This window comes from Mesorhizobium sp. B263B2A, from assembly GCF_020165775.1.
Lineage (GTDB): Bacteria > Pseudomonadota > Alphaproteobacteria > Rhizobiales > Rhizobiaceae > Mesorhizobium > Mesorhizobium opportunistum.
This window is the reverse complement of record NZ_JAIUIU010000001.1, coordinates 913,738-968,646: the sequence shown is the minus strand read 5'-3', so window position 1 is coordinate 968,646 and position 54,909 is coordinate 913,738. Positions and strand designations below refer to the sequence as shown.

Sequence of the window (54,909 nt, the reverse complement as noted above, 5' to 3'; positions counted from 1 at the left end):
GATCCGCCGCAACATGGTGGAGGAGATCGCCCGCCTGCACCGCAGCCTGCCGGGCCTGACCATCCTCTACGTCACCCACGACCAGACGGAAGCGCTGACGCTTGCCGACAAGATCGCCATCATGCGCGACGGCAGGGTCTGTTCGCACGGACCGACGACAGAACTCTATCGCCGCCCGCCGAACCGTTTTACCGCCGAATTTCTCGGCCGCGCCAATCTCCTGCCGGTGACGGTTGCCGAGGCGGCCGGCGCGAAAGGCTTCGCCACGGCAAGGCATGGCGATGCGGTGCTGACAGGCGCCGGCCGTGCCGAGAAGGCCGGCGACAAGAGCCTGCTCTGCATCAGGCCGCAGCACCTCAGCCTGACGGCCGACAGCGAGCACACCAACCGGATCGTCGGCACCCTCAGGGAAGTACACTGGCAGGGCGAACTCACCCATCTCGTGCTCGATGTCGAAGGCACGCCGGTGCGCGTCTCGGCGACGCGGTTGCCGATCGCCTTGCCCGAACCCGGTGCCGAGGTGCCATTGTTCTTTGCGCCCGCCGACACCTCGCTTCTTCCGGAAGACGCCGGTGTCTGACGCGGTCGCAATTGGCGCGCCGGCGATCAGGAGAGAACCCGGCAAATTCTGGATCGTGCCGCCGGCTGCCCTGCTGGCGCTGCTGTTCTTCTATCCGCTGGCGCTCATCGCCCGTCAGGCCTTTTTCGACGACAGCGGTGTCGCCAATATTGCGGAAGTCGTCCGTGTCCTGCATTCCCGCTTTTTCCTCAACGCGCTGATCAACACGGTGACCATCTCGGTCACCGCGACGGCCGGGTGCCTGATCGTGGGCCTCGTGCTGGCGCTGATCCTCGCTTTCGTGCCGTTCCCCGGCAGCGGCTTCATCGCCCGCCTGATCGATACTTTCATCGCCCTGCCGACCTTCCTGGTTACGCTTGCCTTCACCTTTCTCTACGGCTCCGCCGGCATGCTCAATTCCGGGCTGATGGAAGCCTTCTCGCTGCCGCTGCCGCCCGTCGATTTCCTCTATTCGACCTGGGGGGTGGTGCTCGCCGAAGTCACCGTCTACACCCCCTTCATCCTGCGGCCGCTGCTCGCCGCTTTCTCGCTGGTCGACCGCGGCCAGATCGAAGCGGCAAGCGTGCTCGGCGCGCGGCCGTTCCGCATCGTCCGCCAGGTCATCCTGCCTGCCGCAATTCCCGCGCTCATCGCCGGCGGCAGCCTGTGCCTGCTGTTGACCGTCAATGAATTCGGCATCGTGCTGTTCATCGGCGCCAAGGGCGTCATCACGCTGCCGCTGCTGATCTACGGCAAGGCGATCCAGGAATCGGCCTATCAGGTCGCCTGCATCATCGCCGTGGTCAACATCGCGCTGTCGCTCGGCCTGTTCGGCCTCTACCGTTTCGCCGCCGGCCGGTTGGGAGTCTAGCCATGCTGGTCTGGTCGCGTCCCGGTCGCATCGCTCTGTGGGTGCTCTTCGCGCTCGTCTTCGGCGTGTTGTTCCTGGCGCCGCTGGCGGTCATCCTCCTGTCCAGCCTTGCCGACCAATGGAACGGTGTGCTGCCAAGCGGGCTGACGACGGAGCATTACAGCGACGTGATGCGCGGCGCGGCTGGCGAAGCCGTAAAGGCGAGCCTGATCACCGGCTTCCTGGCCAGCGCCCTGGCGCTGGTCAGCGGCACTTGGGCGGCACTTGCGCTCCGCATCCAGGGTGCAACCCTGAGCAAGGTGCTCGGCCTGTTGTTCTTCGTCCCAAGTGCGGTGCCTTCGGTGTCCGTCGGACTTGGCCTGCTGGTGGCGTTCAGCCATCCGCCGCTACTGCTCAACGGCACGATCGCGATCGTCATGATCGCGCATTTCGTGCTGATCTCGGCCTTCACCTTCGGCAATGTCTCGGCCGGGCTGGCACGGCTCTCGCCCGACTTCGAACAGGTGGCCTCGAGCCTTGGCGCACGCCCGGCCTATCGGCTCTGGCATGTCACGCTGCCCTTGCTGGCACCCTATCTGGTTGCTGCTTTCGGCCTGAGCTTCGCGCTCTCGATGGGCGAGCTTGGCGCCACCGTGATGGTCTATCCGCCGGGCTGGGTGACGCTGCCGGTGTCGATCTTCAGCCTCACCGATCGCGGCGACATCTTCGCCGGTGCCGCGCTCACCATGATCCTGGTCGTGGCGACGCTGGTCCTGCTGCTCGGCCTGGAGCGCATCACCAAGCGTGCCACTGGCGCATAGGAAACGGCTTAGGTTTTCAGCCCTGTGCAGGCTTGCGTTCGACGATGTAGATATGGTCGGCGGCCAGCACCACTTCATCGCGTTGGTTGATGACTTCGCAGCGCTCGATCACCCGTCCTGACCCTGGCCGCTTGGCGTCGTCCTCTTTGGCCGCTATGGTGGTGCGCGTGCGGATCGTGTCGCCGATGAACACCGGCTTGATGAAGCGCAGGCGGTCATATCCATAGGAAAAGGCGACCGGATTGATGACGGTTGCCGTCAGCCCGATGCCGACCGAGAACACCAGCGTGCCATGCGCGATGCGCTGGCCGAACGGCGTCGTCTTCATGAACTCGGCGTCCATGTGGTGCGGAAAGAAATCGCCTGTATGCCCGGCATGGACGATGAAGTCGGTCTCGGTGATGGTGCGGCCGCTGGTGATGCGCGAGGCGCCGATCTGGTATTCCTCGAAATACTGGATCCGTTCCATCAGGGTCTTTCCGCGATCGGCGTTGCCGGCGCTGCGCTCGAACGGTAGGCCGCTTCGACCAGCGCCATGGTGTTCCAGGCGTCCTCGACCGAGCTGACCAATTCGTCGTCTTCGCCTGCGGCAAAACGCTGGACATTGGCCATGCGCCCGACGAAGGCGTCGGGGAACCACTCGCCGGCGAGCGGCACCGCGACCCAGTCCGTTCCGCCCTTGGGATGGATTTCCAGAATGTCCGGTTCGCCCCGGGGATAGTCGAGATTGAGGCCGAGCTTGAGATAGGCCGCACCCTCGGTGCCGCAGATGCGGAATTCGCAGGCCTGGTGCCGGCGACCGAACTTGTGGTCGTGGTTGATCGACAGCGCACAGCGCACGGTATCGCCATAGTCGAGAATGGCGCTGGTGCGCGTCTGCGCCACTTTGTGGTTGGGGTGGCCGAGCGTCTTGGCGTGCACGCCCTTGGGGTCGCCGAGCAACTGCCGGATCAGGTCGAGATAGTGGATCGAATGCATGGCGATCTCGACGCGTGGCGCCTTGAGCAGGAATTCCCAAAGCTCCCACGGCGTCGCCAGCGCCAGCCAGGCATCGAAATCGACGATCTCGCCGAACCAGCCCTTGGCGATGGCATCCTTCAGCGCCAGCATCATGGGTGCGAAGCGGAGCTGGAAATTCACCGCCGCCTTGAGCTTCTTGGCGCGGCAGATTTCCAGGATTTCGGTTGCCTCGCCGAGATAGTTGCCCATCGGCTTCTGGATCAATGCGACCGCGCCATCGGGCAGAGCCTTCAGGATCTCGGCGTGCCGACCCGGCGGCGTCGCCAGATCGAAAACCGCGCCCTTGACATCAGCGGCTTCTTCCACCGAGCGGAACGCGGTCACGCCCCATTTCTCGGCCAGGGCCTGCGCCTTGGCCTGGTCCGGATCGTAGAGGCCGGCGACTGGAAAGCCGGCCTTCCTGTAGGCCGGGAAATGTGCGTCGCCAACGATCGATCCTGCGCCGAAGGTGACGATCGGCAAGGGCTTCGACGGCTTTGGCCAGGACTGGACGAGTGAGGCAGGGTCGAAACCGCCCTCAGTCATGATGGAAGACCTCATCCATGGAAGCCCACCACTCACCTTCCTTGCGGGTCGTGAGCGGCTCCTGGCATGGCATGCAGACAGCCCACCATTCCTGCGTCTTCGGATCGGCCGCCATCCTGGCCATATCGGCGGCATAGTCGATGCCGTGATACTCGAAATAGGAAAACAGCAAGTTCTCCGGTCGCTTCAGGTAGATCGAATAATTCTTGATGTTGCAGGCCGAGATCATGGTCAGCACGTCGGGCCAGACGGCGGCGTGGAGGCGGACATATTCCTCGACCTTTTCCGGCTTCAGTCCCAGAACCATCCCCATCCGCTGCATATCAGTTCCCCTATTTGGTGATCGCCGTGGTGAATTCGGCGATGCTCATGGCCTTGACCGCGTCCCAGTCCCAATCGATGCCGATGCCCGGCTCGTCGGGCGCCAGCGCATGCCCATCCTCGATGCGCATGCGCTTGCCGGTCAACTCATCGAGCTGCGGAATGTACTCGACATATCGGCCGTTCTGAACAGCGCAGGTCAGGCTGACATGCAATTCCATCAGGAAATGTGGACACACTGGAATGTCGAAGGCTTCCGCCGCATGGGCGATCTTGAGCCAGGGTGTGACGCCGCCGATGCGGCCGACATCGACCTGCACGATCGAGCAGGCGCCTTTCTGCATGTATTCGCGGAAATGGCGGATGGAGTAGAGCGACTCGCCGATGGCGATCGGCGTCGGCGTCGAGTTGGACAACCTGATATGCCCGTCGATGTCGTCGGCCGGCAGCGGCTCTTCGATCCAGGCAAGGTCGAGCTCGCGCAGCCTTGCCACGCGGCGGATTGCCTCGTCGACCGAGAACCCCTGATTGGCGTCGGTCATGATCTCGTAGCCGTCGCCAACCGCCTTGCGCACCGCCGACAGGCGGGCGAGATCCTCCGACCCATGCGGTCTGCCGATCTTCACCTTCGAGCCGCGAAATCCCCTGGCCTTGGCGGCCAGTGCGTCGTCGACAAGCGCCTGCGTCTCGATGTGCAGCCAGCCGCCTTCGGTCGTGTAGAGCGGGCAGCGGTCCTTGGCGCCGCCGGCGAGTTTCCACAACGGCAGGTTCTGTTTCTTCGCCCTGAGATCCCACAGCGCCGTGTCGATCGCCGCAATGGCGATGGCGGTGATCGCGCCAATGGTGGTGGCATGTGTGGCGAATTCGAGATCGTGCCAGATCGCCTCGATCATGTCCGGGTCGCGGCCGATCAGCCGTGGCACCAGATGGTCCGAGAGAAGCCGCATCACCGACGAGCCGCCGGTGCCGATCGTGTAGCTGTAACCGGTGCCGACCGCGCCGTCGGAATCGGTGATGGTGACGATCGGCGTTTCCTGGCTGACGAAACTCTGGATGGCGTCGGTGCGCTTGACCTTGGGCACAAGGTCCACCATCCGCAGTTCTATCTTTTCGATTCTAGCCATCGGTCAGCTCCGCAATGTCTTTCCGGTCTCGGTGGCAAACAGATGCGCCTGCGACATGTCGAGGCTCATGGCCACTCGCTCGCCCGGCTTGAGCGGCCTCGGGTTCAGCATGCGCGAAACCCAGTCGCTGCCGTTGAATTCGACGAACACCAGCGTCTCGTTGCCGAGCGGTTCGGTGACCGTGATCGGCAGTTCGATCTGGTGGACGTCCGCCGCACCGCCGGAGCTGATACCATGTCCCGTCGGATAGATGTCGTCAGGCCGCAGCCCGAACACGACCTTGTCTCCGGTCGCGACATTGGCCTTGAACTGACCAGGCAAAGGCAGCTTTTCGCCGCTGGAAAAAACCATCTGGCCGTCGTCGATCGTTGCTTCGTGCAGGTTCATCGGCGGCGAGCCGATGAAGCCGGCAACGAAGCGCGTCGCCGGCCGCCGGAACACCTCGTCGGGCGTGCCGACCTGTTCGATATGGCCGTCGCGCATGATGACGATGCGGTCGGCAAGCGTCATCGCCTCGACCTGGTCGTGGGTGACGTAGATCACCGTCGACTGCACCTTGGCATGCAGCTTCTTGATTTCGGTGCGCATCTGCGTCCGGAGCTTGGCGTCGAGATTGGAAAGCGGCTCGTCGAACAGGAAGACGTCGGGGTCGCGCACTATGGCGCGGCCCATGGCGACGCGTTGGCGCTGGCCGCCGGAGAGCTGCGACGGCCGGCGGTCGAGCAATGTGTCGAGGCCGAGGATGGCCGAGGCCTCAGTGACACGGCGATCCATGTCCTCCTTGGCCGCGCCTGCGATCTTCAGCGAGAAGCCGAGATTCTCGCGCACCGTCATGTGCGGATAGAGCGCATAGGACTGGAACACCATCGAGATATTGCGCGAGCGCGGCGGCAAATCGTTGACGACGCGCCCGCCGATCTCGATCGAGCCGGCGCTGATCTCTTCGAGCCCGGCGATCATACGCAATGTCGTCGACTTGCCGCAGCCGGAGGGGCCGACCAGGGCGATGAATTCGCGGTCGGCGATGTCGAGATCGATGCCATGCACGATCCCAACATTGCCGTAGCGCTTGGTCAACTTGCTGAGGGAAACTGTTGCCATGGGATCAGCCTTTCACCGCGCCGGAGGTCAGGCCGCCGACAAGGTGTTTCTGGACGATATAGGTGAGGGTGAGCGCCGGGATGATCATCACCACGGCAAGCGCGCACATGCCGCGCCAGTCGATGGTGAACTCGGCCGTGTAATCGAGCAGGCCGACCGGCAGCGTCTTGGCGCTGACCGAGCGGGTCAGTTGCGAGGCCAGCGCGAATTCGTTCCAGCAGGTCAGGAAGGCGAAGATTGCGGCCGAAGCGATGCCTGGTCCGGCGAGCGGGAACTCGACCTGCCAGAACGCCTGCCAGCGCGTGCAGCCGTCGATCTGCGCGGCTTCCGCGAGATCTTTCGGCACCTGGCGGAAGAAGCCGTCGATCAGCCAGATCGTGAACGGCACGTTGAGCGCGACATAGGCAAGGATTAGCCCGAAATGCGTGTCGATGATGCCGAGCCGCACGTAGAGGAAGAACAGCGGCAGCGACAGCGCGATGCCGGGCACCGTGCGCGTCAGCATCAGGCCCAGGAAGACGCTCGATTTGCCGCGGAAGCGGTAGCGCGCGAAGGCGTAGCCGCCGGCCATGCCGATGGCCACCGCAATCACCGTCGAGGTTACAGAGATGATCAGCGAGTTGCGGAAATATTCGATGACCGGGATGCCGCCCTTGCCGATGCCTGAGAACATCGAGACATAGGCGTCGAACGAAATCTCCTGCGGGATCCACACCGGTGGCTTGGCCATGATCTCGACGGTCGGCCGCAGCGACGACAGCACGATCCACAGGCCCGGCAGGCAGATGGTCAGCATCGCCAGGAACAGGCCGATGCGATAGACGACGCCGGTGAGCCGGCGCTTCAAGCGGGCGGAAGAATTCTCGTCCATTCTCACCACTCCGCACCGATCTGCGTGCGCGCCGCGGCGAGCTTGTTGAAGAAATAGACGGTGAAGGCGATCGACAGCAGGATCGAGAAATAGGCCATGGCGTTGGCCATGCCCATGCGCCCGTCGCTGTAGGCGGTGCGCGCCACCAGCGTCCAGAGCAGCTCCGTGCGGCCCGCCGGTCCGCCATCGGTCATGATCTTGACGATGTCGTAGGCGCGCGCGACGTCGAGCGAGCGGATGGTCATGGCGATATAGGCGAAGGGCATGACGAAAGGCCACGTCACATAGCGGAATGTCTGCCACGGCGTGCAGCCATCGACGCGCGCCGCCTCGATCGGCTCCTTGGGCATGGCGAGCAGGCCGGCCAGGATCAGGATGGCGAAGATCGCCGTCGACGACCAGATCTCGGCGACCGAAATGGCGATGAAGGCGAGATGGCCTTCGATCAGCCACGGTATGGCGTCCTGCGTGATGCCGAGCGACTGCAAGGCATTGTTCACCAGGCCGATATTGTCGTTGAACATGAACTTGAACTGGAAGCCGACGAGGATCGGCGAGAACATCATCGGAAACATCATCAGCGTGCGCAGGATGCGCTGGCCGCGTGTTGCCTTCTCGACCAGCATGGCAAGGCCAAGACCAAGCAGCATTTCGAGATTGAGCGCGATGGTCAGCAAGAGCACCGTGCGCCCGAACGCCCACCAGAAATCGGTGTTGGACAGGATCGAAAGATAGTTCCTGAAGCCGACGAAGACGAAGAACGTCTCGGGCCGCGTCAGGCGGAAGGGCGTGAAGCTGGAGTAGAGCGAGAGCAGCAACGGCACCACGACGACCGCCGCCAGCACGATCATTGCCGGAAGCAGCAGCAGGAATGGCGCGGATGGCTTGAAGCCCTTCATCGGAATCCTGTGGTGTTTGCTTTGGACGCCCGTTGTTCAGGCGCGGGCCGGGTACGGAAAGTCTGTCGTTGATGGTTCAGCGCTCTCGCCGGCGAAGCGCGATCGCCTCCCCCATTCCTGATGGGAGAGGCAGCGTTGGGAGACGGTTCTAGAGCTTGCCGGCGTCCTGGAGGATTTGTGTCGCCTTGGCGGCGGCTTCGTCCAATGCCTGCTTGGAGGTCTTGTCGCCGAGGATCGCCGCCTGTAGCTCCGGATAGACGGCGTTCGAAATCTCGATCCACTCAGGCGTCTGCGGCACGGCAAAGGCGTGTTTGGCCTCTTCCTGGAAGGCGGAGAGAACCTCCTTCTTGTACGGATCGTTCTCGGCCTGCTTCAGGTCCCAGTCCCAGACCGCGGTGCGGGTCGGCAGCGGGCCGGCGGCGGCCTCGAGCTTCTGGCTATCCTCGTTGGTCAGCCACCAGACGAGCGAAGCGGCGGCTTCCTTGTTCGGGCAGTTCTCGGTCACCGAGAAGCCATGGAAACCGGACCAGCCGGTGCGCTTGCCGGAAGACCCTTTCGGCGCGACTTTCACGCCGACATTGCCAGCGACTTTCGACGATTTCGGATCGTTGAAGAAGCCGGCCCAGCCTGGCCAGTCGAGGTTGATGGCGACGGTGCCCGAGGCAAAGCCCTGGCCGAGATCGTCCCACAGGTAGTTGGTGGTTCCGGCCGGCACGGCCTTGGCCTTGTAGAGGTTGACGAACCAGTCGAGCGCGCGGATGCCAGCCTCGGAGTTGAAGACGGGCTTGCCGTCCTTGTCGAGATATTCGCCGCCCTCGGCGACCACCATCTCGTAGAAGCGGCCGTTGATCGCCTCTTCCTTGCCGGCGAACTGGGTGCCGTAGAAATTGGGCGGGTTGGCGAAGAACTCGGCCTGGTCGGTGACTTCCTTCCAGGTGTCCGGCGGCACCAGGTCATAGCCGTATTTCGCCTTGAACTTGGCCTTGTTATCGGCGTTCTCGTAGAGGCTCTTCTGGTAGTAGAGCGCCGAAACGTCGAACTGGGCACGCGGCAGCATTTCCAGCTTGCCGTCGATGGTTGCCGCTTTGATTGTCGACGGCACGAAGGCGTCGATCTCTTCCTTTGGCAGCAATTTGCTGAGGTCGGTGTAGAGGCCTGTATATTGCGGCGCGAAGGAGGAATGGTTCCAGCCGACGCACCAGTTGGTGCTGCCCGAGGCGATGTCGGACTTGAGCTCCTTGTCGATGTCGAAGCCGTTCTTCTTGGTCAGGATGTTGACCTTGGCGCCGGTCGCCTTCTCCCATTCCGGGATCCGCTCGTAGAGCTTTTCATATTGCTGGCCGCCGATCAGCTTCACGTCGACGGTCACGCCTTCGAACTTGCCGGGCAGGTCGCCGGCAAGGGCGGTGCCTGCGCCGAATGCAAGCATCAATGCGCCGGCGCACACGCCGGAAAGCAGTCTGTTCATTGGTATCCTCCCTGGGTGCGCCTCAGCGGCGACCGCAACTCGTCTGATGACAAGAAGCGTTACATTCATATGCAAACAAAACATTTACGGGCACGTCAAGGCGAAATTTGTTTCCGTTCGACCGCATTCCTGCGTATATGAAGAATCGATTTTACTGGAGGGTTGAGGCATGGATGACAGCGAGGACGAGCGCTACCGCGCGCCAGCGCTCGACAAGGGGCTCGACATTCTCGAACTGCTGGCCGGCGTCGACGGCGGCCTGACGCAAGCCGAAATTGCCAAGAAACTCGAGCGCAGCCCCAACGAATTCTACCGCATGCTAGACCGGCTGGTGCGGCGCGGCTATGTCACGCGACTGGACGGCGACCGCTATTCGCTGACACTCAAGCTGTTCGGCCTGGCGCAATTGCACGCTCCGGTGCGCCGGCTGGTTTCCTATGCCACGCCGCTGATGCGCGAGCTCGCGGAGACGTCGCAACAGGCCAACCAACTCGTTGTTTTTGATCGCGGTTCCGCCGTTGTGATCGCTCAGCAGGAGGCCCCGAACTACTGGGGCATCTCGATCCGGGTGGGGTCCCACATCAGCCTGTTCGACACCGGCTCGGGGCATGTGCTGCTGGCTTTCCGCTCGGAGGAAGAACGCCAGATGATGATCTCCGAACATGTCCGCAGCACCGACAAGATGGCGCAGCCGGCCGAATTCTTCACCCGCCTCGACCAGATCCGCGACCGCGGCTATGAGATGATGGCCTCGATGCAGACCGCTGGCGTCTTCAATCTTTCGGCGCCGGTGCGCAGTTCCGACGGCAGGGCGATCGCGGCGCTGTCGATTCCCTACATCACCGTCGTCAACGCGCCCTCGGCGCCCGACATAACCAGGACCATCGAACTGTTGCTGGCCATGGCCGAAAGGTTGTCACGCCTGGCCGGATCGGCGGTTGGTGCATCGGCGTAATTCTTATTTGAATGAAGAATTCCTCCGTGAGATGATCTGAAAAAGCCTGAAGGGAGGAACCTCGCCATGATCGTCGACACCCATCTGCATCTCATAGATCGCTCGGTGCTGCGCTATCCCTGGCTTGCCGGCGTATCGGCGCTCAACCGCGATTTCTCCTATGAGGAATATGCCGGGGAAGCGCGGCGTGTCGGCGTCGAGCGTGTGTTGCATATGGAGGTCGATGTCGATCCAGCCGACATCGAGGCCGAGACCGCTCGGGTCGAAGTTCTGTCGCGGCAATCAGGCAGCATGCTCACCGGAGCGATCGCCTCCTGCCGGCCGGAAGAGACCGGCTTTGCAGCCTATCTCGAACGCCAGCGGGCAAACCCCTTCGTCAAGGGCTTTCGCCGCGTCCTCCATGTCGTGCCGGATAGCCTGTCGGAGGGCGCGCTGTTCCGGGATAACATCAAGCGGCTTGGCGGCACCGGCCTGACCTTCGATCTCGTGGTGCTGCCGCACCAGATTCCGAAAGCAATAGCGCTGGCCGACCTTTCGCCCGATGTCCAGTTCGTCCTCGACCATTGCGGCGTGCCCGACATCAAGGGCGGAGCCGAGCATCCATGGCGCGAACATATGAGCGAGATCGCGCGGCGTCCGAACGTCATCGCCAAGATTTCCGGCGTCGTCGCCTATGCCGATCCCGGCAGCTGGACCGTCGAGACGCTTCGGCCTTACGTCGAGCACACAATCGGTGCGTTCGGCTGGGACCGTGTCGTCTGGGGCAGCGATTGGCCGGTCTGCACGCTTGGCGGCGGTCTTTCGACCTGGGTGGCGGCGACCCATGCGTTGCTTTCAGGCTGCTCCATTGCGGAGCGCGAGCGGCTGTTGTCCGCGAATGCCCGCAAGCTCTGGCGGTTGGACTGACTGGCTCTCTCAGATGGTCGTCGAGACGTGCCGTTCGCGGCCGTAGAGCGAGACCAGCAGCACGATGATGAAACCCAATGCTGCTTGCACCGCAGAGGGCTGGAAGCCGAGGCCGATCAGCAGCGTGTTGATCTCGGTCAGCACCAGCACGCCGGCGATCGTGCCGAGATAGCTGCCGCGCCCGCCGACCAGGGCCGCGCCGCCGACGACGACCGCGGCGATGGTCTGGAACAAATAGGGCTGGCCGACATCGCCATAGGCCGAGCCGGTGAAGCCGAGCAACAGCACGCCGGCCACGGCGGCGAAGAAGGCGCTCGCCGCATAGGTGATGACCCACATGCGGACCGGGTCGATCAGCGCCAGCGGTGCGGCGCCGGGATTGCTGCCAAGCGCATAGAGCCGGCGCCCGTAGGGCGTCCGTTCGAGCACCAGCACGACGAGCGCTGCCAGCACGACGAGGCTGGGCACCAGCCATGGCACCGGCAGTGGCCCGGCCGATCCGCCGATCGACACGAAGCTGGAAACCGCTTGCGGTGCCGAGCCCGAGGGGAAGCCGGCTGTCCACAACAGCACCAGCCCCTGCACGACCATGCCGATGCCGAGCGTGACGATGAGCGGCTGGATGTCGAGGCTGCGCGAGATCAGTCCGTTCAGCCCGCCGATGAGAACCGCCAGCACGCCGACAAGGCCGCAGACGAGCAAGAAGTTCCAGCCGTCGCCGTAAAGCTGTGCGGCCACGACATTGGCAAAGCCGATGACGAAGGGAATGGACAGGTCGATGCCGCCCATGATGACAACCAGCGTCTGGCCGATCGAGGCGACTGCCAGCAGCGAAGCGAGCACCAGCATGGCGCGCACGGCGAACGGCGAAGAGTAACCGGGAATGAGGACTGCGCCGGCAAGATGCAGAAGGGCGGCGACGCAGAAGGCGCCCACGACGCGGGCATTGGTCCTCGCGAATAGGTTTCGCTTGGCGGCCATGTCAGCGCCCCCTCATGGCAAGACGTTCCTGCAGCGCGGTCAGCATCACCGCCAGCACCAGTATCGCGCCATAGGCGATCTGCAGTACGAAGGTCGAGACGTTGAATGTCGTCAGCACGCTCTGCAGCAGGAAGATGTCGATCGCGCCGATCGCGGCTCCTGCCACACCGCCACGGCCACCGGCCAGGCTGACGCCGCCAAGCGCGACGGCGGCGATGGCGATCAGCGTGTAGGTCGGTCCTATATTGGGGTCGGCCGAACCGATCAAGGCTGTCAGCATCAGCCCCGCGCATCCGCCGAAGATGCCGGTCATCACATAGGCGATGAAGCGGACGCGGGTGACATCCACACCGGCGGTGTAGGCGGCGCGGTCATCGCTGCCGACCGCCATCAACTGGTCATAGTAAGGCGTGCGCCGCACCAGCCACCAGGCGATGAACATCGCCGCCAGCGGCAGCATCGACAGCGGACCGGACAGCGCCTTGAGCCAGGCCGGCGCGGGACCGATCGGCGCCGGCAGGATCGTCAGCGTGATGCCGGTGAGGATCAGATAGGTGCCGAGCGTCGCGACGATCGGCTGGATGCGCACGACTGTCGCCAGAAAACCGTTCGCCGCACCGATTAGCGCGCCGATGAGCAAAGCCGCTGGTACGAGCATCAGAGGCGAGGAGATGCCGGCTTTGAGGAAAAGCACCTGGATCACCATGGCGTTGACGAAGCCCATCAGCGGCCCGACCGAAATGTCGATGCCGCCACGGCCGGCGAGGATCACCGGTGTCGAGGCGATCGCCGCTCCGATCAACGGTGCTGCCAGTCCGACCAGCGCGCCCCACGATCCCGGCTGGAACCGCCCCGGGCTGAGGATGAGATTGACCGCAAGCAGGACCACCAGCAGCACGACCGCGAAGCCGACGTTTCGCCCAAGAGACAGGAGGCGCGTGAGAGGGCTCATGCTGCGCGTCCGAACATGGCAGAGATCACGCTGTCGGTGGTCATCGCTTCACCGGAGATTTCCGCCGCGACCTTGTTTTCCCTGAACACCAGCACGCGCTGGCACAGGAGAAGAATCTCCTCGATTTCGCTGGACAGGATGACGAGCCCCATGCCGTCCGCGGCCAGCCCGCGAAAGACATCGTAGAGTACATGCCTTGTCGCCACGTCGACGCCGCGCGTCGGATCGTTGAGAAGCAGGATCGCGGGTTCCAGCGCCAGCGCCCGTGCCAAAAGCACCTTCTGCTGGTTGCCGCCCGACAGGGTGGTGATCGGCGCATCGGGCCGGGGCGCGACGATCGATAGCTTTTCCCGGTAGACATCGTAGCGTGCCTTGCGCGCCGCGGGACTGATCAGGCCAAGGCGCGTGTCGCGCGACAGTGTCGAGACGGCGAAATTGTCGAGCACCGACTGCGTCGGGAAAATCCCGTTGGCGCGCCGGTCGCGCGGCAGATAGGCAATGCCGCTGGCCACTGCCTTGCGGAAGCCTGTGATCTTGCGGAATGCGCCCATCTCGATCCAGCCGCCAAGTGGCGGCGCCAGGCCGGCGAGCATCTTGAGGAACAGCTCCTGGCCGTGCCCGTCGAGGCCAGCAAGGCCGACGATCTCGCCGGGAGCGATGGTTTGCGTGATCGCGCTGGCGCCCGGCGCGATGACAAGGTCGCGGACGGCTAGGCCTGGAGCGGCGCGATCAACCATGCGCCAGCTCCGCCGCCGTGCGTGGCGCCATCGCCTTCAGCAATTCCGACGGCGTCGAGGCACCGCGTTCTTCGGTGCGCACCACGCTGCCGCCGCGCAGGATTGAGATGCGATCCGAAAGCGACACCACTTCGTCCATGCGGTGCGTGATGAACAGGATGAGGCAGCCTTCGCCGGCCAGCGCGCGCATCAGCGGAAAGACGGATTCGCGATCGGCGAAGTCGAGCGCGGCGGTGACTTCGTCGAGGATCAGGATTTTTGGATTGCGCACGATCGCGCGGGCGAGAACGACCAGTTGCTGCGCGGCGAGCGGCAACAGGCCGGCGGGCCTGTCGAGGGGCACGTCGGTGACGGCGAAGCGCTTGAGCGCTGCTCCCGCCCTGTCGCGGCGTTCGTTGCGAGGCACGGCGCGCCGTAGCAGGCCGTCGAGGCCAAGCAGGATGTTGTCGGCCACGCTGCGATCGGGCGCGACCAGTACCTCCTGGAATACCGTGGCAAAACCTTGTGCCTGGAATGCCGAGGGGCTCGTGCCCGAGAACGGCTTGCCCTGCAGCAGGATGGCACCACTGTCCGGCTGGACGATACCGGACAGGAGCTTGACCATCGTGCTCTTGCCCGAACCGTTCTCGCCCAGGATGGTGTGGATGGTACCCGCCCGGAACGCGATCGAAGCATCCGCGAGCGCGACCGTCTCGCCGTAGCGTTTGGATATGTTCGTGATCTCAAGCATGCGGTGTTTCGAAGCTGGCAAGCCGGATCCCCGAAAGGAGCCGGCTCGCTGAGATTTTATCTGTCGCAGGCGTCAGTTTGCGCCGGCATCACTTTGCACAGGCATCTGGCACCTTCGAATAATCCCAGCCCTTGGTCGGTGCCGGGTTCGAGAAATAGGCGTCGAGCCATTCCTCCGGCATCGGGTCCGTCGGCGGTATCGGGAAGATCGAGACGGCATCGGTCGTCATGCAGTCCTTGTACCATTGGCCGAGATCGGCGTTGTGAACCGGCGGGATCGGGATCAGCAGCGTGTTCAGCTTCGGCTTCTGGCCGTCGAGCATGCGCTCGCCGACACGGAACAGCGTCTCGGCCGTCCAGTGCGGCAGCACGGCATGGCCTTCGAAGCGGTATTTGTCGGGGTTGGCCTTCCAGTAGCCCAACGCGTCGCCCGTGATCGAGCCGGTGATCAGTGGCGCCGGGCGACCGGCTTCGGCGAAGGCCTCGGCAACGACGCGGCTTTCGCTGCCGGTCGTCCACACCGCGTCGATCGGCGCCGGGTTGGTGGCGATCGCCTGCAGCACCACGGTCTTGGTGACGTTGGCCGTCCAGTTGCCGTTGACGGTGCGCGAAATCTTCAGCTTCGGATTTTCGGCCAGCGCCTTGTCCGCGCCCTGGCGTTCCTGGACGACGATCGGGTGACCTGCAATGCCTTCGACGAGCAGGATGCTGGCGCCGTCCGGCTGTGCCTTGCCGATCGCCGTCATCATGTCATAGCCCCAGCGCGCATAGTTGGAATCGACATTGATCGCGTTCGCACTGGTCACCGAACCGGCGGCGGTGATGAACGGAATGCCGGCCTTGGCGGCTGCGTCGATGGCATCGTCGAGTGCGGTGGCGGAGCCCGGAATCGAGGTGATGATCGAGCACTTCTTGTCGATGAAGGCGCGGATCTGGTTGATCTGCTGGCTGGCGTCGTTGTTGGAATCGGAAACCTCGAAGCTCGACACCGTGCCGTCGGCGATCAGCCCGTCGACGAGCCGCTTCAACTCCTTGGTCACCGTCACCCGCCAGGGATTGCCCTGGTAGGATTCCGAGTGGCACCACTTCCACGGCTTCGACGGCGGGGTGAAATTGTCCCAGGCCGAAGGCAGCACCTTCTGCGGCGCGCCGTCATACTGCGCCTTGAGTTCGGTCGGCAGCCCGCCGATGACGCCCTGCACATCCTGCGCGTAGGAAGTGGTTGCCAGCGAGGCGAGGGCGGTAGCGGCCAGCAGGCCGCGGGTCTTGTTTTTCATTGTTCTCCTCCGTTCGGTTTCGTTTCAGGCTCCTCCACCGGCAGCGCCGGACACCTGCGCCAGTGAACTCTCCCGGAACAGGCGATTGAGATCGGCAACGACCTGGGCGGCCTTGTGCCCTGAACTCATGCCGGAAAGGATGCGTTCGGACGCCGCCTGCTGGAACGCCATGTAGCCGTCATGGCGCGGCCGCACCCATGAGCCTTCCAGCGTCGCGCGCGTATCGCGATAGAAATTGCCGGCCGCCGCGTTGACCGTCCGGTCCTCCCAGGCGGCGGCGTGGCCGGGCTGTCCGCCGGCGGCGGCGTAGGGACCGCGCTGGACATCGCCGCTGGCGACCCAATAGGCGAAGTCGATCGCGGCATCCCTGACTTTGGAAAAGGCCGACACCGCTATGCCGGTGCCGCCGAGCGCCGAACCGATCGGCCCGTTCGAGCCGATGACCGGGATGTCGGCGAATGCCAGCTGGTGTGCGCGAAAGCCCGCGACCGCATAAGAGACGTAGCCGTAGATCAGCGGTGCGCAGACGATGCGGGAACCGGCCTCCGCCATGCGCTCCGAAACGGCGATCGGATCCATCTCGAAGCAGGCCGGCTCGACCAGAGCCGCGATCTCGCGCATCGTCTCGAAGACTTCGCTGCCGGTCTCGATGCCGATGAGATCGCGGGATGGATCGGTCGCGCAGGAATGTCCAAGATTGCCGGCCAGCGTATAGAACACCATCAGCACATGGGGTGGGCGCAGCGGCAACAGCACGCGGCCTTGCCGGGCGAGATCGAGCACATCGCTCCAGCGCGCTGGCGCTGCATCAAGTGCATCCGGCCGCCATGCCTGCACCTGGCTGGCGGCATCTATCGGGAATGCCCATTGCCGCCCTTGCCAGTTGTAGCTCCGATAGGACTGGCCGACGCTGCCCGAGGCAAGCGCGGTGCGCTCGGCCTCGCGGCCGGCGACATCCAGTGGCGCGAGGCAACGCTCCGCCGTGATCTGGCCGACATGCGGGTGGTCGATGACGATCAAATCATACGTGCGCGCCAGTTCCTCGACCGGGAAGGACTCGAAATCCTGGAGCGAGCGCTTGTCCCATTCGACGGCGACACCGGTCTTCTGCTGCCAGAGAGCAGAGCAGGCGACCATGGGGTCGTAGCCGCGCGGATGGCTCCAGGTCATGCCCCTGAGGGCGGGCACTAGAGTGAGCGTGGTCACAGGCCGAACTCCCGGCGGATTGCGGCACTGTGCTCGCCGATGCGCGGTGCCGCTCGATCGACCTTGGCCCTGATGCCATCGACCCTGAGCGGCGAGCTGGTGGTGAGGATCGAGACATCGTCCTCGCGCGTCACCGTCTGCAGCATGTCGAGCGACTGGAACCCTTCGCTGGCCAGCATTTCCGGCCAGGTCAGCACCTTGGCGCACCAGATGTCGGCGGGCTCGAGGATATCAAGCCATTCGTCGATGGTCTTGGTGGCGATCCGCTGCGCGATGATCGCCTTGATGTCGTCACGCGCGGTGAACCACGATGCCGGTTTGTCGCGATAGGGCGCCAGCTCATCGAGCGATAGCAGGTCGGCGAGCTTCGGGATCGGCGTCATGGCGATGGCGAGATAGCCGTCCTTGGCCGGATAGACGCCGTAAGGCGCCGACAGATAGGCATGCGCGCTGCGGAAGCTGGAGCGGCGCGGCAGGCGGCGGCCGTCATTGAGATGCGTGGTCAGCACCTCGAACTGGAAATCTACCAGCGCTTCCAAAAGGCTGGTTTCAATATGGCTGCCTTGACCGGTGATGCCGCGCCGCACAAGTGCCGCCAGGATGCCTTGCGCGCAGGCCGCACCTGCCAGCATGTCGCCGATGGCAAGCCCGAACGGCACCGGCCCCTGGTCCTCGTCGCCGTTCAGCCACATCACCCCGGAGCGCGACTGTGCCAGCAGGTCCTGGCCGGGCCGCTTGACCCATGGGCCGTCTTCGCCATAGCCGCTGATCGAGGCGTAGACGAGCCGCGGATTGATCTTGCGGACGGCTTCGTAGTCGAAGCCGAGCCGCTCGATGACGCCCGGCCGGAAATTCTGGATCAGCACGTCGGCCTGGGCCAGCAGCCCGCGCAGCGCCTTCAGGTCGGCCTCGTTCTTGAGGTCGATGGCGAGGCTTTCCTTGGCCCGGTTGATGGCATGGAAGATAGTGGAATCGCCGCCGATTTCGGTGTCGCTGAGATAGAGCCGGCGCGACAGGTCGCCGCCATCCGGGCGCTCGATCTTGATGACGCGGGCGCCGAGATCGAGCAGCCTGAGCGAGCAGTAGGGCCCGGACAGGAACTGGCTCATGTCGACGACGACGAGACCGGCAAGCGGCAATTCGGCCAAAGCCGGCATTCTTATTTCTCCGTCTTGCCGACGAAATCGGCAGGGTCGCGGTACTTCACCGTCTGCAGGTGCTCGCAATACAAAACGAGTTCGCCTTCGCCCTTGAACACCTCATAGCTGGCGCGGATCAGGCCCATCTCCTTGTAGCGGGGCGTCTTGTCCAAATTGGAGCGGATCGAATAGATCGTGTCGCCGATGAAGACAGGCTTTATGAAGCGGAGCTTGTCGTAGCCATAGGAAAAGGCGTTGACGCAGTTGGTGGCGACCAGTCCCAGGCCAGCCGAAAAGACGAAGGCGCCGGCGATCAGCCGTTTGCCGAAAATGCCTTCGTCCTCGGCAAACATCTGGTCCTGTACGTAGGGGTGGATGTCGAGCACCAGCGTGTTGAAAAGGTGGCTGTCGCCTTCCGCCATCGTGCGCCGCAACGAGCGGATTTTCTGGCCGACCGGCCAGTCCTCGTAGAACCAGTTCTCGGCATTCCAAACCGGCAGCGCGGCGTGATCGGCCGGCATGTTCTTGGGGTGCGTCGAGGCGACGCCGACAGTGGGCGCGAAGTCGTTCATGGCTGGCTCCGCCGATCTCGCAGGAGGCTTCGCGCAACCGTTCGAACACGCATCGAGGCGCAGGAATGCACGACGTCTCCTCCCGTCAATCTTCTTTTGTAAATAGTATTTTCACATATGGGGTTGCGTTGCAAGCGTGAACAGGCGAAATTTTGGCCGGTCCCGCGGCACCCGAGCGCCCGTGGGCAGGGGAGGAAATCATGAGCAACGCCTGTCTGGTCTTCATCGGCTGCCTGAACCGGGCAGCGCCGTATTTTCAGGGCGCGCGCGGCGTCGGCCTCAGCGTCTACAGCTTTGATGAGAAAACACTGGAAACCAAAAAGCTGGCCGAGACCGATGACGTCGACAATCCGACCTTCCTGTCGGTGACGCCGGATGGCACGCGGATCTACGCCAATTCGGAAGTCTTCACCTGGCGCGAGGGAACCGTTTCCGCCTACGGCTTCGATCGTGGCTCCGGGACGCTCACCTACCTGAACAAGCAGCCATCGCTGGGCAGCATCGCCGCCCACAACACCATCACCCGCGACGGGACGAAGCTGCTGGTCGCCAATTACGGCATGGGCGAGGGCGGTCCGGATCGCGCCGTGGCAGTCTATGGTTTCGACAAGGATGGCGCGTTGACGCCGCCGCTGGCCAGTGTCTCGCATAAGGGAACTGGCCCGAATGCGACCCGGCAGGAGCGTTCGCACGCCCACAGCGTCACCGAGACCATTGCCGGCGGAACGGCCATCGTCGCCGACCTCGGCATCGACCGGCTGGTGTCCTACCGGATCGAACGGAATGGAAGCCTGAGCAAGCTTGCCGAATCCGAGTTGCCGCCGGGCGCCGGTCCGCGCCATCTGGCACTGCATCCGAACGGGCGCTTCGTCTTCGTCATGAACGAGCTGGATTCGACCGTGGTGTCGATGAAGTTCGACGAGGCGAGCGGCAAACTCTCCATCGTCGACGCCAAACCGGCGGTGCCGGCCGAGGCGCGCGACAGCAACCATTGCGCCGATATCCAGATCGCGCCGGACGGCCGCTTTGTCTACGGCTCCAACCGTGGTCACGACAGCGTCGTCATCATGGCGATCGCCCAGCAGACCGGTGCACTGAGCCTCGTTGGCTATGTCCCCTGCGGCGGTGCGACGCCGCGCAACCTGGCGCTGACGCCGTCAGGCGGTCATCTGTTCTCGGCCAACCAGAATGGCGACCGCATCTCGATCTTCGCCCGCGATGCCGACAGCGGCATGCTGGCCGACAGCGGACGTGCCATCGGCATCGGCACGCCGATGTGCGTCAAGATCGTGCGCTGAACCGCTCGCAACGACGCCTCGAAGCCTGGGATAAGACTGACCGGGGCTCAGGCCTGTTGGATGGCCGAGAGCTTCCAGTTCGAGCCGTTCTCGCGCATGAATGTCCACAATTCGGTCGTCTCCGTCGGATGGTCATCGTCGCCCTCGACGGCCTTGCCGCTGGCTCGTTCGCGCATCACGTCACGAGACTCGTAGCGCAATGCGGCCGTGGCGTAGTCGCGGTCGTCCTCACGCCAGCTTTCCGCGATGTCGGCCTGCAGCAAGGTGATGTCCGATACCTCGTTCCTGAGACCTTTCTGGGCATTGTCGGCCAACTCTTCGGACAGATAGGACACCATCTCGGGAGTCGTCGCCCGGCGCAGGGCGGCATGGTCTTCGCGTCCGAATGCTTCCTGGACATCGGTCAACAGTTGCTGAAATGCGTCGAGGTCGGTCTGGGCCAGCGTAATCTCCTCGGAGCCGCCGGTCGGAGAACTTCCACCCGAACCGCCGCCAAAGCCGGGGATTGTGAAAGAACCTGCCGATTGCTGCGGTGATGCAGCGCGGTTCTCAAGCCGCGAAGCCGGGGCATTGCCGGCACCGGCGAGCGCAGGACCACGCGCGGATTGCGACCGGAAGAACCTGATAGCCAGCATGATGGCGCCGCCGATGAGCACGGCCTGAAGCAGGAAACCGAACATGCCGGCGAGGCCGCCGAATCCTTGGCCCAGGAGCAGCCCGATCAGGCCGCCGATCAGCAGCCCGCGCATCATCGTTCCACCGAAGCCGCTCATGAAGCCGGGCCTCTGCAGGCCCGCCTGCGGCTGCCGGGCGGGGTTGTTCACACCGGTGTTGGGTGTCATCGACCGCTCGACCGGAGCGGTCGGCGCCGGTGCGGTCCTTGTCGGCGGCGCGGATTGGAAGGTACGCATGCCACGGCTGCCGAAACTGCCGCCGCGACGGGCCTCGGCATGATCGATCGCGACCATGGAGAACGCCAGGAACAGTCCTGCAAAGAGGGCGGCAAATCGGTTTGTGCGCGGAATCATCGGGATGGACCTTATCGATGTGGTTTTTGAGATTTCAGCAAACGACGGCCCGGTACCGGGCGGCGCCATGCCTCAATCGAACAATTCTTCGAAGAATGATTTCTTCCGCTTCGGATAGCGGTGGCCCTGCGAGCGGGAATAGTCGTCATCGCGGCCCTGGCTGTGTTGTGGCTGGGAGAATGGCGCCGGCTGCGGCGCGGGCGACGCCTCCCTGCCGGAACGTTCGATGATCTTGTCGAGTTCGCCTCGATCAAGCCAGACGCCGCGGCACTGCGGACAGTAGTCGATCTCGATACCCTGGCGTTCGCTCATTGTGAGCGCGACGCGGCAGGAGGGACAAACCAAACCAAGGAGGGAAGATGTCATATGGGGCTCCAAACCAAAAGGAAATGAGCCCGCTTGACCGAAAGGTATGGAAACGGGCCCGTTATAGCGGTCCGACATCACAATCGCCAAGAACGATCGTCAGAGGGGCCCGGCCCGCAGGGGACAGTTAGGAATGCGGGACCGTGCCTTCAAGGGCGATATTGCCGCGAGAATGATTTGTTCGCCGTTGCGGCCCTTCAGAGCGTCACCACGATCTTGCCGAACTGTTCGTTCGACTCGAGATAGCGATGGGCCTCGACAATCTGGTCGAAGGCAAAGGTCCTATCGATAATTGGCCTCAGCGTGCCGGTCTCCAGGCCTCCAAGGATAAATGCCTTGGCGGCTTCCAGCTTGGCCGGGTTGCCGGTGATCTCGTGGACCAGGTAGCCACGCAGCGTCAACGTCTTGCCCAACACCGCAGCCAAAGGGAACGGCGTCGGCTCACGGCTGAGGCCGCCATATTCGATGAGAATGCCGCCAGGTGACATGGCCGCTGTCAGTGGCTCGAAGATCGGGCCGCCGACCGCATCCAACACAACGCGGACGCCTGGCGGTCCGGCGATTTCCATTAGCCGGGCCTTCAGATCCTCCTCGGCCAGGATCACGACTGCTGCCGCTCCGGCGTCGAGCAGGGCTTGTTTCTTCGCCGATGTCCGCGTCACCGCGATCGCCGTCGCGCCGACACTGTTGGCGATCTGGATCGCGGCAAGTCCGACACTGCTCGACGCCGCCGTGATGACGACGACATCTCCACCGCGTAGCCTGGCAATGTCGATCAGCGCGCCGTGGGCGGTGAGATATTGCATCCAGACGAATGCTGCCGTTCGCCAGTCGAGCGATGGCGGGTGTTTGACGACGAGCGCGGCGGGATATGTGACCAGTTCGCCATAGGCCGGCCAGCGAACCATCGATTGCGGCGGGATGATGCTGACGGCATCGCCCGTTGCGAAATCCGCGACGCCTTCGCCCACCGCCTCGACGACGCCGGCCGCTTCCAGGCCAAGTCCGGAGGGCAGGGCCGGTGTCTCGATATAGGTTCCCGCACGCAGCAATGCCTCGGCGCGGTTGAGGCCCAGCGCCTTGACGCGGATCTGCACCTCGCCCGCACTTGGCGGGGGAAGGTCGACATCCTCGATGCGCAGTACCTCGGGACCGCCATGCTGGTGGAAGCGGACAACACGTGTCATTCGGGATACTCCAAATCATTTGAACCGAATGAGCTATGCAGGGAACGCTCTCGCGGATAAATGGCGGTACAGATAAAGCAGTAGAAACCAGGAGTTCCGAATATGGATCGGCTCGAGAGCATGGCTGTCTTCGTTAGGGCGGTCGACCTCGGCTCGTTCGCTGCTGCTGCCGTCGCACTCGATCTGTCCGGACCGATGGTCGGCAAGCACGTCCGTTTTCTCGAGGAGCGCCTCGGCGTGCGCCTCATCAATCGCACCACACGGCGGCAAAGCCTGACCGATTTCGGCCGCGCTTACTATGAGCGCTGCAAGATTGTGCTGGCCGAGGCTGAAGCCGCCGATGCGCTCGCCGCCGACCAGCTCTCGGAGCCACGCGGAAAACTGCGCGTCACCATGCCGGCGCATTTCGGCCGCCACTGCGTGACGCCCGTGCTGCTGCAGCTGGCGCGGCAATATCCGATGCTGGAACTCGATCTGTCCTTAAGCGACCGCTTCGCCGACCTTGCCGAGGATGGCTACGACCTTGCCATCCGGACCGGCGAATTGGACGACAAGGCCGGCGTGATCGCGCGCCGCGTCGCACGCCAAGGCATGGTCGTCTGCGCAGCGCCCTCCTATCTCGGAATTCATGGCGAACCACGAGGGATCGAGGACCTCGCCGATCATCAGTCGATTGTCTATCGCCGGCTCGGCCAGGTCGTTCAGCCATGGCTGTTTGCGCGTGAAGGGCAGCCCCTTCAGGAGATCTTGCCAACCGGCCGATTGCGGCTCGACGACCTAGACGCCATCGCCGATGCCGCGGTCGATGGCATGGGGATTGCCTGGCTGCCTTGGTGGCTGGTTCGCGAGCGCATTCGGGCAGGCGCGCTGGCGGTGCTGTTGCCGGACCAGCCGCGCCATCTCTACGACTGCCATGCCCTTTGGCTGCAGACGCCGCATCTGCCGCTCAAAGTGCGACTGGCCGTCGACGCGCTGGCGACCGCCTTGCCGAAATTGATGGCGTGATCGCCCGTCGCGGTTAGCTCTTCCGTGAACCAATGCGCACTTCCGGCCTTTGCGGCGCCGCTTTCCCTGCCATATGAAGGTGGCTGGTGGAATTTGCGCATCGTGGGAGAGACAGTTGACCAAAGGTTCGGATCTGTTCGTGGCAGCCCTCGAAAATGAAGGGGTCGACCGGATCTTCGGCATTCCCGGCGAGGAAAATCTCGACATCGTCGAATCGATCCGCCGCTCGTCGATCCAGCTGATCCTGACCCGCCACGAGCAGGCGGCCGCCTTCATGGCCGCCACCTATGGCAGGCTCACCGGCAAGGCAGGCGTGTGCATCACCACGCTTGGTCCCGGCGCGCTCAACCTGACGACCGGCTCGGCCTATGCGCTGCTCGGCGCGATGCCGATGATCATGATCACAGGCCAGAAGGGCATTCTGTCATCGCGGCAGGCACGCTTCCAGATTGTCGACATCGTCGCGGCGATGAAGCCGCTGACCAAGCTGTCGCGCCAGATCGTCTCGCCGAAGATGATCCCCTCGCTGGTGCGCGAAGCCTTCCGTGTCGCACAGGAGGAGCGTCCCGGCCCCGTGCATCTGGAACTGCCGGAAGACATTGCGGCGGCGGAGTGCGAGCCGATAGCACTCGTGCCGACGCACCCGGTCGAATTGCCTCTGGCCAGCGCCACCGCGCTCGATCGTGCCGCCCGCATGATCATGGAGGCCAAGCGTCCGCTGCTGATGTTCGGCGCGGCGGCGTCGCGGCCGCGCGTGACGCCCGATGTCGCCCAGTTCGTGCTGCGCACCCAAATTCCCTATTTCACCACGCAGATGGGCAAGGGCACCGTGCCCGGCGGCACCGAGCTCTACATGGGAACGGCAGCCCTTTCCGAGCGTGACTATGTGCACGAGGCCATCGAGCAGGCCGATCTGATCATCACCATCGGCCACGACACGGTCGAGAAGCCGCCTTTCATCATGGGCGCCAGGGGACCGAAGGTCATTCATGTCGGCTATCAAACCGCCGACGTCGAGCAGGTCTATTTCCCGCAAGCCGAGATCGTCGGCGACCTTGGCCCTTCGCTGGCGCTGCTGGCCGATCGCATCGAGGGCAAGATCCCCAATGCGCAGGCCCTGTTGCCGCTGCGCGAAGGCATTTTGAGCCGGATCGCGGCGCGCGCCACCGAAGACCGCTTCACGCCGCAGCGCATCGTGCACGATGTCCGCGCCGTCATGCCGGCGGACGGGATCCTCGCCCTCGACAACGGCATGTACAAGATCTGGTTCGCGCGCAACTACCGCACGCGCATGGCAAACACGCTGCTGCTCGACAACGCGCTCGCCACCATGGGTGCCGGCCTGCCGTCGGCGATGATGGCGGCACTGCTCTATCCCAGGCGCCGTGTCATGGCCATCTGCGGCGACGGCGGCTTCATGATGAACAGCCAGGAACTGGAGACCGCCGTCAGGCTCAAGCTCAACCTCGTGGTCCTGCTGCTTGAAGACCACGCCTATGGCATGATCCGCTGGAAGCAGGCGGTCGACGAATTTCCGGATTTCGGCATGACCTTCGGCAATCCCGACTTCGTCAGATACGCCGAGGCCTATGGCGCCAGGGGGACCAGGGTTGGCGAGATCGCCGACTTGCAGCCGGCGCTGGAACGGGCCTTCACCGGCGGCGGCGTGCATCTCGTCGTCGTGCCCATCGACTATTCCGAAAACACCAGGGTGCTCGTCGACGAACTGCGCGAGCGGCTGCCGGCGCCGCAAGCGAGTTGACGGCGGCAAAGCCGCCGTCAGGATTGCCTGGAGCCGTCGCCGAAGCTCCTACAGCTTGCAGTAAGGCGTGACCGGCGCGATCGTCCCGAAATCCTTGACGATCTCGTAGCTGATGCCGTCGGCCGCCGCCTTGCCGACATAGGAATGGCAGAGCGTGTGGTTGTTGCTGGCATCGACGCGGATCTTGCCTTGCGGCGCGTCGAACTCGATCGTCGGCAACGCCTTGAGCACATCGTCGTCCTTCAGCGACCCGGCCTTCTCGGCGGCCAGCGCGTAGAGATGCAGGCCGTTGTAGCCGGCTTCGCCGATGCCGTTGACCATCTTCTCCTGGCCGAACTTTTCGCGGAAGCTCGCGATGAACTTCTTGTTGACCGGATTGTCGAGCGCCATCCAGTAAGGCTGCGGTGCATAGGTGCCGGCGGCGACGCCGGGCGGCAGCGCGTCCTTGTTGAAGACCTCGTCGAGTGGCGCGATCAGCGGCTGCTTGATGTCGAAAGAACGATACTGCTTGAGCTGGGTGACGGCGTCGTTGCCGACCACCATCGACCACACGACATCGGGCTTCAGCGATTTGATCTTCTGGAATGCCGGGCCGAAATCCGTTGTGCCGAACGGATAATAGTCCGCGCCGATGATCTTGCCGCCGGCCTTCTCATAGGCTGCCGTGATCGCCTCGGTCATCTTCTGCGGCCAGGCATAGTCGGAGGCCATGACGTAGATGGTCTTGCCGAGATTCTCGGCCACCCACGGCATCATCGGGTCGACCTGCTGCATCGGGATCGGGCCGGTGGCGACGAAGTAACGGTTGCATTCGCCGCCTTCGAAATTGGTCGGATAGAAGAACAGCTTCTTGGCCTTCGAGGTCACCGACAGCGTAGCGCTTCGCTCTGGCGAAATGATCGTGCCCATGACCACGTCGACCTTGTCTTCGTTGATGAGCTTGCGCGCCTTGTCGATCGAGCCCTTGGTCGTGGTCTGGTTGTCCTCGATGAACAACTCGACCTGGCGGCCGCCAATGCCGTTGGCGGCGTTGAGCTCGGCCGCGGCGAGCTTGTAGCAATTGAGCAGCGTCTCGCCGAGGATCGCCTGCAGTCCGGTGATCGGGATCGACAGGCCGACCTTGACGGTGTCGGCGGCGCGCAGGATCGACGGCGCGCCGACCATGGCGAACGCGGCGGCAGCCCCGCCGGATTTCAGGATCGTTCTTCTGCTTATCATTGTTATGTTCCCTTCCAGTCCAGGCGCGCCCCATGCACGCCTTGCAAAGCCAACAAATCTTGGGCGCGCATCAGGCGCGCCTTTACAGGGCCAACAAATCCTTCAGCAGGGTCTCGTCGGCGAACGCTTGCGGCGTGCCTTCGTGCACGATCCTGCCCTTTTCCATCACCAGGCAGCGGTCCGCCGCCTTCAGAACGAGATCGAGATTCTGCTCGACCAGCACGATCGCGATGCGGCGTTCGCGCGCGATGCGCGGCACCAGCTCGGCGATGGCTTGTACGATGTTCGGCTGTATGCCTTCCGAAGGTTCGTCGAGCAGCAGAACCGAGGGCAGGCCGCACAAAGCGCGGCCGATCGCCAGCATCTGCTGCTGTCCGCCCGAGAGTGTGCCGGCGACTTGTGTTTCACGCTCACGCAGGATCGGGAAATAGCCGAAGATGTCGTCGGGAATGCCGCCGTCGCCGCGATCCCTGGCGGCGCGTGTGCCGACCTCCAGGTTTTGCCGCACGGTCAGCTGGTTGAAGATGCCGCGGCCCTGCGGCACATGGGCGATGCCCGCCCGTGCCCGGCGGAAGGCCGGCGCGTTGGTGAGATCCTGGTCGCCGAGCACCACGGCGCCGCCGCTCGCCTTCAGGCCGCCGGCGATGACGCGCAGCAGCGTCGTCTTGCCGGCGCCGTTGCGGCCGAGCAGGCCGACGACTTCACCTGATGCCACGCTAAGATCGATGCCGTTCAGCACCGGGAGCAGCCCATAACCGGCCGAGACGGCAAGTGTCCGCAGCATGGTCAGCGCCTCCCCAGATAGACGTCGCGGACCATCTCGTCGGTCTCGATGTCGTGGAAAGGGCCGCTGCGCAGCCGGCGCCCCTGATGCAGCACCAGCGTTTCGCAGTTCAGCGCCCGAACGAAGCGGATGTCGTGTTCCACCGCGACGATCGAGAACTCGCCCTTGAGCCGCGCCAGCATCTCGGCTGTCGCCAAGGTTTCCTGCGGTGTCATGCCGGCGGTCGGTTCGTCGAGCAGCAGCAACCTTGGCTCGATCGCCAGCGCCATGCCGATCTCCAGCCATTGCTTCTGGCCATGCGCGAGTTCGCCGGCCAGCGTCGCGGCACGGTTGCCGAGCGCGACCAGTTCCAGCAGCTCACTGACCGGGCGAACCGGCGAGGGTACCCCCCACCGTGCCACCTTCAGATTGTCTTCGACCGACAGGCTCGGAAAGACCGACGGGATCTGAAACTTGCGGGCGATGCCGAGCCGGGCGATGCGGTGCAGCGGCAGGCCGGCAATGTCGTGACCGAGGAATCGCACGCTGCCGCTGGTCGGCCGAAGCGTGCCGGTCAGCACGTTGAGGAAGGTGCTCTTGCCGGCGCCGTTCGGGCCGATGATACAGCATAGTTCCTTGTCGCGTACGGTGAGGTTCAACCCTTCGAGCGCCTGCAGGCCGCCAAAGCGGATGCCGACATTTTCGGCCTGGAGCAGGACATCGCTCATTGTACGCGCCTCCGGCCCTCGAACAGGCTCTTCAGGCGCGCGTAAACCGACAGGATACCGTCCGGCAGGACGAAGACGATGATGACGAAGACGCAGCCGAGCAGCAGAGGCCACAGGCTCGGGTTGAAGCTGGAGATCGTCTGCTGCGCGCGCTGGATGAAGATGGCGCCCAGCACCGGACCCAGCAACGTGCCGCGCCCGCCGACGGCCACCCAGACGATGACTTCGGTCGACAGCAGCAAGCCGGAAAGATCGGGCGCCACCAGCCCAGCCATGCAGACATAGAGCGCACCGGCAAGCCCGGCGATTGCGGCGGACAGGACGAAGGTGACGAGCAGCCGCAGCGGTGCGTTGTGGCCGAGCGCTGCCGCCCGGACTTCATTGTCCTGGATAGCAGTCAGTACCGTGCCCCAGCGGCCGCGGCTGATCGACCACAACGCCAGCACCATCACCGCGACGATGGCCGAGACGAAGACATAGGAGGGCAGATCCTGGCTTAGATCGACATGCAGCCCGCCAACATCGAATTCGATCGGCGGGATGCCGATCAGGCCGCTGTCGCCGCCGGTGACAGAACTCCATGACACGGCGGCTTGCTGGCAGATGACGCCCATCGCCAGCGTGACGATGGTGAAGTAGCTGCCGCGGATGCCGCCGAAGAACAGGAAGTAGCCGATGATGGCGGCGACGAAGGCTGCCCCTGCCACCGCGCCTATGATGCCGAGCAGGCTGCCGAAGGCGATGGCGTCGTTGAGCGTGATCAGCGCCATGATGTAGCCGCCGATGCCGAAGAAGGCGGCGTGGCCAAAGCACAAGATGCCGGTGCGGCCCCAGAAGAAGTCGAGGCTCGCCGCGAACAGACCGAAGATCAGCGCGTCGCGGATCACCGTCAGCTGATAGCCGTCGGCGAAGAGCGGATAGAGAATCGCGAGTACCACACAGACGGCGAAGATCAGCAGCCAGTTGCGATCGCGGGCGATCATCGCGAGGCTCCGTTGAACAGGCCGTTGGGCCGCAGCCGCACGGCGACGATGGCCGCCAGCAGCACGATCGCCTGCGCCAGGGATGGCGAGATCTGGTAGTTGAGGATGCTGGTCAGCCCGCCGACGAAGACGCTGCCGGCGACGAGGCCGCCTATCGAGCCGACGCCGCCGACGATGACCACAAAGAACGCGTTGGCGAGATAGTTCACGCCCATCTGCGGCAGCACGATCGCCAGCGGTGCGACCAATCCGCCGGCGAGCCCGGCGATGGCCGCGCCGAAGGTAAAGGCGATGGCGTAGGTGCGCCGCGTGTTGATGCCGACGCCCTCGGCCATCTCCCGGTTCTGGATGACAGTGCGGATGTCGAGCCCGAAGGACGTCCGGCTGATCAGCAGGATGACACCGAGCAAGGTCAGCATGGCGATGGCGATGAGGATCAGCCGGTAGGCCGGATAGACGGTGAAGAACAGGTCGAGCGTGCCCTCGATCGGTGGCGTCACCGGCTTGGCGCCGAGACCGAAGGTCAGTTCCAGGCCTTGTTGCAGGATCAGGCTGACGCCCCACGTGGCAAGCACGGTCGAGACCGGCCGCGAATAGAGATGGCGGATGATGGCGAATTCCAGGATGCAGCCGACCACCGCGCCGGCAACGGGCGCGGCGGCGAGCCCCAACCAGAAGGAACCACCGATGCTCTGGACGAAATAGACCGCGAAGGCTCCGACGGTGACGAACTCGCCATGCGCCAGATTGGTCACGTTCATCAGGCCGAAGCTGATCGCCAGTCCGAGCCCGACCAGCATCAGGATGCTGATCAGCGTCAACGCGTTGAGGAGGGTGGTGATCAGGAAATCCATCGCGTCAGGCAGCACTAGCGAGGCGTTGACGCAGGCCGGCAAGCAGGCTCTCGGCGGCGTCGATCACTGCAGCCTGGTGCGGCTGCAATTCCTGCCCGGCCCATTCGTCGATATGGTCCGACAGCGGATCGACCACTTCGGTCCGGTGATTGGCCAACGTCTCGATGACGGCGTGACCGCAGAACGGCACATAGCCCTCGGAATAACCGCCTTCATGGGTCATCATCAGGCGTCCGTCCGACGTCTCGGCGGCCAGGGCGACCATGCGCGCGGCAAGGCGCCGGAAGCATTCGCTGTTGAGCATCATGCGGCCGAGCGGATCGAATCCCGAGGCATCGAAACCGGAAGCGACGATCACGAGGTCAGGCTTGAAGGCGCGTAGCGCCGGGGCGACGACGCGGTCGAAGCTCGCCTCATAGGCGCCCGTGCCGCTGCCGGCGGGCAGGGGGATGTTGATGTTATAGCCTTCGCCGGCGCCCTTGCCATTGTCGGCCAGCGCGCCGCGCCCGGTCGGGTACAGATTGTCCTGATGCAGGGAAATGGTGAGTACCGACGGATCGGAATAGAACACTGTCTCGGTGCCGTTGCCGTGATGAACGTCCCAGTCGACTATCGCCGCGCGACCGAGCAGGCCCTCATGCTGCAGCCGGCGCACCGACACGCCGATGTTGGAAAACAGGCAGTTGCCCATCGCCTGGTCGGGCTCGGCATGGTGCCCCGGCGGCCGCGCCAGCGCATAGGCATTGTCGACGCGGCCGGTCAGCACCGCGCGCATCGCCGCATAGGTGGTGCCGGCGGACAGGAGCGCGATGTCGAAACTGTTGAGGCCGATCGGCGCTTGCGGGCCGGCGAAACCGGAACCGCGCTCGCTGAGCATCCTGATGTCGTCGACATGGCGCTGCGTGTGCACGCGCAGCAGATCCTCGATTGTCACCGGCTCGGCGAGGATCGGCACCAGATGGCGTGCCAAGCCGCTGACCTGGATCAGGTTGTTCAGTCGGCGCTTCGATCCAGGCGATTCCAAGTGCCGGCCGGGCTCCACGAAACGGCCGGGTGGCATCATGTCGGCGCTGGAGCCGGTGTCATGCCACATCAGCTGTTCGTGAAAAACGTAACCTGTCGCCATAGGCAATCGTCCTCTAGGAGCAGGACGACGCTAGCAGGCTAACGATCCCATGGCCCGACCCCAAAGAGGGGGCTGCAGCAGATGTTCATGCCCCTCCTTTCGGAGGGGGGCGGAGGTCCGCGGCCGCCTGCGCCGCGCGCACCGCCTGCACGCGGTTCGATACCGAGAGCTTGCCGAAAATGTTCTTCAAATGCCATTTCACCGTCGTCTCGCTCACCGATAGCGCACCCGCGATATCGCGGTTGGACATGCCTTCCGAGAGGCAGCGCAGCAGTTCGGTCTCGCGCTGGGTGAGCTGTTCTTTGTCGGCCGTCGGTGCTGCCGGCTTGCGTGTCGCCACGGGCATCGTCTGTGCCGCGTCGATGATGCGCGTTGCATAGGCCGACAGGGCAGGGTCGGTCTTTGCCTGCACGGCGCGCAGCCGCATCAACCCTTCCACAACAGGCCTGCCCTCGTCGACGAAGGAGCGGATGAAGCCGGAGGGCTGTGCAAGGCGCAGCGCTTCGAGGAGGTGACGGTCGGTCTCGCGCTGGTCATTGACGGTGGTCTTGGCGCGCAGGATCAGCGCCAGGATGTGGCGGCGCATGCGTCCGCTATTTTTCGTTCGCTCCAGCAACGCGTCGAAAGTCGCCGCCGCCGCTGCGTGGGATTTCTCCGCGGTAAGCAGCCGGCCCTCGGCGAAGAATTCGAATTCGTTGGCGACAGTTGGCTCGGTTTCAGCGCTTTCGCGGCGATGTTCACTCAGCAGTGCGCGGGCCTCGACGATACGGTTCTGGTCGAGCAACAGCCGGATACGGTCATGCACCAATACCGAAGCGAGGCGGCGATAGACGGAGCCGCGCACACGCTGGTAGACGCGCTCCAGCATGTCGAGCGCTGCGTCTGCGCGACCGGTCAACTGCAGCACGCGGGCATAGGTCGGCACGCTGGCAAGGGGATAGACGATGACCGCGGCGCCTTCGATCAGCGGTCCGAGATTCTCGACCAGCGTCAGTGCCTCGCCGGAGGCGTTGGTCTCGTAGGCGAGTTCGGCGAGCAGCGTTCCGGCAAGGGCCTCGGCATAGGAGTTGGCGCCGATCCGCGTCCTGGCCTCGATGATCGTGTTGCGCAGCAGCCGTTCGGCGGCGGGCAGGCGGCCGGCCGAGCGCTCGATCACTGCCATGTAGCAATTGGCGATGGTGACGCCGAGCAGGCTGCCGCTTCGCTCATGCGCCTTGCGCGCGGCGTCCGCCGCCGCACGCGCGCCCTCGAGATCGCCCAGTGCGTAGAGATTATAGCCGATGACATTGGCCGTCGCGCCTTCCATGAACCAGGCATCGGGCGCGATGACGCGCAGGGCGGCCAAGGCTGTGTCGCGTGCGTCCTCGAACCGTTCCAGCGTGCTGTGCACGGCGGCATCCAGGACGGCGATTTCGGCCTCGATCGTGGTGCCGGTCAGTGTGCCCGGATCCTTGCCGTCCGTCGGCCCGGTCTCGATCAGCTTGCGCGCATTGGCGAGTGTCTGCTGGGCAATCTCGGGCTGGCTTGAGTGCACCGCCAGCCACAACACGACGAGTTGCAGCCGGATGCGCTGGTCGACCAGTTTTCTCGGCAGCAACGCCAGCAATTGGCGCACATAAAGCAGCTGGCACTGCGCGATGAGCTCGAGCGCATTGTTCTCGATGAACACCGCCGCGCGGGCCTGGTCGCCAGCGGCAAGCGCATGCCCGATCGCCTCGGTCAGCATCTTGCGTTCGCCGAACCATTCGGCGGCGGCCAGGTGCAGCGGGGCGATCATCTCAGGCGCGCGCCGTTCCATTTCACGAATGAGAAAGTCGCGGAACAGGTGATGGTAGCGGAACCAGCGCCGTTCGTCGTCGAGCGGCACGAGAAAGAGATTGCGGGTCTCGATCTCGGCGATATCGGCCTCGGCGTCCGCCACGCGCAAGACTGCCCGGCAGGCCTCGGCGCTGAAGCGCTGGAAGATCGAACTGTGGAGCAGAAACTTCGCCAGGGCCGGCGGCAGCCCGAGGAAGACTTCGCCCATCAGGAAGTCGGCGACGTTGCGGTTGGCGCCGGTGAAATTGCCGATGACGGTTTCGGGCGCATGCGCGGCACTGAGCGACAGCGAGGCGAGTTGCAGGCCGGCGGCCCAACCTTCGGTCCGCGAGCACAAGGCCTCGACGGTACCGCTGCTGACGCTCAGGCCCAGCTTGTCGTTGAAGAAGGCTTCGGCTTCGGACGAGACGAAGCGCAAATCGTCCGGGCCGATTTCGAAAACGTCGCCAAGCACCCTGAGTTTGCCGAGCTGCAGGTCGGGCAGGTTGCGCGAACCGATGACGAACGCGACGTTGGCGGGCGCCTGCCGTGTCAGGCGTTCCATGAAACGCTTCACCGCCTCCGTTTCGATGACATGGTAGTCGTCGAAGAACAGCGTGATCTCGGCGTCGCGCGCCGCAAAACCCGCGACAAGTGCAGAGAGCACCACCTCGAGCTGCGGGATCGGGCTCGACTGGAAGGCGAGGTCGAGCTCGGCCGGGCTCTGGACGAGGTGGCGCAGCGCCCCCACCAGATGCGACAGGAAGGCGCCTTCGTCATTGTCAGTCGCCTCGCAGGACAGCCATGCGGTCAACCGACCGTGGCGTGCGAGTTCCGCGGCCCATTGCGCCATCGTTGTCGACTTGCCGAAACCGGCGGGCGCGGCGAACAGCACGATGCGCATGCCGACATGCCGCTCCAGCCTTGACAGGATGCTCTCGCGCCGCACCCACCGGCGATGATGCGGAGATGCCTGGCTGGCGGATTGCGGAGGCGGTCTCATCTTGCGCCAGGCACCCATTCCGTTTCGATCAACGGGATTTGCGGGGCCGCTTCGCGCGGCAGGGTTCCCTTGATCCGCGGATCGTCGGTGATTTCGAAACCGGCCGCATAGGGCTCGAACCCGCAAGCGCGATAGAAACCGATGACGCTGTGATGGTCGAAACTGCTGGTGTGCAGCCAGATGCGGCCGGGGGCGAGGCGCCATGCCTGATCGAGTGCGCCGGCCATCAGCCGCTTGCCGAAGCCTCGGCCGGTCAAGGAGGGGAACAGGCCGAAATAGGTGATCTCGATCTCGTCATCGTCGCCCACGCGGAATTCGACCATGCCGACATGGCCGCCGCGTTCATCATGGCCGTAATAGAGATGATGGCGTGGGTCGGCGAATTGCGCGGCGATTTCGGCATCCGACATTTCAGCGGCCCGATCCCAGAGCCAGGGAGCCCCGATTTCCAGGAAGATCGCGCGGTAGGAGGCGCAGTCGGGCTTGGTGACCCGGGTCATGGCCAGCGGTTGGGCAAGTCCCGGCACCGGCGCGCGCGCCTCCATCCACGTCACCGCATTGATGATCCTGCCGGCCGGCACGCGCCGGTAACCGCCCGACAGGTCGGTGACTTCATCCGGCAATGTGCCTTCGGTGACCAGCATCTGTCCTCGATCTTTGGCCGCGCGGCTTTGCCGGCATGCGCTAAGCTGATGCCAATTCTGCGCTCGCCTGCCAAGTGTTTCGGAATGTGGGTCATAAGTTTGCCCCACCTGTCTCTTGCATTTGCAGGAGACAGCATATGAGATATGATACACCATTCAGATGAAAGCGGAATATGATGCTTGAGCGGATTGCGGACGAGGCCGTTCTGGGCGCGGTCGACGATGGCTTCGCGCGGCAGGTCGCGTTTCTGCAGGATCTCGTGCGCTTTCCTTCGCAGCGAGGCGAGGAGCACGCCGCGCAATCCTTCATGGCGGCCGCCTATGAGGCCGATGGCTACGAGGTCGACATGTGGCGCGTCGATGTCGATGCTATTCGCGACCTGCCGGGTTTTTCGCCTGTGGCGGTGTCCTACGACGACGCCTTCAATGTCGTTGCCACCCACACGCCGAAAAACGCGACCGGCCGCTCGTTGATCCTCAACGGCCATATCGACGTGGTGCCGACAGGACCGCTCGACCGCTGGGTGCGCGATCCCTACGATCCGGCGATCGAGGATGGCTGGATGCATGGTCGTGGCGCCGGCGACATGAAAGCCGGCCTGTCGGCCTGCCTCTACGCATTGGCCGCATTGCGCAGCCTCGGCTACCAGCCGGCCGCGAAATTATACCTGCAGTCGGTGGTCGAGGAGGAATGCACCGGCAATGGCGCGCTCGCCTGCCTGCAGCGCGGCTACCGCGCCGATGCCGCTTTCATACCCGAGCCGCTGGAACCTCGATTGATGCGGGCGCAGGTCGGACCGATCTGGTTCAGGGTCGAGGTCGACGGCGATCCGCAGCATGCGTCGGGGGCCTTTTCCGCTGGCGCCAACGCAATCGAAAAGGCCTTCGTCATCATTCAGGCGCTGAAGCGGCTCGAAATCGTCTGGAATGCGCGCAAGGTCGATGATCCGCATTTCTGCGATCACCCGCATCCGATCCGCTTCAATCTCGGCAAGATCGAAGGCGGCGAGTGGACGTCGAGCGTCCCGGCGCGCTGCGTCTTCGAGATGCGGGTCGCGACCTATCCCGGCCAGAAGCTTGAGGACGCCAGGGCCGAACTCGAGGCCTGCATCGCCGATGCGGCCCGCGCCGATCCGTTCCTCGCCAATCGCCCACCCAGGATGACCTACAACGGCTTCATGGCCGAAGGCTATGTGTTGGAAGGCGCCGACGAGATGGAAGCCGTGCTACGCCGCAGCCATAGCGCCGTGTGGGGCGAGCCGCTGACCGAGCATGTGACCTCGGCGACCACGGACGCTCGCTTCTTCGGCCTCTATGCCGACACGCCGGCGATCGTCTACGGCCCGATCTGCCGCATGCCGCATGGCTATGACGAGGCCGTCGATCTCGACTCGGTGCGCAAAGTTACCCAGACGATTGCCTTGTTCATCGCCGACTGGTGCGGTCTTGAGCCGATTGATCCGAAGGTGAGATCATGAACGCGGCCGTACCCGATGCATTCGGCGAAACGCTCGCCGAGGATGCGCCGGACGTTTCCACCGCAGACGCGCTTGCCATCTTGCGCCGGCACTATGGTCTCACCGGCAGCGCGCGTCCGTTGCCCGGCGAACGCGATCACAATTTCCACATCCAGACCGACGGCGAGGGCGAGTTCGTTCTGAAAATCTCCCATCCGGCGGAAGAGGCCGGCTTCACTGATTTCCAGAACAAGGCGCTCGACCATATCATTGCGGTCGATCCGACCTTGCCGGTTCCCTCGGTGCGCAAAAGCCTCGAGGGCGAAGCGCAATTTGCGATCAGCGTCGGCGGATCCGCGCCGCGCATCATGCGGCTGGTCACCTATCTGCCCGGCCAATTGCTTTCGCGCTCACCGACCTCAGCGGCACAGGATCGCAATCTCGGCATCTTCCTCGCCCGTCTTGGCCGCGCACTGCGCGGTTTCTTCCATCCGGCGGCCGGCAGCGACCTGCTGTGGGATATCCGCAAGGTCGCCAAGACGCGGCCGATGCTGGCGCATATCCCCGATGCGGGCCACCGGGCCATGGTCGAACGCGTCATCGACGCCTTCGAGGAGCATGCGGCGCCGGTCATTCCGAGCCTGCGTGCGCAGATCGTCCATAACGACATGAATTCCTACAATGTGGTGATGGATGCTTCTCGCCCGGAGGTGGTGAGCGGCATTCTCGATTTCGGCGACATGATCCATTCACCGCTGATCTGCGATCTCGCCATCGGCGCCGTCTACCGCTGGCCGTCGGAAGGTCACCCGCTAGCGCCCGCGGCGCGCTTCGTCGCCGGCTATCAATCGGTGCAGCCGCTGGAAACCGAAGAGATCGGCATTCTTTTCGATCTGATCCGTGCGCGCCTTGCGCTGATTGCCAACATCGCCAGCTGGCAGGCGGAACGATTCCCGGCCAAGCGCGACTATGTGCTGCGCCTCATCACCGAGGTCTGGGCGTCGCTCGAACGGCTGGACGGGCTGTCGTCCGCGGATGCCCGCCGCTATTTCCTCGACCATTCCAATCCGGAGTAGATGCTCGTGTCCCAGTCCTTGCCCGCCAATGCCTCTGCCGATGCCGGCGCTTCGGCGCAAGAGCGCGCGTTGCTCGAACGCCGCGCCAGATTGCTTGGCCCGACCTACCGCGCCTTCTACCGCAACCCGATCCATCTGGTGCGCGGCAGCGGCGTCTGGCTCTACGATGCGCAGGGCCGCAAATTCCTCGATGCCTACAACAATGTCGCCTCGATTGGACACTGCCATCCACGCGTCGTCGAGGCGCTGTCGGGGCAGGCCGCCACGCTCAACACCCACACGCGCTATCTCAGCGAGATCATCCTCGACTACGCTGAAAAACTGCTCGGCATGCTTCCGGCCCATCTTGGTCACGCCATGTTCACCTGCACCGGCAGCGAGGCCAACGATCTCGCCATCCGCATTGCCCAGCATTCCAGCGGCGGCACCGGCGTCATCATCACTGACTTCGCCTATCACGGCGCCACGATCGCCACCGCGCAGCTCTCGCCTGCGGCTGTCGGGGCAAAGGGCGTGCCCGCGCAGCATCGGACCGTGGCGGCGCCGGACACGTTTCGCGACCGTGGCCGCGCCGCGCGCGACTTCGCCAGAAATGTCGCCGCCGCCATCGAGGACATGCGTGCGCAAAACATCCGTCCGGCGGCGTTGCTTCTCGACTCGGCCTTTTCCAGCGACGGCATCTTCTTTCCCGACGCGGCGGCGATGCGCGAGGCGGCCGATCACGTCAGGAGGGCCGGCTGCATCGTCATTGCCGATGAGGTCCAGTCGGGCTTCGGCCGGCTCGGCCAGGGCATGTGGGGCTTCGCCAATTACGGCATCGAGCCCGATATCGTCACCATGGGCAAGCCGATCGGCGACGGGCATCCGATGGGCGCGGTGATCGTGCGGCCACAGCTTGTCGCCTCCTTCGGTTCGAACACCGGTTACTTCAACACGTTCGGCGGCAATCCGGTGGCGGCCGCCGTCGGTATCGCCGTGCTCGACGTGATCGAAGGCGAGGGGCTGATCGAGAACGCGCGCAATGTCGGCGCCTATACCGGGGAGCTGCTTCGCGCGCTGCAGAGCCGGCACGGCATGGTCGCCGACGTCAGGCACAACGGCCTTTATTTCGGCGTCGAACTGACGGCGGAGGGCGACGAGACGCTGGCCGCCACCAAGACAGCGGCGGTGGTCGAAGCCATGCGCGAGGACGGCGTGCTGATCTCGTCCTGCGGCCCGCGCGGCAATGTGCTGAAGATCAGGCCGCCTTTGCCATTTGCCAGGGACAATGCCGAGCAACTGGCAGAGACGCTCGATCGCGCCTTGTCGCAATGGTGAGCGGCCGCGCATGCTGAAGCTCGAACATCAAACCCTGAACGATCGCGCCTATGGCGCGCTCAAGCAGGAGTTGATTTCAGGCGGTTTCAGCCCGGGCCAGACGCTGGTCATCCGCAAGCTGGCCGAAACCTTCGGCATCTCGACGACGCCGATCCGTGAGGCGCTGCAAAGGCTGGTCGCCGAGCGGCTGCTCGAGATGCAGAACAACCGCTCGATCATCGTGCCCTTGCTGTCGGCACCCGCCTTCGAGGAGCTGACGCGCATCCGCATCGCCGTCGAAGGGCTGGCGGGTGAGATGGCCGCGTCGCGGATCAGCGAAAGCGGCTTGATCGACGTACAGGCTACGCTCGCTGGCATGCAGCGGGCCATCGATGCCGGAGATGCCAGGGTTTATCTCTCGTTGAACGAGGCCTTTCATTTCGCCGTTTACCAGCATGCCGGCGCGCCGATCCTGTTGAACATGATCCGGGACCTCTGGGGTCGGGTCGGGCCCTATCTGAAGCTGCTGATGCAGGCCGACCGTTACATTCCCCAATCGAACTACGCCCATCGCAGTATTGTTGGCGCGTTGGAGCAGCGCAATGGCCCTGCTGTCAGGGCCGCGCTTGAACAGGACATCGCGGCGGCGGCCGCGGTTCTCTCCGAAAATCTGCGCACGGCCGACTGATCCGCGCGGCCAGGCACGGTCGACGACCTATCCCATCTCGTCCATCCGGTCGCGCAGCATGCTCCAGCCCAGCAGCATGTTGGGCGCATGCCGCAGCACGGCATGGAACGGGATCGGTGCCGGCAGCGCAAACGGCAGCGGCAGGTCACGCGCATCGGCGCCGGCCGCCCAGTCGGCCAGCACCTTGCCCATCGCCGTCGTCATGGCAATGCCGCGCCCGTTGCAGGCGCGGCCGGCGATCAGGCCCGGCCCAAGGTCCAGGAGATGCGGCAGGAAATCCGGTTCGACGGCAGCCATTCCCGACCAGCCATAGGCAAGCGGCGGCAGGTCCGGCAGGTCGAGATGCCTGGCGAGCCGTCGCCAGATTGTCTGTGGCACGCGCGTGTCGGCGCCGGCGCTCAAGATGTGCATGCCGCCGCTGATCAGCCGGTTGTCGGCGTCGAAGCGGAAGGTGAAGAGATTGCGCCTGGTGTCGCCGACGCCCTGTCCTCCCGGCAGCAGAAATGTGCGGATTCCGTGCGGCAGGGGCTCGGTCGCGATCTGAAAAACCTTCAGCGGAAAATAGGTTCGCTGCAACAGCGGATTGAGCGCCGCGCCATAGGCATTGGTGGCAATCAGCACCTTGCCGGCGCGCACCGATCCCGACGGCGTTTTCAGTGCCCAGCCATCGATCACGCGATCGATCGTGGTGACCGGTGTTCGTTCGAAAATCCTCGCTCCGGACTTCTGCGCCGCATCGGCCAGGCCGCGCGCATAGGCGACAGGGTTGAGCACGCCACCCGAACGATCCATCCAGCCACCGAGATAGCCGCGCACGCCCGTCAGCGCCTCGACATCCTGACGGTCCAAGGTAACCGCGGGCCTGCCGCGCCGCGCCCATTGTTCGGCGCGGGACTTGACCTTTTCCAGCGCCGCAGTCGAATGCGCCGGCTGGATCCAGCCGCTCTGCACGGCGTCGCAGTCGATGCCATGTTGCCTGATCAGGCCGAACACCAGATCGGCACTGCCGGCGGCAAAATTGATCAGTCTGTTGCCTCGCTCGGGGCCGAGATGGGCAAGGATGTTTTCCGGATCCATCTTGGCGAAGTTCGGCACGACGAAGCCGGCATTCCTGCCGGTCGCGCCCCAGGCGATGAATTCGGATTCGAGAATGGCGACCGAGAGTCCTTTCCCGGCGGCGTGCAGCGCGGTCGAAAGACCCGAAAAGCCGCCGCCGACAATGGCGAGGTCGACAACGAGCTCGCCTTGCAGCGCTGGCCGCTGGCGATGGTTTCGGCTGACGGCGTGCCAGAGCGAAACGCCTTGCGCCTCCTGCCGGGCCACCGCGTTCATGATCCTGAACTGCTCTTGGCCGCGGCCGCTTTCGCTCGCTTGCCGAAGCGCAGCCGCCGTGGCCTGTCGCCGAGCAATCCGTTCGGCCGGATCAGCAAGATCACGCAGAGCATGACGCCGATGGCGGCGATCTGCAGCGAGGCCGCGCGCGCCTGCTGCTCGGGCGGGAACAGCACGCTGGTGAGCGTGCCGGATCCAGCCCATATCCCCCACACCAGGATGCTGCCGATGACCGCGCCGAGATTGCTGCCGGAGCCGCCGACGATCAGCATTACCCAGACCTGGAAGGTGAGGATCGGCAGGTAGTTGTCCGGCGCGATGAAGCCGGTGAAATGCGCCTGCAGCGCCCCGGCCAGCGCCATGATGGCGCCGCCGACCGCAAAGGCCTGGACACGATAGAAGCGCGCGCTCTTGCCGAGCGATATCGCCGCTCGCTCGTCCTCGCGCAGCGCCTTCAGCACGCGTCCCCACGGGCTGCGCGACAGGTGCTCCAAGGCGAGATAGGCGATCAGTGTCACTGCCGCGACCACGGCAAGGTTGGACAGGTTGAACAGCAGCGGTGTTTCGGCAAGGCTGCCGAAAGGGCGCGGGATGAAGCCGATGCCGAACGGACCGCCGGTCAGCTTCTGTGCATTGAGCGCGACCAGTTGCACGACCACGGCGACGCCGAATGTGGTGATGGCGAGATAATCCGATCGAAGGCGCAGCGTGGCCATGCCGGTCAGCGCCGCGGCAATGCCGCCGACGACCATGGCACCCGCCCAGCCAACCAGGATCGGCAGGCCGAAGCCACCCAGCCGCGCGGCATCGTGCGGCGTGGTCAGCAGTGCCGATGTGTAGGCGCCGATGGCGACGAAGCCGGCGAGACCGACATTGAACAAGCCGGTCAGCCCCCATTGCAGGTTGAGCCCCAGCGTGATCAGCGAAAAGATCAGCGCGGTGGTCAGGAAGAAGGCGCCGTAGCCGACGAGGTCCATCAGCGTTCCCTCACACCGAAAAGGCCGATCGGCCGTACGAACAGCACCGCCATCAGGATGACGAATGAGACCGCGGCGCGCCATTCCGCGCCGACCAGCTGCACCGCGCCGGCTTCGGCGAGCCCGATGATCAGCCCGCCGAGCACCGCGCCCGGGATGCTGCCTATGCCGCCGAGAATTGCGGCTGCAAACATCGGCAGCAGCATGTCGAAGCCCATGAACGGGCGGATCTGCACCAGAATGCCGATCATCACGCCGGCGACGCAGGCGAGCGCCCCGCCGATGATCCAGGTGACGCGCACGACGCTGGCGACGTCGATGCCGACGATGCGGGCAAGCGCTGCGTTCTGGCTCAGCGCCTGCATGGCGCGGCCGGTCTGCGTGCGCGTCATCAACAGATGCACGCCGAGCACGAGCACTGCCGTCAGCAAAAGTAGCGCGATCTGATCGGGCGTGATGCGAATGCCGAAGCCGACCGGCATGGCGATCTGGATCGCCCGGCTGAAATAGGTCGGCCGCGAGGTGAAAGTGAATTCGAGCAAGCTTCTAAGCGCCATCGAGGCGCCGAAGCTTGCCATCACCACGATGATCGCCTGGCCTTGCGAGCGCAGCCGTGCGAACAGCACCTTGTCGAGCAGCAGCGCCAGCAGCGCGGTGAACGCCATGCCGACAATCAGCGCGACGATCAGCGGCCAGCCGAAGGACAGCGGCGCAATCGGCGCCACCTTGCCGAACATCGCGCCGATGGCGCTGACCACGGCCAGCGTCGCATAGGTGCCCCAGGCCATGAAATCGCCATGGGCGAAGTTCGAGAAGCGCAGGATCGAATAGGTCAGCGTCACGCCGATGGCGCCCAGGCCGATCATTGAACCGGTCAGCAATCCGTCGACGACAAATTGCAGGCTCATGCCGCGCCTCCTCCGGACTTGAGCGGACGTTGGCCGAGATAGAGTTCGGCCACCACCGGATCGTTCCACAGCTCGGAGGCGACACCCTCGTGCCGGTCCCTGCCTTCGACCAGCACATAGGCGCGGTCGCCGATGGCAAGCGCTGCCTTGGCGTTCTGCTCGACCAAAAGGATGGTGACGCCGGATTTGCGGATGCCGGCCAGCATCTCGAACACCATCGAGACGAATTTCGGCGACAGGCCGGCCGACGGCTCGTCCAGCACCAGCACCTTGGGGTGGACGATCAGCGCCCGCGCGACGGCGAGCATCTGCCGCTGCCCGCCCGAGAGGTTGCCGGCGGCGGTCCTGCGCTGGCGGACGAGGTCGGGAAAGGCTGCATACATTTCCTCGATGCGGGCAGGGATTTCGCGCCGTTCGAGGATGCCGCAGGCAACCTTGAGATTGTCCTCGACTGACATTAGTGGAAAGATGTTTTCGGTCTGCGGCACGAAAGCCAGGCCAAGCCGAACCATGGTGTGGGCGGGTGCCGCGGTGATGTCCTTGCCGTCGAGGAAAACCGAGCCGCCGGTGATCGGCACGAGGCCGGCGATCGCCTTGATGAAGCTCGATTTGCCGGCGCCGTTGGGGCCGAGCACGACAACGATCTCGCCCTTGCCGACGGTGATCGAGGCGCCGCGCACGATCGGCACGCCTGGTTCATAACCGGCTTCGAGATAACGGACATCGAGGACCGCTTCGCTCATGCCGTGCCTCCGAGATAGGCCTCGATGACACGCGGGTCGCGGGCGATTTCTTCCGCCGTGCCTTCGCTGAGCAACTGGCCGCTCGCCATGACCAGGACGCGGTGGCAGAGCCGCGTCACCATGTCGATGTTGTGTTCGATCAAGAGGAAGGTGATGCCGCGCTTGTTGATGTCGCGAATGCGATCGATGATGACTTCGAGCAATGTCGCATTGACGCCGGCCGCCGGCTCGTCGAGCAGAATGATCGCCGGGTCGGCCATCATGACCCGGGCAAGTTCCAGCAACTTGCGCTGGCCGCCGGAAAGCACGCGCGCCGGCTCCCGCGCGAGGTGGGTGAGGGTGACGAGCTCCAGGAGGTCGAGCGCCTTCGCCCTGGCTGCTCTCTCCTGCGCAGCAACCCGCCATGGCGTGACGAAATTGGCGAGCAGCTTCTCGCCGGCCTGGCCCTGGGCCGCCAGCATGATGTTTTCGATCAGCGTCAGATTGGGCAGCGGGCGCGGGATCTGGAAGGTGCGGCCAAGGCCACGGCCGATACGCAGATGAGCGGCTTCGCCCGAGACGCTGGCGCCGTTGAGAAGGATCTCGCCGCTGGTCGGCAATAGACTGCCGGCGAGCAGGTCGAACATCGTAGTCTTGCCGGCGCCATTCGGTCCGATCAGGCCGAGGATTTCTCCCGATCTGACATCAAACGAGACATCGTTGACGGCAACGAGGCCGCCGAACCGCCTGACGACATTCCTTGCCATCAGAACCGGCGTACGGTGCCTTTGCCGTTCCGCTGCCTCGCTCATCGAACCCTCTGGCCGAAGACGATCTTTGCCGTCTCCTGATTATTGATTTGTGATCACACTTGCGTTGATCACGCTATTCGGCTTTAATTTCGTCCGCAAGCCGAAAACCGGCCAAGATCGGAATTCCATGCAAAAGGCTGCCATCGAAAAGAACAACGAGGCGATCGCTGCCCAGCTTGCGCCGGTCGGCCGCGAAACCGTCCAGGATCGCGTCTATTCGGAACTGCGTCGCGCCCTGATCGGTGGCCTGTTCGAGCCGAGCCAGGTGCTGACCATACGTGGGCTGGCCGATGCGCTGGTCACCTCGACCATGCCGGTGCGCGAGGCGCTCGGGAGGCTGATCACGGAAAAGGCGCTGGAGGCATTGCCCAACCGTTCGGTGCGCGTGCCGCCGATCACGCTGGAGCGCATCGATGATCTGTTGCGGGCCCGCATCCTGATCGAGGGCGAGGCGATCGCGCTCGCCGCCGCCCGCATGGGTCCGCGCCAGATCGCCGCCATCGAGACCATTCTGGCCGAATGGGACGAGATGCGGGCGCTGAAACACAAGAAGGACGTCGATCGCGAGGTGACGCTCAACCAGAGTTTTCATTTCGAGATCTATCGCTGCTGCGGCTCGGCGGTGCTGATCCCGATGATCGAGAGCCTGTGGCTGCAATCGGGGCCATGCATCCGTGTCGCCATCTATGCCTTCTCGGAAGCCGGCGAGGTCGACACCGCCCAGTATCACCGCCGCATCGTCACGGCGCTGGCCACGCAGGATGCACAGGCAGCGCGCGAGTCTCTGGTCGCCGACATCAGCCGGCCCTTCACCTTCCTGCGCAGCAAATTGCAAACCGCCGGGAAAGACCAGACATGACTTCCATCAGGATCACCGAGCCACGCTCGAAGCTTTCCGTGACGGCGCTACTGCTGCCTGAAAGGGCGCCGGAAAACGCTACCTTTCTCATGGCCTATCTCGCTGCACCACGCGTCGTTCCCGGCATCCATGCCATGTGGACGGGACCCGAGATTTCTTGTCCGGTTCCATCGGCCGATCTCGATGGCCAGTCCTATGACAGACCCTTGCCGGCCGAGAACGCGACGCTGACGCCTCAGCCAGGCGACATCGTGCTGTCCTACGTGCCGCCACGCATGTGGGGCGGCAATCCCAATGCGATCTTCGATATCGGTCTCTACTACGGGCCGGGCGCGCGCCTGCTGTTCCCGGTCGGCTGGCTCGCCGGCAGTGTGGTGGCACAGGTGCGAGCCGAGGAGCGCGACCAGTTCGCCGCCGCCTGTGGCGTCATACGGCGCAATGGCGCCTGCGATATCACCTTCAGCCTGGTGGAGGCCTGACATGGCCGACGACAGTTTCGAGCTCTTCGATCTTCGCGTCGAAGCGGTCGTCCCCGAGGGCAAGCCGATCTATTGCGGCGCCAAGGCCGGCGACTATTTCGAGCTCAAGGGCGAGATGCTGTCGATGCCGGCCGGGCAGGGTTTTTCGATCTATTCACTCGCCGCCGTGCTGCCTCTGCTGGCGGCAAAGCAGCGCCCGACCGACCGGAATGACTGGATGACATCGGATGCCGAAATCGCCTGTCCCGATCCCAATTGCGCCAGCCGGCTGCGGATCGTCAGGCTGGCCAAGCGGCGGTTCAGCCATGCCGCAACCACGGCCGTGCCGCTGCCGAAGGAGAATGACCCGACATGACCGCCAAGACCTTCGAACTCGGGCCCGGCTACACCATTTCGCGCGTCATCCGCGGCGGCTGGCAGTTGGCCGGCGGGCACGGCGCCATCGACCGCAGCCAAGCAATTGCCGACCTGATCGCCACCTTCGATGCCGGCATCTGGACCTATGATTGCGCCGACATCTACACCGGCGTCGAGGAGTTGATCGGCGCCGCGCGCTTGCGGCTGGCCAGCGAGCGCGGCCTGGACGTTGCGGCGAGAATGAAGGTGCACACCAAGCTGGTGCCCGACCTCGAGCGGCTGGCCGGCATCAGCCGCGACTACATCAGGGGCATCGTCGACCAGTCGCTGCGGCGGTTGAAGACCGAACGGCTCGATCTCGTTCAGTTCCACTGGTGGGACTATGGCCAGCCTCGCTATGTCGAGGCGATGGGCTGGCTCGACGAGCTCCGGCGCGAAGGCAAGGTGCGCAATCTCGGCATCACCAATTTCGATACGCCGCGGCTGGCCGAAATCCTCGCCGCCTGCATCCCGCTGGTCAGCCAGCAACTGCAATATTCGGTTCTCGACCAGCGGCCTGCGAACAGCCTCGCTGGCCTCGCCGCGAAGAACGGCGTCAGCTTCCTCTGCTATGGTTCGGTGGCCGGTGGCTTCCTCAGCGATAAATGGCTTGGCGCCGCCGAGCCAGCCACCCCGCTCGAAAACCGATCCCTGGTCAAATACAAGCTGATCATCGACGACTTTGGCGGCTGGGACCTGTTTCAGCAGCTGCTTGCGGCACTGAAAGCCGTCGGCGACCGCCACGGCGTCGACATTGCCACCATCGCCAGCGCCTGGGTGCTGCAGCAGCCGCAAGTGGCGGCCGTGATCGTCGGAGCCCGCAACCAGGCGCATGCGCTGGCCAATGCCAAAATCATGGATGTCGCGCTTGACGCCGAGGATCGGGCACGGATTGCTGCCATCATCGCGCAAAGCCCTGGCGTCGAGGGCGATGTCTACGCGCTGGAGCGCGACCGCCACGGCCGCCACGGCTCGATCATGCACTACAATCTCAATGCAGGCCGGGCATGAGCGCAATCAACCAGACGCTGTTTTCCAGGGCCAGCGCCGAGGTGATCGATTTGCATCGCTTCTTCGTCGACTGGTTCGTCGCCGCCCGCGCCGACACGGTGGACTTCGCCCGCTTCGAACGCGTCATGGGCGACGGCCTCAGCATGGTCACGCCGGATGGCAAGGTGCTCGATCGCGCCGCGGTGGTCGATCATGTCCGCTCCAGCCGCGCCATTTGCGACGACGGCTTTGCCATCTCGATCGAGGACATCCGGCCCGGCTGGCATGACGCGGACACGATCGTCGTCTTCTACGTCGAGGCGCAGCTGCGCGCGGGCAAGCACAGCCGCCGTCAGTCGAGTGCCGTCTTCACCACCAGTTCATCGGCGCCCAACGGTGTCGAATGGCGACATCTGCATGAAACCTGGCTGCAGATGCCGGAAAGCTGAACAGGCTCCAGAGATCAAAGACAGCCAAGTAACTGAACAAGTAACTCAAGGGGAACAACAATGAGAAACACGATACTCCAACTCACCACGGCACTTGCCCTCGTCACGATGGCCGGTGCGGCGCAGGCCGCCGACTGCAAGATCACCGTCGGCCTCGTCATGGAACTGACCGGCCCGGCCGGCGAATACGGCCAGGCTGGGGCCAAGTCGGTCGAGATGGCCTTCCGCGACATCAACGCTGCCGGCGGCGTGCGCGGCTGCGATCTGGCGACCGACACGCGCGACAGCCAGAGTCAGGGCAATATCGCGGTCGATGCCGCCACACAGCTGGTTCAGGTCAAGAAGGTGCCGGTCATCATCGGTGGTATCATCTCTTCGGTGTCGATCCCGATCCTGACCTCGGTCACCGCGCCGGCCAAGATCGTCCAGGTCTCGCCGGCTTCGTCCTCGCCTACGCTGACGGCGCTTGGCCGCGACGGCAAGACCAACGGCATCTTCTTCCGCACCATCACTTCGGATGCGCTGCAAGGCGTCGCCGCCGCCAAATACGCCATCGACAAGGGCTTCAAGAAGCTGTCGATCATCCACGTCAACAACGACTTCGGCGTCAACATGGTGGCCGAATTCTCCCGTGCCTACAAAGCGCTCGGCGGCACCATCGTCTCCGACACGCCCTACAACGAGAAGCAGTCGAGCTATGCCTCAGAAGTCACGGCGGCGATGGCCGGTGAGCCGGACGGCCTCTATCTCGTCAGCACGCCGGTCGATGGCGCCACGGTTGCCCGCACCTGGATTTCGCAGGGCGGCGTTCAGAAATTCCTGCTCAATGACGGCATGAACAGCCCGGACTTCATAGAATCCGTCGGCGCCGATTATCTGAAGGAGGCCTACGGTACCTCGTCGGGCACCAGCCCGACCGCCTCGACCGACTACTTCATGAAGAACTACAAGGAGTTCTCAGGCATCGAACCGTCGAACCCGGCGGCCGACCGTTCCTATGACGCGGGTGCCATCGTCGGTCTCGCCATCGCCATTGCCGGCTCCGAGGATCCGGCCAAGATCAAGGACGCGATGTACAAGGCGGTCGACCCGGCCGGCACGCCCATCTTCGCCGGCAAGGACGAGTTCGCCAAGGCGCTCGGCCTGATCAAGGACGGCAAGCCGATCCGCTATGAAGGCGTCATCGGTGCGGTCGCCTTCGACAAATATGGCGACATCACCGGCCCGTTCCGGCTGTGGAAAATCGTCGACGGCAAGGTGACCACCGATGGCGAGATGACCACTGACGACGTCAACGCCCTGCAGGCCAAGCTTCAGTAAGCTGACACAGTGCTCCGGCATCGATCGCGTCTTATTGTGATCGATGCCGGCACCGCCTGGGGCAGGCCGATATCGCTTGCAAGGCACACGATCGCGAATAGGATCGGCGGGCTGCAATTGAAGGATGGCGAGCGTGTTGGACAAGGATACTCATCGGGCCATCCGGTTGGTTCATGCAGACGACGCGCTTCGCCACGCAGGCAGCTAGGCCCGATGTCGCCTGAAACGGAACGACTTCTGTCCGCTCTTGGCGCTCGGCTGAGCGCGGGCGGCATCCTCGCCGGCTCCGATGTCGACCAGCGCTATCGCGACGATCCCGACGGCAAGCTCGGCGTGCTGCCCGAGCTGGTGCTGCGTCCGCGCGGCACCGAAGCCGTCGCGGTAGCACTTGCCGTGTGCAATGAACTCTCCCAGCCAGTTGTGATCCAGGGTGGACGCACCGGGCTGGCCGGCGGCACACGCGTGCAGCCGGGCGAGGTCGTGCTGTCACTGGAGCGCATGACCGGCCTTGCCGCTCCGGATCGGCAGGCCGCCAGCATCGTTGCCGAAGCGGGCGCGACGCTGCAGGCGGTGCAAGAGGCGGCCGACGGCGCTGGGCTGATGTTCGGCGTCGATATAGGCGCGCGCGGTTCGGCCACGATCGGAGGCAACATCGCCTCCAATGCCGGCGGCATCCGCGTGCTGCGCTATGGCATGTACCGGGCGCAGGTGCTGGGACTGGAAGCCGTGCTTGCCGATGGCAGCGTGCTCACCTCGCTGAAAGGCCTGCCCAAAGACAATTCCGGCTACGACCTCGGCCAGCTCTTCATCGGCTCGGAAGGGACGCTCGGCGTCGTCACCCGCGCCGCGCTCCGGCTGCATCCGAAACCGGCATCTGAAGTGAACGCCTTCTGCGCGCTCGCTTCGCTCGATGCGGCCATCGCTCTGCTCGGGCTGCTGCGGCAAAAGCTCGGCCCGCTGCTGTCCGGCTATGAGGTGAATTTCGCGCCGCTCTATGATGTCATGGTCGCCAGCATGGCGATGCCGGCGCCGCTGCCGGCGGGTTCTCCTGTCTATGTGCTGGCCGAGATCCAGGGCAGTGAGCCCGAGCGCGACGGCGAGCGCTTCGCCGCGGTGCTGATGCAGGCGGTCGAGGATGGCGTGATCGACGATGTGGTGGTGTCGCAGTCGCCGCGCGAATTCCGGGCGCTCTGGGACGTGCGGGAGGATGCCAACCGCGTCCTGTTCTCGATGAAGGGTCTGATCGGCGTCGACATCAGCATTCCGCTGGCACGCATGGGTGCGTTCCTGCGGGAAGCGGACGCCGCCATCCATACCGTCGACCCCGGTGCCGACATCTATGTCTTCGGCCATCTCGGCGACGGCAACCTGCATTATCAGATCATGACCGCGGATCCGGCGGCGGCCTATGGCATTGTCTATCGTGGCGTGGCGGCGGCAGGCGGCGGCGTTTCGGCCGAGCACGGCATCGGCCTCGATAAGAAACAGTGGCTTCATCTGGTGCGCAGCGACGCCGAAATCGCCACGATGCGGCGGCTGAAGGCAGCGCTCGACCCGAAGAACATCCTAAATCGAGGACGAGTCTTCGATCTCGACCCGACAGGCTTGCCCTGAGCGCGACGCCGGCCTCGACTGGTCTCCGCCCGATCAGAACCCCAGCCGGCTGGCGGGCTTGCCTGAACGGTCCAGCACCTCAGTTGCCTTGCCTTGCCGCTTCGCGAATGGTCTGCAGCAGGATGATGAAGGCGGGCGAGGGGGGAGTATCCGTGCGCATCGTCAGGCCGACGGGCCCCCTGGTCTCCTCGGTGTTTACCGGCAAGGCGACGAAGGCGCCGCTGGCGATCTCATTGGCCACCACGCCGGCCGAAATGATCCACACCGCATTGCTCTGGCGCGTGAAGGAGCGGCCGAAGGAATCCGAGACGGTTTCGATCTCGGTGGCCGGAGCGGTCATGCCGTTGGTGATGAACAGGCGATCGACGAAGGGACGGATGACGGATTCCCGCGTCGGCATCAGCACCGGGAATTCGTCGAGGCGGGCGAAGATGTCCGCCCCTGGCTCGAGCAGCGGATGTCCGGCCCGCACCACGAACAGCACCGGCTCGGAGTAGAGGTGCTCGAAGAAGAAACCGGTCATGTTCTCGGGTGCGGCCAGCCGTCCGACGACGAGGTCGAGCGCGCCGGTGCGCAGTTGCTCCAGCAGCACGGCGTTCTCGCCGGTGACGATCTTGATCGCCGCCCCGGTATTTTCCCTAAGGAACAGGCTCATCGCCTGTGGCATGACCTTCGCCGATACCGTCGGCAGCGCGCCGATGCGGATCGGGTGGCGATTGATCGCGCCGTCCTGGCGAACGGAATCGACACCGCGCTTCAAAGCCGTGATCGCTGTGCCAGCATGGCCAAGGAAAATCTCGCCAAGCCTCGTGACCCGGATGCCGCGCCCGTCACGCTCGACAACGGCGACACCGAGCGCCTCCTCCAATTCGCGCAGGGTCTTGGTCACCGCCGGCGCGCTGACATGCAGGAAGTCGGCGGCACGGGCCACGCTTCCCTGTCGCGCGACCTCCAGGAACGCCTGCAGATGACGAAACCGGATGCGGTTTTCGGACATGGTTTGATAACCCCTGAGTTAATGAAACGGTGTAAAATATCATTTTACCGAACCAAATGCCTCGTGCAATGTAGGGATGGAGGATCGAAATCGTGCCATTCGTCACCATCGGCGGCATCACGCTGCACCATCGATATGTCGAGGCAAGCGGCAAGGCGCCTCCGATTGTGTTCATCAATTCGCTCGGCACCGACTTCCGGATCTGGGACGATGTCGTCTCGGCGCTTGATGGGGACATGCCCTTGCTCGTCTATGACAAGCGCGGCCACGGGCTGTCCGACATCGGCGATATCGGCTCGATCGACGATCATGTCGATGACCTCTCGGCGCTCATCGATCATTTCGGGCTGGAGAAGGTCGTGCTGTGCGGCCTGTCGGTCGGCGGCATGGTCGCGCAAGGGCTCTATGCCAGGCGCCCCGAAATCGTCGAGGCCATGATCCTGTGCGACACGGCGCACAAGATCGGCACGGCGGAGAGCTGGAACACACGCATCGCGACGGTCGAAAGCAAGGGCATCCAGGCCATTGCCGATGGCGTGCTGAAAGTCTGGTTCACCCCCACTTTCCACACGAAGCGGGGGGCCGAGCTGGATGGCTATTGGAACATGATGACCCGCCAGACTCTGGCCGGTTACATCGGGACCTGCAAGGCGGTTCGTGACGCGGATTTCACCGACGCGGCGGCCCGCATCGAGGTCCCCACCCTTTGCATCGCCGGCGACCAGGATGGCTCGACGCCCCCCGATCTTGTCCGCTCGCTGGCTGCTCTGATCCCCGGCGCGCGCTTCGAGATCATCCGCGATGCCGGGCATATTCCTTGCGTCGAGCAACCCGAGTCGCTCACCGCGCTGATCCGCGGTTTTATCGCATCGCTTGCCCCTGGAGCGGAAACTCATGGATGAAGCCCCCGGCAACGCCGCCAGATATCGCACCGGTCTTGCGGTGCGCCGCTCCGTGCTCGGCGATCGGCATGTCGACCGCGCGGAGATCGCCGCCACCGATTTCGACCAGCCTTTCCAGGAGTTGATCACCGAGGCGGCCTGGGGAACGGTGTGGGCGCGGCCGGGCTTCAGCAAGCGCGAACGCTCGATCGTCACGCTGGCGCTGCTGGCGGCACTCGGCCATGATGAAGAGGTCGCCATGCATGTGCGCGCCACCGCCAACACCGGTGCCACGCGCGAGGATATCTGCGAAGCATTCCTGCATGTCGCCATCTATGCCGGCGTGCCGGCCGCCAACCGTGCTTTCAAGATCGCCAAGGACGTGTTTTCGGAAATGGACGGAGCCGACAATGCCCGTTGAATCCGGATCGAACCGGAGGCCCGAGACCGGCGCCTTTTTCCAGCGCGACCGGACATGGCATCCGCCGCCGCTGACGCCCAACTACAAGACTTCGGTGTTGCGCTCGCCGCAGAAGGCGCTGCTTGCCTTCGACAACACGCTGTCGGAACTATCGGGCCCTGTGTTCGGTCATGCCATGCTGGGCGAACTCGATGCCGACCTGATCCACAATTTCGCCAGGCCCGGCGAGAGCGCGATCGGTGAGCGCATCATCGTCTATGGGCGGGTGCTCGACGAGCGCGGCGTCGGCGTGCCCGGTGCGTTGCTGGAATTCTGGCAGGCCAATGCCGGCGGCCGCTATCGCCACAAGAAAGACGGCTATCTGGCCCCGCTCGACCCGAATTTCGGCGGTTGCGGCCGCACCATATCTGGCGATGATGGCGGCTACGCCTTTCGCACCGTCAAGCCCGGCTCCTATCCCTGGCCGAACGGGCCGAACGACTGGCGGCCCTCGCACATCCATTTCTCGATCTTCGGCCACGGCTTCGCGCAGCGGCTGATCACGCAAATGTATTTCGAGGGCGATCCGCTGATCTGGCGCTGCCCGATCGCGCGCGGCATTCCCGACAAGGCCGCCATCGAGACGCTGATCGCCGCGCTCGACATGCAGGCGACGGTCCCCTTCGACGCGCGCGCCTACAAGTTCGACATCGTGTTGCGCGGGCGGCGTTCCTCGCTGTTCGAAAACCGGCTGGAGGGCAATTGATGGCCCAGTCGCTCGACCGGCTCAGGGAAAGCCCTTCGCAGACCGCGGGACCTTACGTCCACATCGGACTGACGCCCAATTTCTGCGGCATCGGCGGCGTCTATCCGACCGACCTCGGTGCGACCATGGTCAACGACAAGACCAGGGGCGAGCGCATCGGTTTGCGCATCCGCGTGCTCGATGGCACCGGCACGCCGCTCAAGGACGCGCTGATCGAGATCTGGCAGGCGGACGCCGACGGGCTCTACAATTCGCCGGCCGAATTGCGCGGTGCCGCGGATCCGAATTTCCTGGGCTGGGGCCGTTGCCCGACCGACATGGAAACCGGCCTGTGCGCCTTCGAGACGATCAAGCCGGGCCGCGTTCCGTTCGGCGATGGCCGCCTGATGGCGCCACACATCACGCTCTGGATCGTCGCGCGCGGCATCAATCTCGGCCTGCACACGCGGCTCTATTTTTCCGATGAGGAAAAGGCCAATGCGCAGGATCCGATCCTGGCGCGCATCGAGCACCGCATCCGCGTGCCGACGTTGATCGCCGAGCGCAGGGGTGACGCCTACATCTTCGACATCCATCTCCAGGGGGAGAAGGAAACGGTCTTCTTCGACAGCTGATGGTCAGGAGAAGCAGGACATGACCGTATCGCCTTTCGACCATCCGTTGCTCTCCGCCCTTCTCGGGGACGAGGAGGCATCGAGGCATTTTTCCGTTGAAGCAGAAATCGAGGCGGCGCTGGCGTTCGAGAGCGCGTTGGCCGAAGTGGAGGCGGAGAACGGGATCATCACCAGGGATGCGTCGGCCGCGATCATGGCGGCGCTGGCCTCGTTCCGGCCGGACACGTCCCTGTTGCGGGCCGGCGTCGCCAGGGACGGCGTCATGGTTCCGGAACTTGTGCGCCAGCTCAGAATGACGGTCGGCGAACCGCATGGCGACAAGGCGCATTTCGGCGCCACCAGCCAGGACGTCCTCGACACCGGCCTTGTGCTCCGGCTGAAATCCGTCGTCGAGCACCTCGGCCTGCTGCTGACCGAGACCGTCATACGGCTGACCTCACTGGAGGAGCGCTTCGGGGGCAGGCCGCTGACCGGAATGACGCGCATGCAGCCGGCGATCCCTATTCAGGTGGCGGATCGCGTGAGGGCGTGGCGGGCGCCACTGCAGCGGCATCAGGAGCGATTGTCGGAACAGTCCAGGCGCTTGCTGGTGGTGCAGTTCGGCGGCGCTGCCGGCACGCTGGAAAAGCTTGGCGACGAAGGGGCGGCGGTACGCGCGGCACTGGCCGCGAAACTCGGTCTTGCGGACGCGCCGCAATGGCACAGCCAGCGCGACGCGCTCGCCGACTTTGCCGGCTGGCTGTCGCTGGTGACCGGCAGCCTCGGCAAGTTCGGCCAGGATATTGCGCTGATGGCGCAAGGGGGGACCGATATCGCGCTTTCCGGCGGTGGTGGCTCGTCGGCCATGCCGCACAAGCAGAACCCGGTGAAGGCCGAAGCGCTGGTGGGGCTCGCGCGCTTCAACGCCACGCAGCTTTCCGGCATGCATCAGGCGCTGGTGCATGAGCAGGAGCGGTCGGGCACGGCTTGGACGCTGGAATGGCTGCTGCTGCCGCAGATGGCTGTCGCAACCGCGGCGTCGCTGCGCCTTGCCGCCGAACTGGCCGCACAGGTCGAAAGCCTCGGACACTAATGCGCGCGCAGGTCGTGATCGTCGGCTCG

Annotated in this window: 58 protein-coding genes (2 of these 58 cut by a window edge); 25 read left to right on the top strand and 33 right to left on the bottom strand. The window is 64.4% G+C overall.

Features of this window, described 5'->3' with window-relative positions; all coding sequences use genetic code 11:
* The 3 genes in view from LB568_RS04650 to LB568_RS04640 are tightly spaced (at most 2 nt apart) and all read left to right on the top strand, a layout consistent with a single transcriptional unit that may run on beyond the window.
* Nucleotides 1-580, top strand: the 3' portion of a protein-coding gene (locus LB568_RS04650) for an ABC transporter ATP-binding protein (protein ID WP_224729345.1). Its footprint begins 566 nt before the window's first position; the window shows 580 of its 1,146 coding nt (coding positions 567-1,146); the start codon falls outside the window, past its left edge; the stop codon is at nt 578-580.
* Nucleotides 573-1,430, top strand: a complete 858-nt coding sequence (locus tag LB568_RS04645; protein WP_013896948.1) for a 2-aminoethylphosphonate ABC transporter permease subunit — start codon at nt 573-575, stop codon at nt 1,428-1,430. Before LB568_RS04650 ends, LB568_RS04645 begins: the two co-directional genes overlap by 8 nt.
* Before the next feature lie 2 nt (nt 1,431-1,432).
* Nucleotides 1,433-2,230 (top strand): ABC transporter permease subunit, encoded by a 798-nt coding sequence (locus tag LB568_RS04640; RefSeq protein ID WP_224729344.1) that lies wholly within the window; start codon nt 1,433-1,435, stop codon nt 2,228-2,230.
* A 16-nt stretch (nt 2,231-2,246) separates the two neighbouring features.
* Here LB568_RS04640 and LB568_RS04635 read toward each other — a convergent pair whose 3' ends face one another.
* From LB568_RS04635 to LB568_RS04600, 8 genes are all read right to left on the bottom strand, one after another.
* Nucleotides 2,247-2,699, bottom strand: a complete 453-nt coding sequence (locus tag LB568_RS04635) for a MaoC/PaaZ C-terminal domain-containing protein (protein ID WP_412033892.1) — start codon at nt 2,697-2,699, stop codon at nt 2,247-2,249.
* Entirely contained in the window at nt 2,699-3,775 is a 1,077-nt protein-coding gene (locus tag LB568_RS04630) for a Gfo/Idh/MocA family protein (RefSeq protein WP_224729343.1), read from the bottom strand. Before LB568_RS04630 ends, LB568_RS04635 begins: the two co-directional genes overlap by 1 nt.
* A complete protein-coding gene (locus tag LB568_RS04625) occupies nt 3,768-4,097 on the bottom strand; it encodes an L-rhamnose mutarotase (protein ID WP_224729342.1) in 330 nt (109 codons plus the stop codon). Before LB568_RS04625 ends, LB568_RS04630 begins: the two co-directional genes overlap by 8 nt.
* Before the next feature lie 10 nt (nt 4,098-4,107).
* Nucleotides 4,108-5,220, bottom strand: a complete 1,113-nt coding sequence (locus LB568_RS04620) for a mandelate racemase/muconate lactonizing enzyme family protein (protein WP_224729341.1) — start codon at nt 5,218-5,220, stop codon at nt 4,108-4,110.
* 3 nt (nt 5,221-5,223) lie between these two features.
* Nucleotides 5,224-6,321: an ABC transporter ATP-binding protein gene (locus LB568_RS04615; RefSeq protein ID WP_224729340.1), complete on the bottom strand. Its 1,098-nt coding sequence runs from the start codon at nt 6,319-6,321 to the stop codon at nt 5,224-5,226.
* A 4-nt stretch (nt 6,322-6,325) separates the two neighbouring features.
* The gene (locus tag LB568_RS04610) at nt 6,326-7,192 is read right to left on the bottom strand and encodes a carbohydrate ABC transporter permease (protein ID WP_023764706.1); all 867 of its coding nucleotides are present in this window, start codon (nt 7,190-7,192) and stop codon (nt 6,326-6,328) included.
* A 2-nt stretch (nt 7,193-7,194) separates the two neighbouring features.
* Complete coding sequence (locus LB568_RS04605; RefSeq protein WP_224729338.1) at nt 7,195-8,091, bottom strand: carbohydrate ABC transporter permease; 897 nt, start codon at nt 8,089-8,091, stop codon at nt 7,195-7,197.
* A gap of 148 nt (nt 8,092-8,239) precedes the next feature.
* Nucleotides 8,240-9,559 carry an ABC transporter substrate-binding protein gene (locus LB568_RS04600; protein ID WP_013896939.1) on the bottom strand — a complete coding sequence of 440 codons (1,320 nt, stop codon included), beginning with the start codon at nt 9,557-9,559 and terminating at the stop codon, nt 8,240-8,242.
* A 169-nt stretch (nt 9,560-9,728) separates the two neighbouring features.
* On the opposite strand from LB568_RS04600, the gene LB568_RS04595 reads away from it, so the two are divergent.
* Both LB568_RS04595 and LB568_RS04590 read left to right on the top strand, forming a co-directional pair.
* Nucleotides 9,729-10,514, top strand: coding sequence for an IclR family transcriptional regulator (locus LB568_RS04595; protein ID WP_224729337.1), 786 nt, complete (start codon nt 9,729-9,731; stop codon nt 10,512-10,514).
* Nucleotides 10,515-10,580: 66 nt separating this feature from the next.
* Entirely contained in the window at nt 10,581-11,420 is an 840-nt protein-coding gene (locus tag LB568_RS04590) for an amidohydrolase family protein (protein WP_224729335.1), read from the top strand.
* A 9-nt stretch (nt 11,421-11,429) separates the two neighbouring features.
* Here the strand turns inward: LB568_RS04590 and LB568_RS04585 are convergent, their stop codons facing one another.
* From LB568_RS04585 to LB568_RS04550, 8 genes are all read right to left on the bottom strand, one after another.
* Nucleotides 11,430-12,401, bottom strand: a complete 972-nt coding sequence (locus tag LB568_RS04585; RefSeq protein ID WP_224729333.1) for an ABC transporter permease — start codon at nt 12,399-12,401, stop codon at nt 11,430-11,432.
* Nucleotide 12,402: 1 nt separating this feature from the next.
* Nucleotides 12,403-13,353 (bottom strand): ABC transporter permease, encoded by a 951-nt coding sequence (locus LB568_RS04580; protein WP_224729332.1) that lies wholly within the window; start codon nt 13,351-13,353, stop codon nt 12,403-12,405.
* Complete coding sequence (locus LB568_RS04575; protein WP_140572817.1) at nt 13,350-14,090, bottom strand: ATP-binding cassette domain-containing protein; 741 nt, start codon at nt 14,088-14,090, stop codon at nt 13,350-13,352. Before LB568_RS04575 ends, LB568_RS04580 begins: the two co-directional genes overlap by 4 nt.
* Nucleotides 14,083-14,820: an ATP-binding cassette domain-containing protein gene (locus LB568_RS04570; protein WP_224729331.1), complete on the bottom strand. Its 738-nt coding sequence runs from the start codon at nt 14,818-14,820 to the stop codon at nt 14,083-14,085. The genes LB568_RS04575 and LB568_RS04570 overlap by 8 nt, the downstream gene beginning before the upstream one ends.
* Nucleotides 14,821-14,908: 88 nt before the next feature.
* Nucleotides 14,909-16,096, bottom strand: coding sequence for an ABC transporter substrate-binding protein (locus LB568_RS04565; RefSeq protein WP_224729330.1), 1,188 nt, complete (start codon nt 16,094-16,096; stop codon nt 14,909-14,911).
* 24 nt (nt 16,097-16,120) lie between these two features.
* On the bottom strand, nt 16,121-17,266 hold the full coding sequence (locus tag LB568_RS04560) for an ABC transporter substrate-binding protein (RefSeq protein WP_224729501.1): 1,146 nt from the start codon (nt 17,264-17,266) through the stop codon (nt 16,121-16,123).
* 32 nt (nt 17,267-17,298) lie between these two features.
* On the bottom strand, nt 17,299-18,459 hold the full coding sequence (locus LB568_RS04555; protein WP_013896932.1) for a CaiB/BaiF CoA transferase family protein: 1,161 nt from the start codon (nt 18,457-18,459) through the stop codon (nt 17,299-17,301).
* A gap of 2 nt (nt 18,460-18,461) precedes the next feature.
* Nucleotides 18,462-19,013, bottom strand: coding sequence for a MaoC family dehydratase (locus tag LB568_RS04550; RefSeq protein WP_224729329.1), 552 nt, complete (start codon nt 19,011-19,013; stop codon nt 18,462-18,464).
* A gap of 200 nt (nt 19,014-19,213) precedes the next feature.
* Between LB568_RS04550 and LB568_RS04545 the strand changes: the two genes are divergently transcribed.
* A complete protein-coding gene (locus LB568_RS04545; protein ID WP_224729325.1) occupies nt 19,214-20,311 on the top strand; it encodes a lactonase family protein in 1,098 nt (365 codons plus the stop codon).
* Between the two features lie 47 nt (nt 20,312-20,358).
* Here the strand turns inward: LB568_RS04545 and LB568_RS04540 are convergent, their stop codons facing one another.
* The 3 genes from LB568_RS04540 to LB568_RS04530 form a co-directional block, all read right to left on the bottom strand.
* Nucleotides 20,359-21,339: a Tim44 domain-containing protein gene (locus LB568_RS04540; RefSeq protein ID WP_224729323.1), complete on the bottom strand. Its 981-nt coding sequence runs from the start codon at nt 21,337-21,339 to the stop codon at nt 20,359-20,361.
* Between the two features lie 72 nt (nt 21,340-21,411).
* Complete coding sequence (locus tag LB568_RS04535; protein WP_013896928.1) at nt 21,412-21,705, bottom strand: zf-TFIIB domain-containing protein; 294 nt, start codon at nt 21,703-21,705, stop codon at nt 21,412-21,414.
* Between the two features lie 197 nt (nt 21,706-21,902).
* Nucleotides 21,903-22,892, bottom strand: coding sequence for a zinc-dependent alcohol dehydrogenase family protein (locus LB568_RS04530; RefSeq protein ID WP_224729321.1), 990 nt, complete (start codon nt 22,890-22,892; stop codon nt 21,903-21,905).
* 102 nt (nt 22,893-22,994) lie between these two features.
* On the opposite strand from LB568_RS04530, the gene LB568_RS04525 reads away from it, so the two are divergent.
* Both LB568_RS04525 and LB568_RS04520 read left to right on the top strand, forming a co-directional pair.
* Nucleotides 22,995-23,897, top strand: a complete 903-nt coding sequence (locus LB568_RS04525; RefSeq protein ID WP_224729319.1) for a LysR family transcriptional regulator — start codon at nt 22,995-22,997, stop codon at nt 23,895-23,897.
* 115 nt (nt 23,898-24,012) lie between these two features.
* Entirely contained in the window at nt 24,013-25,659 is a 1,647-nt protein-coding gene (locus LB568_RS04520) for an acetolactate synthase large subunit (protein WP_224729317.1), read from the top strand.
* A 48-nt stretch (nt 25,660-25,707) separates the two neighbouring features.
* Here LB568_RS04520 and LB568_RS04515 read toward each other — a convergent pair whose 3' ends face one another.
* The 8 genes from LB568_RS04515 to LB568_RS04480 form a co-directional block, all read right to left on the bottom strand.
* Nucleotides 25,708-26,877 (bottom strand): substrate-binding protein, encoded by a 1,170-nt coding sequence (locus tag LB568_RS04515; protein WP_115143813.1) that lies wholly within the window; start codon nt 26,875-26,877, stop codon nt 25,708-25,710.
* A gap of 82 nt (nt 26,878-26,959) precedes the next feature.
* Complete coding sequence (locus LB568_RS04510; protein ID WP_224729315.1) at nt 26,960-27,661, bottom strand: ABC transporter ATP-binding protein; 702 nt, start codon at nt 27,659-27,661, stop codon at nt 26,960-26,962.
* 2 nt (nt 27,662-27,663) lie between these two features.
* Complete coding sequence (locus LB568_RS04505) at nt 27,664-28,368, bottom strand: ATP-binding cassette domain-containing protein (protein ID WP_224729314.1); 705 nt, start codon at nt 28,366-28,368, stop codon at nt 27,664-27,666.
* Entirely contained in the window at nt 28,365-29,351 is a 987-nt protein-coding gene (locus LB568_RS04500; protein ID WP_224729312.1) for a branched-chain amino acid ABC transporter permease, read from the bottom strand. Before LB568_RS04500 ends, LB568_RS04505 begins: the two co-directional genes overlap by 4 nt.
* Nucleotides 29,348-30,247 carry an urea ABC transporter permease subunit UrtB gene (gene urtB / locus LB568_RS04495; RefSeq protein WP_224729310.1) on the bottom strand — a complete coding sequence of 300 codons (900 nt, stop codon included), beginning with the start codon at nt 30,245-30,247 and terminating at the stop codon, nt 29,348-29,350. The genes LB568_RS04500 and urtB overlap by 4 nt, the downstream gene beginning before the upstream one ends.
* Complete coding sequence (locus tag LB568_RS04490) at nt 30,210-31,331, bottom strand: class II histone deacetylase (protein WP_318013233.1); 1,122 nt, start codon at nt 31,329-31,331, stop codon at nt 30,210-30,212. Before LB568_RS04490 ends, urtB begins: the two co-directional genes overlap by 38 nt.
* An 85-nt stretch (nt 31,332-31,416) precedes the next feature.
* Complete coding sequence (locus tag LB568_RS04485; RefSeq protein WP_224729307.1) at nt 31,417-34,131, bottom strand: LuxR C-terminal-related transcriptional regulator; 2,715 nt, start codon at nt 34,129-34,131, stop codon at nt 31,417-31,419.
* Nucleotides 34,128-34,775: a GNAT family N-acetyltransferase gene (locus LB568_RS04480; RefSeq protein WP_224729305.1), complete on the bottom strand. Its 648-nt coding sequence runs from the start codon at nt 34,773-34,775 to the stop codon at nt 34,128-34,130. The genes LB568_RS04485 and LB568_RS04480 overlap by 4 nt, the downstream gene beginning before the upstream one ends.
* 176 nt (nt 34,776-34,951) lie before the next feature.
* On the opposite strand from LB568_RS04480, the gene LB568_RS04475 reads away from it, so the two are divergent.
* The 4 genes from LB568_RS04475 to LB568_RS04460 are packed head-to-tail and all read left to right on the top strand — an operon-like array spanning nt 34,952 to nt 39,292.
* Entirely contained in the window at nt 34,952-36,253 is a 1,302-nt protein-coding gene (locus LB568_RS04475) for an ArgE/DapE family deacylase (protein WP_224729500.1), read from the top strand.
* Nucleotides 36,250-37,308: a phosphotransferase gene (locus LB568_RS04470; protein WP_224729303.1), complete on the top strand. Its 1,059-nt coding sequence runs from the start codon at nt 36,250-36,252 to the stop codon at nt 37,306-37,308. The genes LB568_RS04475 and LB568_RS04470 overlap by 4 nt, the downstream gene beginning before the upstream one ends.
* Nucleotides 37,309-38,625: an aspartate aminotransferase family protein gene (locus LB568_RS04465; RefSeq protein ID WP_224729302.1), complete on the top strand. Its 1,317-nt coding sequence runs from the start codon at nt 37,309-37,311 to the stop codon at nt 38,623-38,625.
* A gap of 10 nt (nt 38,626-38,635) precedes the next feature.
* On the top strand, nt 38,636-39,292 hold the full coding sequence (locus LB568_RS04460; protein WP_140572797.1) for a GntR family transcriptional regulator: 657 nt from the start codon (nt 38,636-38,638) through the stop codon (nt 39,290-39,292).
* A 27-nt stretch (nt 39,293-39,319) separates the two neighbouring features.
* Here LB568_RS04460 and LB568_RS04455 read toward each other — a convergent pair whose 3' ends face one another.
* The 5 genes from LB568_RS04455 to LB568_RS04435 are packed head-to-tail and all read right to left on the bottom strand — an operon-like array spanning nt 39,320 to nt 44,043.
* Complete coding sequence (locus tag LB568_RS04455) at nt 39,320-40,624, bottom strand: NAD(P)/FAD-dependent oxidoreductase (RefSeq protein WP_224729301.1); 1,305 nt, start codon at nt 40,622-40,624, stop codon at nt 39,320-39,322.
* Nucleotides 40,621-41,604, bottom strand: a complete 984-nt coding sequence (locus tag LB568_RS04450) for a branched-chain amino acid ABC transporter permease (RefSeq protein WP_224729499.1) — start codon at nt 41,602-41,604, stop codon at nt 40,621-40,623. The genes LB568_RS04455 and LB568_RS04450 overlap by 4 nt, the downstream gene beginning before the upstream one ends.
* Complete coding sequence (locus LB568_RS04445) at nt 41,601-42,509, bottom strand: branched-chain amino acid ABC transporter permease (RefSeq protein WP_224729299.1); 909 nt, start codon at nt 42,507-42,509, stop codon at nt 41,601-41,603. Before LB568_RS04445 ends, LB568_RS04450 begins: the two co-directional genes overlap by 4 nt.
* A complete protein-coding gene (locus LB568_RS04440) occupies nt 42,506-43,252 on the bottom strand; it encodes an ABC transporter ATP-binding protein (RefSeq protein ID WP_224729297.1) in 747 nt (248 codons plus the stop codon). Before LB568_RS04440 ends, LB568_RS04445 begins: the two co-directional genes overlap by 4 nt.
* Nucleotides 43,249-44,043, bottom strand: a complete 795-nt coding sequence (locus tag LB568_RS04435) for an ABC transporter ATP-binding protein (RefSeq protein ID WP_224729295.1) — start codon at nt 44,041-44,043, stop codon at nt 43,249-43,251. The genes LB568_RS04440 and LB568_RS04435 overlap by 4 nt, the downstream gene beginning before the upstream one ends.
* Nucleotides 44,044-44,170: 127 nt before the next feature.
* Between LB568_RS04435 and LB568_RS04430 the strand changes: the two genes are divergently transcribed.
* The 7 genes from LB568_RS04430 to LB568_RS04400 all read left to right on the top strand — a co-directional run bounded on the left by LB568_RS04430 (nt 44,171) and on the right by LB568_RS04400 (nt 50,150).
* On the top strand, nt 44,171-44,902 hold the full coding sequence (locus LB568_RS04430; RefSeq protein WP_013896907.1) for a GntR family transcriptional regulator: 732 nt from the start codon (nt 44,171-44,173) through the stop codon (nt 44,900-44,902).
* Nucleotides 44,899-45,381 (top strand): DUF3830 family protein, encoded by a 483-nt coding sequence (locus tag LB568_RS04425; RefSeq protein WP_224729293.1) that lies wholly within the window; start codon nt 44,899-44,901, stop codon nt 45,379-45,381. Before LB568_RS04430 ends, LB568_RS04425 begins: the two co-directional genes overlap by 4 nt.
* Before the next feature lies 1 nt (nt 45,382).
* A complete protein-coding gene (locus LB568_RS04420) occupies nt 45,383-45,736 on the top strand; it encodes a TIGR04076 family protein (RefSeq protein ID WP_224729292.1) in 354 nt (117 codons plus the stop codon).
* Nucleotides 45,733-46,788, top strand: coding sequence for an aldo/keto reductase (locus LB568_RS04415; protein ID WP_224729290.1), 1,056 nt, complete (start codon nt 45,733-45,735; stop codon nt 46,786-46,788). The genes LB568_RS04420 and LB568_RS04415 overlap by 4 nt, the downstream gene beginning before the upstream one ends.
* Complete coding sequence (locus tag LB568_RS04410; protein ID WP_224729288.1) at nt 46,785-47,216, top strand: DUF4440 domain-containing protein; 432 nt, start codon at nt 46,785-46,787, stop codon at nt 47,214-47,216. Before LB568_RS04415 ends, LB568_RS04410 begins: the two co-directional genes overlap by 4 nt.
* A gap of 60 nt (nt 47,217-47,276) precedes the next feature.
* Nucleotides 47,277-48,536, top strand: coding sequence for an ABC transporter substrate-binding protein (locus LB568_RS04405; protein WP_224729287.1), 1,260 nt, complete (start codon nt 47,277-47,279; stop codon nt 48,534-48,536).
* 213 nt (nt 48,537-48,749) lie between these two features.
* Nucleotides 48,750-50,150 (top strand): FAD-binding oxidoreductase, encoded by a 1,401-nt coding sequence (locus LB568_RS04400; RefSeq protein WP_224729285.1) that lies wholly within the window; start codon nt 48,750-48,752, stop codon nt 50,148-50,150.
* 79 nt (nt 50,151-50,229) lie between these two features.
* On the opposite strand, the gene pcaQ is transcribed toward LB568_RS04400, so the two are convergent.
* Nucleotides 50,230-51,147, bottom strand: coding sequence for a pca operon transcription factor PcaQ (pcaQ, locus tag LB568_RS04395; protein ID WP_140572786.1), 918 nt, complete (start codon nt 51,145-51,147; stop codon nt 50,230-50,232).
* A 92-nt stretch (nt 51,148-51,239) separates the two neighbouring features.
* On the opposite strand from pcaQ, the gene pcaD reads away from it, so the two are divergent.
* The 6 genes in view from pcaD to pobA are tightly spaced (at most 19 nt apart) and all read left to right on the top strand, a layout consistent with a single transcriptional unit that may run on beyond the window.
* Nucleotides 51,240-52,049, top strand: coding sequence for a 3-oxoadipate enol-lactonase (pcaD, locus tag LB568_RS04390; RefSeq protein ID WP_224729283.1), 810 nt, complete (start codon nt 51,240-51,242; stop codon nt 52,047-52,049).
* On the top strand, nt 52,042-52,449 hold the full coding sequence (pcaC, locus tag LB568_RS04385) for a 4-carboxymuconolactone decarboxylase (protein WP_224729281.1): 408 nt from the start codon (nt 52,042-52,044) through the stop codon (nt 52,447-52,449). Before pcaD ends, pcaC begins: the two co-directional genes overlap by 8 nt.
* Entirely contained in the window at nt 52,439-53,194 is a 756-nt protein-coding gene (gene pcaH, locus LB568_RS04380) for a protocatechuate 3,4-dioxygenase subunit beta (RefSeq protein WP_224729280.1), read from the top strand. The genes pcaC and pcaH overlap by 11 nt, the downstream gene beginning before the upstream one ends.
* Nucleotides 53,194-53,808 carry a protocatechuate 3,4-dioxygenase subunit alpha gene (gene pcaG / locus LB568_RS04375; protein ID WP_224729279.1) on the top strand — a complete coding sequence of 205 codons (615 nt, stop codon included), beginning with the start codon at nt 53,194-53,196 and terminating at the stop codon, nt 53,806-53,808. Before pcaH ends, pcaG begins: the two co-directional genes overlap by 1 nt.
* Before the next feature lie 19 nt (nt 53,809-53,827).
* Entirely contained in the window at nt 53,828-54,880 is a 1,053-nt protein-coding gene (locus tag LB568_RS04370) for a 3-carboxy-cis,cis-muconate cycloisomerase (RefSeq protein ID WP_224729277.1), read from the top strand.
* Nucleotides 54,880-54,909 carry the start of a 4-hydroxybenzoate 3-monooxygenase gene (gene pobA, locus LB568_RS04365; protein WP_224729275.1) on the top strand. Its footprint extends 1,143 nt past the window's final position, so only the first 30 of its 1,173 coding nucleotides appear in the window; it begins with the start codon at nt 54,880-54,882; its stop codon lies off the right edge, out of view. The genes LB568_RS04370 and pobA overlap by 1 nt, the downstream gene beginning before the upstream one ends.

Coding starts and splice junctions, on each gene's coding strand:
- LB568_RS04620 (WP_224729341.1), bottom strand. CDS start 5,220: ATGGCTAGAATCGAAAAGATAGAACTGCGGATGGTGGACCTTGTGCCC.
- LB568_RS04640 (WP_224729344.1), top strand. CDS start 1,433: ATGCTGGTCTGGTCGCGTCCCGGTCGCATCGCTCTGTGGGTGCTCTTC.
- LB568_RS04485 (WP_224729307.1), bottom strand. CDS start 34,131: ATGAGACCGCCTCCGCAATCCGCCAGCCAGGCATCTCCGCATCATCGC.
- LB568_RS04505 (WP_224729314.1), bottom strand. CDS start 28,368: ATGAGCGATGTCCTGCTCCAGGCCGAAAATGTCGGCATCCGCTTTGGC.
- LB568_RS04565 (WP_224729330.1), bottom strand. CDS start 16,096: ATGAAAAACAAGACCCGCGGCCTGCTGGCCGCTACCGCCCTCGCCTCG.
- LB568_RS04440 (WP_224729297.1), bottom strand. CDS start 43,252: ATGAGCGAAGCGGTCCTCGATGTCCGTTATCTCGAAGCCGGTTATGAA.
- LB568_RS04615 (WP_224729340.1), bottom strand. CDS start 6,321: ATGGCAACAGTTTCCCTCAGCAAGTTGACCAAGCGCTACGGCAATGTT.
- LB568_RS04455 (WP_224729301.1), bottom strand. CDS start 40,624: ATGAACGCGGTGGCCCGGCAGGAGGCGCAAGGCGTTTCGCTCTGGCAC.
- LB568_RS04560 (WP_224729501.1), bottom strand. CDS start 17,266: ATGACCTGGAGCCATCCGCGCGGCTACGACCCCATGGTCGCCTGCTCT.
- LB568_RS04465 (WP_224729302.1), top strand. CDS start 37,309: ATGCTCGTGTCCCAGTCCTTGCCCGCCAATGCCTCTGCCGATGCCGGC.
- LB568_RS04515 (WP_115143813.1), bottom strand. CDS start 26,877: ATGATAAGCAGAAGAACGATCCTGAAATCCGGCGGGGCTGCCGCCGCG.
- LB568_RS04605 (WP_224729338.1), bottom strand. CDS start 8,091: ATGAAGGGCTTCAAGCCATCCGCGCCATTCCTGCTGCTGCTTCCGGCA.
- LB568_RS04545 (WP_224729325.1), top strand. CDS start 19,214: ATGAGCAACGCCTGTCTGGTCTTCATCGGCTGCCTGAACCGGGCAGCG.
- LB568_RS04610 (WP_023764706.1), bottom strand. CDS start 7,192: ATGGACGAGAATTCTTCCGCCCGCTTGAAGCGCCGGCTCACCGGCGTC.
- LB568_RS04580 (WP_224729332.1), bottom strand. CDS start 13,353: ATGAGCCCTCTCACGCGCCTCCTGTCTCTTGGGCGAAACGTCGGCTTC.
- LB568_RS04525 (WP_224729319.1), top strand. CDS start 22,995: ATGGATCGGCTCGAGAGCATGGCTGTCTTCGTTAGGGCGGTCGACCTC.
- LB568_RS04585 (WP_224729333.1), bottom strand. CDS start 12,401: ATGGCCGCCAAGCGAAACCTATTCGCGAGGACCAATGCCCGCGTCGTG.
- LB568_RS04445 (WP_224729299.1), bottom strand. CDS start 42,509: ATGAGCCTGCAATTTGTCGTCGACGGATTGCTGACCGGTTCAATGATC.
- pcaQ (WP_140572786.1), bottom strand. CDS start 51,147: ATGTCCGAAAACCGCATCCGGTTTCGTCATCTGCAGGCGTTCCTGGAG.
- LB568_RS04490 (WP_318013233.1), bottom strand. CDS start 31,331: ATGGCGACAGGTTACGTTTTTCACGAACAGCTGATGTGGCATGACACC.
- LB568_RS04475 (WP_224729500.1), top strand. CDS start 34,952: ATGCTTGAGCGGATTGCGGACGAGGCCGTTCTGGGCGCGGTCGACGAT.
- LB568_RS04415 (WP_224729290.1), top strand. CDS start 45,733: ATGACCGCCAAGACCTTCGAACTCGGGCCCGGCTACACCATTTCGCGC.
- LB568_RS04600 (WP_013896939.1), bottom strand. CDS start 9,559: ATGAACAGACTGCTTTCCGGCGTGTGCGCCGGCGCATTGATGCTTGCA.
- LB568_RS04430 (WP_013896907.1), top strand. CDS start 44,171: ATGCAAAAGGCTGCCATCGAAAAGAACAACGAGGCGATCGCTGCCCAG.
- LB568_RS04575 (WP_140572817.1), bottom strand. CDS start 14,090: ATGGTTGATCGCGCCGCTCCAGGCCTAGCCGTCCGCGACCTTGTCATC.
- pcaG (WP_224729279.1), top strand. CDS start 53,194: ATGGCCCAGTCGCTCGACCGGCTCAGGGAAAGCCCTTCGCAGACCGCG.
- LB568_RS04535 (WP_013896928.1), bottom strand. CDS start 21,705: ATGACATCTTCCCTCCTTGGTTTGGTTTGTCCCTCCTGCCGCGTCGCG.
- pcaC (WP_224729281.1), top strand. CDS start 52,042: ATGGATGAAGCCCCCGGCAACGCCGCCAGATATCGCACCGGTCTTGCG.
- LB568_RS04550 (WP_224729329.1), bottom strand. CDS start 19,013: ATGAACGACTTCGCGCCCACTGTCGGCGTCGCCTCGACGCACCCCAAG.
- LB568_RS04410 (WP_224729288.1), top strand. CDS start 46,785: ATGAGCGCAATCAACCAGACGCTGTTTTCCAGGGCCAGCGCCGAGGTG.
- LB568_RS04540 (WP_224729323.1), bottom strand. CDS start 21,339: ATGATTCCGCGCACAAACCGATTTGCCGCCCTCTTTGCAGGACTGTTC.
- LB568_RS04595 (WP_224729337.1), top strand. CDS start 9,729: ATGGATGACAGCGAGGACGAGCGCTACCGCGCGCCAGCGCTCGACAAG.
- LB568_RS04435 (WP_224729295.1), bottom strand. CDS start 44,043: ATGAGCGAGGCAGCGGAACGGCAAAGGCACCGTACGCCGGTTCTGATG.
- LB568_RS04480 (WP_224729305.1), bottom strand. CDS start 34,775: ATGCTGGTCACCGAAGGCACATTGCCGGATGAAGTCACCGACCTGTCG.
- pcaH (WP_224729280.1), top strand. CDS start 52,439: ATGCCCGTTGAATCCGGATCGAACCGGAGGCCCGAGACCGGCGCCTTT.
- LB568_RS04500 (WP_224729312.1), bottom strand. CDS start 29,351: ATGATCGCCCGCGATCGCAACTGGCTGCTGATCTTCGCCGTCTGTGTG.
- LB568_RS04420 (WP_224729292.1), top strand. CDS start 45,383: ATGGCCGACGACAGTTTCGAGCTCTTCGATCTTCGCGTCGAAGCGGTC.
- LB568_RS04400 (WP_224729285.1), top strand. CDS start 48,750: ATGTCGCCTGAAACGGAACGACTTCTGTCCGCTCTTGGCGCTCGGCTG.
- LB568_RS04555 (WP_013896932.1), bottom strand. CDS start 18,459: ATGCCGGCTTTGGCCGAATTGCCGCTTGCCGGTCTCGTCGTCGTCGAC.
- LB568_RS04570 (WP_224729331.1), bottom strand. CDS start 14,820: ATGCTTGAGATCACGAACATATCCAAACGCTACGGCGAGACGGTCGCG.
- LB568_RS04370 (WP_224729277.1), top strand. CDS start 53,828: ATGACCGTATCGCCTTTCGACCATCCGTTGCTCTCCGCCCTTCTCGGG.
- LB568_RS04405 (WP_224729287.1), top strand. CDS start 47,277: ATGAGAAACACGATACTCCAACTCACCACGGCACTTGCCCTCGTCACG.
- LB568_RS04635 (WP_412033892.1), bottom strand. CDS start 2,699: ATGGAACGGATCCAGTATTTCGAGGAATACCAGATCGGCGCCTCGCGC.
- LB568_RS04510 (WP_224729315.1), bottom strand. CDS start 27,661: ATGCTGCGGACACTTGCCGTCTCGGCCGGTTATGGGCTGCTCCCGGTG.
- LB568_RS04460 (WP_140572797.1), top strand. CDS start 38,636: ATGCTGAAGCTCGAACATCAAACCCTGAACGATCGCGCCTATGGCGCG.
- LB568_RS04625 (WP_224729342.1), bottom strand. CDS start 4,097: ATGCAGCGGATGGGGATGGTTCTGGGACTGAAGCCGGAAAAGGTCGAG.
- LB568_RS04630 (WP_224729343.1), bottom strand. CDS start 3,775: ATGACTGAGGGCGGTTTCGACCCTGCCTCACTCGTCCAGTCCTGGCCA.
- LB568_RS04530 (WP_224729321.1), bottom strand. CDS start 22,892: ATGACACGTGTTGTCCGCTTCCACCAGCATGGCGGTCCCGAGGTACTG.
- LB568_RS04470 (WP_224729303.1), top strand. CDS start 36,250: ATGAACGCGGCCGTACCCGATGCATTCGGCGAAACGCTCGCCGAGGAT.
- LB568_RS04590 (WP_224729335.1), top strand. CDS start 10,581: ATGATCGTCGACACCCATCTGCATCTCATAGATCGCTCGGTGCTGCGC.
- LB568_RS04425 (WP_224729293.1), top strand. CDS start 44,899: ATGACTTCCATCAGGATCACCGAGCCACGCTCGAAGCTTTCCGTGACG.